The organism is Amycolatopsis sp. NPDC005232 (assembly GCF_040607795.1).
Lineage (GTDB): Bacteria > Actinomycetota > Actinomycetes > Mycobacteriales > Pseudonocardiaceae > Amycolatopsis.
In genome coordinates this window covers 1-51,983 of the sequence record NZ_JBEXHL010000050.1, presented here as the reverse complement: position 1 = coordinate 51,983, position 51,983 = coordinate 1, and the positions used below count along the sequence as shown (strand labels likewise).

The 51,983-nt window shown below is 68.6% G+C and carries 58 protein-coding genes and 3 tRNA genes; 24 read left to right on the top strand and 37 right to left on the bottom strand.

Going from position 1 to position 51,983, the window contains the following annotated elements; all coding sequences use genetic code 11:
* Positions 1-125: 125 nt before the first annotated feature.
* Positions 126-1,058, bottom strand: coding sequence for a neutral zinc metallopeptidase (locus ABZU76_RS47500; RefSeq protein WP_354883805.1), 933 nt, complete (start codon positions 1,056-1,058; stop codon positions 126-128).
* Between the two features lie 575 nt (positions 1,059-1,633).
* Here ABZU76_RS47500 and ABZU76_RS47495 point away from each other — a divergent pair.
* The gene (locus ABZU76_RS47495; protein WP_220245651.1) at positions 1,634-2,164 is read left to right on the top strand and encodes a MarR family transcriptional regulator; all 531 of its coding nucleotides are present in this window, start codon (positions 1,634-1,636) and stop codon (positions 2,162-2,164) included.
* Positions 2,128-2,212: transfer RNA gene (locus ABZU76_RS47490), tRNA-Ser, on the top strand. Before ABZU76_RS47495 ends, ABZU76_RS47490 begins: the two co-directional genes overlap by 37 nt.
* Here the strand turns inward: ABZU76_RS47490 and ABZU76_RS47485 are convergent.
* Positions 2,183-3,241, bottom strand: a complete 1,059-nt coding sequence (locus ABZU76_RS47485) for an alpha/beta fold hydrolase (protein WP_354883802.1) — start codon at positions 3,239-3,241, stop codon at positions 2,183-2,185. The genes ABZU76_RS47490 and ABZU76_RS47485 overlap by 30 nt on opposite strands.
* A 126-nt stretch (positions 3,242-3,367) precedes the next feature.
* Positions 3,368-3,649: a DUF2277 domain-containing protein gene (locus ABZU76_RS47480; RefSeq protein ID WP_220245653.1), complete on the bottom strand. Its 282-nt coding sequence runs from the start codon at positions 3,647-3,649 to the stop codon at positions 3,368-3,370.
* Between the two features lie 92 nt (positions 3,650-3,741).
* On the opposite strand from ABZU76_RS47480, the gene ABZU76_RS47475 reads away from it, so the two are divergent.
* On the top strand, positions 3,742-4,683 hold the full coding sequence (locus tag ABZU76_RS47475) for an Ldh family oxidoreductase (protein ID WP_354883799.1): 942 nt from the start codon (positions 3,742-3,744) through the stop codon (positions 4,681-4,683).
* Here ABZU76_RS47475 and ABZU76_RS47470 read toward each other — a convergent pair.
* Positions 4,680-4,907 (bottom strand): RNA-binding S4 domain-containing protein, encoded by a 228-nt coding sequence (locus ABZU76_RS47470; protein WP_354883796.1) that lies wholly within the window; start codon positions 4,905-4,907, stop codon positions 4,680-4,682. The genes ABZU76_RS47475 and ABZU76_RS47470 overlap by 4 nt on opposite strands.
* Positions 4,908-4,932: 25 nt before the next feature.
* A complete protein-coding gene (locus tag ABZU76_RS47465) occupies positions 4,933-5,685 on the bottom strand; it encodes a serine protease (protein ID WP_354883793.1) in 753 nt (250 codons plus the stop codon).
* Between the two features lie 68 nt (positions 5,686-5,753).
* Between ABZU76_RS47465 and ABZU76_RS47460 the strand changes: the two genes are divergently transcribed.
* Together ABZU76_RS47460 and ABZU76_RS47455 are read left to right on the top strand one after the other, a co-directional pair.
* On the top strand, positions 5,754-6,587 hold the full coding sequence (locus tag ABZU76_RS47460) for an SDR family NAD(P)-dependent oxidoreductase (protein WP_354883814.1): 834 nt from the start codon (positions 5,754-5,756) through the stop codon (positions 6,585-6,587).
* A gap of 138 nt (positions 6,588-6,725) precedes the next feature.
* Positions 6,726-7,406 (top strand): hypothetical protein, encoded by a 681-nt coding sequence (locus tag ABZU76_RS47455; protein WP_354883790.1) that lies wholly within the window; start codon positions 6,726-6,728, stop codon positions 7,404-7,406.
* A 27-nt stretch (positions 7,407-7,433) separates the two neighbouring features.
* Here ABZU76_RS47455 and ABZU76_RS47450 read toward each other — a convergent pair whose 3' ends face one another.
* Both ABZU76_RS47450 and ABZU76_RS47445 read right to left on the bottom strand, forming a co-directional pair.
* A complete protein-coding gene (locus ABZU76_RS47450) occupies positions 7,434-8,090 on the bottom strand; it encodes a response regulator (RefSeq protein WP_220245658.1) in 657 nt (218 codons plus the stop codon).
* A complete protein-coding gene (locus ABZU76_RS47445; protein ID WP_354883811.1) occupies positions 8,087-9,670 on the bottom strand; it encodes a sensor histidine kinase in 1,584 nt (527 codons plus the stop codon). The genes ABZU76_RS47450 and ABZU76_RS47445 overlap by 4 nt, the downstream gene beginning before the upstream one ends.
* A gap of 181 nt (positions 9,671-9,851) precedes the next feature.
* Between ABZU76_RS47445 and ABZU76_RS47440 the strand changes: the two genes are divergently transcribed.
* From ABZU76_RS47440 to ABZU76_RS47425, 4 genes are all read left to right on the top strand, one after another.
* The gene (locus tag ABZU76_RS47440) at positions 9,852-10,658 is read left to right on the top strand and encodes an ABC transporter ATP-binding protein (RefSeq protein WP_220245659.1); all 807 of its coding nucleotides are present in this window, start codon (positions 9,852-9,854) and stop codon (positions 10,656-10,658) included.
* Positions 10,648-11,532: an ABC transporter permease gene (locus ABZU76_RS47435; RefSeq protein ID WP_354883786.1), complete on the top strand. Its 885-nt coding sequence runs from the start codon at positions 10,648-10,650 to the stop codon at positions 11,530-11,532. The genes ABZU76_RS47440 and ABZU76_RS47435 overlap by 11 nt, the downstream gene beginning before the upstream one ends.
* Entirely contained in the window at positions 11,532-12,584 is a 1,053-nt protein-coding gene (locus ABZU76_RS47430; protein ID WP_354883783.1) for an ABC transporter substrate-binding protein, read from the top strand. Before ABZU76_RS47435 ends, ABZU76_RS47430 begins: the two co-directional genes overlap by 1 nt.
* A gap of 246 nt (positions 12,585-12,830) precedes the next feature.
* Positions 12,831-13,553, top strand: a complete 723-nt coding sequence (locus tag ABZU76_RS47425) for a G1 family glutamic endopeptidase (protein ID WP_354883780.1) — start codon at positions 12,831-12,833, stop codon at positions 13,551-13,553.
* Between the two features lie 44 nt (positions 13,554-13,597).
* Here the strand turns inward: ABZU76_RS47425 and ABZU76_RS47420 are convergent, their stop codons facing one another.
* From ABZU76_RS47420 to ABZU76_RS47405, 4 genes are all read right to left on the bottom strand, one after another.
* The gene (locus tag ABZU76_RS47420; protein WP_354883777.1) at positions 13,598-13,909 is read right to left on the bottom strand and encodes an antibiotic biosynthesis monooxygenase; all 312 of its coding nucleotides are present in this window, start codon (positions 13,907-13,909) and stop codon (positions 13,598-13,600) included.
* Positions 13,910-13,949: 40 nt separating this feature from the next.
* Positions 13,950-14,555, bottom strand: a complete 606-nt coding sequence (locus ABZU76_RS47415; RefSeq protein WP_354883808.1) for a hypothetical protein — start codon at positions 14,553-14,555, stop codon at positions 13,950-13,952.
* Between the two features lie 111 nt (positions 14,556-14,666).
* Positions 14,667-15,176, bottom strand: coding sequence for an O-acetyl-ADP-ribose deacetylase (locus tag ABZU76_RS47410; protein ID WP_354883774.1), 510 nt, complete (start codon positions 15,174-15,176; stop codon positions 14,667-14,669).
* A gap of 12 nt (positions 15,177-15,188) precedes the next feature.
* Entirely contained in the window at positions 15,189-18,068 is a 2,880-nt protein-coding gene (locus ABZU76_RS47405) for an AAA family ATPase (RefSeq protein ID WP_354883771.1), read from the bottom strand.
* 447 nt (positions 18,069-18,515) lie between these two features.
* Between ABZU76_RS47405 and ABZU76_RS47400 the strand changes: the two genes are divergently transcribed.
* Positions 18,516-19,619, top strand: coding sequence for a S1 family peptidase (locus ABZU76_RS47400; RefSeq protein WP_354883768.1), 1,104 nt, complete (start codon positions 18,516-18,518; stop codon positions 19,617-19,619).
* 95 nt (positions 19,620-19,714) lie between these two features.
* On the opposite strand, the gene ABZU76_RS47395 is transcribed toward ABZU76_RS47400, so the two are convergent.
* Together ABZU76_RS47395 and ABZU76_RS47390 are read right to left on the bottom strand one after the other, a co-directional pair.
* Complete coding sequence (locus ABZU76_RS47395) at positions 19,715-20,119, bottom strand: SsgA family sporulation/cell division regulator (protein ID WP_220245667.1); 405 nt, start codon at positions 20,117-20,119, stop codon at positions 19,715-19,717.
* 273 nt (positions 20,120-20,392) lie between these two features.
* Positions 20,393-20,863: an Lrp/AsnC family transcriptional regulator gene (locus tag ABZU76_RS47390; protein WP_220245668.1), complete on the bottom strand. Its 471-nt coding sequence runs from the start codon at positions 20,861-20,863 to the stop codon at positions 20,393-20,395.
* 254 nt (positions 20,864-21,117) lie between these two features.
* Here ABZU76_RS47390 and ABZU76_RS47385 point away from each other — a divergent pair, with 254 nt between their 5' ends.
* On the top strand, positions 21,118-22,077 hold the full coding sequence (locus ABZU76_RS47385; protein ID WP_354883763.1) for a beta-ketoacyl-ACP synthase III: 960 nt from the start codon (positions 21,118-21,120) through the stop codon (positions 22,075-22,077).
* Between the two features lie 28 nt (positions 22,078-22,105).
* Here ABZU76_RS47385 and ABZU76_RS47380 read toward each other — a convergent pair whose 3' ends face one another.
* Entirely contained in the window at positions 22,106-23,584 is a 1,479-nt protein-coding gene (locus ABZU76_RS47380) for an adenylate/guanylate cyclase domain-containing protein (RefSeq protein ID WP_354883760.1), read from the bottom strand.
* An 88-nt stretch (positions 23,585-23,672) separates the two neighbouring features.
* On the opposite strand from ABZU76_RS47380, the gene ABZU76_RS47375 reads away from it, so the two are divergent.
* Positions 23,673-24,161: an FBP domain-containing protein gene (locus ABZU76_RS47375; RefSeq protein WP_354883757.1), complete on the top strand. Its 489-nt coding sequence runs from the start codon at positions 23,673-23,675 to the stop codon at positions 24,159-24,161.
* A 397-nt stretch (positions 24,162-24,558) separates the two neighbouring features.
* On the opposite strand, the gene ABZU76_RS47370 is transcribed toward ABZU76_RS47375, so the two are convergent.
* Complete coding sequence (locus ABZU76_RS47370; RefSeq protein WP_354883754.1) at positions 24,559-25,257, bottom strand: FCD domain-containing protein; 699 nt, start codon at positions 25,255-25,257, stop codon at positions 24,559-24,561.
* A gap of 65 nt (positions 25,258-25,322) precedes the next feature.
* Between ABZU76_RS47370 and ABZU76_RS47365 the strand changes: the two genes are divergently transcribed.
* Positions 25,323-25,664, top strand: a complete 342-nt coding sequence (locus ABZU76_RS47365) for a VOC family protein (RefSeq protein ID WP_354883751.1) — start codon at positions 25,323-25,325, stop codon at positions 25,662-25,664.
* Positions 25,665-25,794: 130 nt separating this feature from the next.
* Here ABZU76_RS47365 and ABZU76_RS47360 read toward each other — a convergent pair whose 3' ends face one another.
* Positions 25,795-26,673: an SDR family NAD(P)-dependent oxidoreductase gene (locus tag ABZU76_RS47360; protein WP_354883749.1), complete on the bottom strand. Its 879-nt coding sequence runs from the start codon at positions 26,671-26,673 to the stop codon at positions 25,795-25,797.
* Between the two features lie 99 nt (positions 26,674-26,772).
* On the opposite strand from ABZU76_RS47360, the gene ABZU76_RS47355 reads away from it, so the two are divergent.
* The gene (locus tag ABZU76_RS47355; RefSeq protein ID WP_354883746.1) at positions 26,773-27,417 is read left to right on the top strand and encodes a TetR family transcriptional regulator; all 645 of its coding nucleotides are present in this window, start codon (positions 26,773-26,775) and stop codon (positions 27,415-27,417) included.
* On the opposite strand, the gene ABZU76_RS47350 is transcribed toward ABZU76_RS47355, so the two are convergent.
* The 4 genes from ABZU76_RS47350 to ABZU76_RS47335 are packed head-to-tail and all read right to left on the bottom strand — an operon-like array spanning position 27,414 to position 30,626.
* Complete coding sequence (locus tag ABZU76_RS47350; protein WP_354883743.1) at positions 27,414-28,178, bottom strand: ESX secretion-associated protein EspG; 765 nt, start codon at positions 28,176-28,178, stop codon at positions 27,414-27,416. The genes ABZU76_RS47355 and ABZU76_RS47350 overlap by 4 nt on opposite strands.
* Before the next feature lie 8 nt (positions 28,179-28,186).
* Entirely contained in the window at positions 28,187-29,554 is a 1,368-nt protein-coding gene (locus ABZU76_RS47345; RefSeq protein ID WP_354883741.1) for a hypothetical protein, read from the bottom strand.
* Positions 29,554-30,171 carry a DUF3558 domain-containing protein gene (locus ABZU76_RS47340; protein WP_354883738.1) on the bottom strand — a complete coding sequence of 206 codons (618 nt, stop codon included), beginning with the start codon at positions 30,169-30,171 and terminating at the stop codon, positions 29,554-29,556. Before ABZU76_RS47340 ends, ABZU76_RS47345 begins: the two co-directional genes overlap by 1 nt.
* The gene (locus ABZU76_RS47335) at positions 30,168-30,626 is read right to left on the bottom strand and encodes a hypothetical protein (protein ID WP_354883736.1); all 459 of its coding nucleotides are present in this window, start codon (positions 30,624-30,626) and stop codon (positions 30,168-30,170) included. Before ABZU76_RS47335 ends, ABZU76_RS47340 begins: the two co-directional genes overlap by 4 nt.
* Before the next feature lie 595 nt (positions 30,627-31,221).
* Here ABZU76_RS47335 and ABZU76_RS47330 point away from each other — a divergent pair.
* The gene (locus tag ABZU76_RS47330; protein WP_220245679.1) at positions 31,222-31,983 is read left to right on the top strand and encodes a sulfite exporter TauE/SafE family protein; all 762 of its coding nucleotides are present in this window, start codon (positions 31,222-31,224) and stop codon (positions 31,981-31,983) included.
* On the opposite strand, the gene ABZU76_RS47325 is transcribed toward ABZU76_RS47330, so the two are convergent.
* Together ABZU76_RS47325 and hisC are read right to left on the bottom strand one after the other, a co-directional pair.
* Positions 31,969-32,880, bottom strand: a complete 912-nt coding sequence (locus ABZU76_RS47325; protein ID WP_354883733.1) for a helix-turn-helix transcriptional regulator — start codon at positions 32,878-32,880, stop codon at positions 31,969-31,971. The two genes, ABZU76_RS47330 and ABZU76_RS47325, sit on opposite strands and share 15 nt — an antisense overlap.
* Positions 32,881-32,985: 105 nt before the next feature.
* Complete coding sequence (gene hisC / locus ABZU76_RS47320) at positions 32,986-34,041, bottom strand: histidinol-phosphate transaminase (RefSeq protein WP_354883730.1); 1,056 nt, start codon at positions 34,039-34,041, stop codon at positions 32,986-32,988.
* Positions 34,042-34,145: 104 nt separating this feature from the next.
* On the opposite strand from hisC, the gene ABZU76_RS47315 reads away from it, so the two are divergent.
* The 5 genes from ABZU76_RS47315 to ABZU76_RS47295 all read left to right on the top strand — a co-directional run bounded on the left by ABZU76_RS47315 (position 34,146) and on the right by ABZU76_RS47295 (position 38,866).
* Positions 34,146-34,778: a dienelactone hydrolase family protein gene (locus ABZU76_RS47315; protein ID WP_220245682.1), complete on the top strand. Its 633-nt coding sequence runs from the start codon at positions 34,146-34,148 to the stop codon at positions 34,776-34,778.
* A 62-nt stretch (positions 34,779-34,840) separates the two neighbouring features.
* Positions 34,841-36,832, top strand: coding sequence for an acetoacetate--CoA ligase (locus ABZU76_RS47310; protein ID WP_354883727.1), 1,992 nt, complete (start codon positions 34,841-34,843; stop codon positions 36,830-36,832).
* A 42-nt stretch (positions 36,833-36,874) separates the two neighbouring features.
* Complete coding sequence (locus ABZU76_RS47305; protein WP_354883724.1) at positions 36,875-38,584, top strand: phosphatidylglycerol lysyltransferase domain-containing protein; 1,710 nt, start codon at positions 36,875-36,877, stop codon at positions 38,582-38,584.
* Positions 38,585-38,660: 76 nt separating this feature from the next.
* Positions 38,661-38,750 (top strand) — tRNA-Ser (locus ABZU76_RS47300).
* Positions 38,751-38,792: 42 nt separating this feature from the next.
* A tRNA-Arg gene (locus ABZU76_RS47295) sits at positions 38,793-38,866 on the top strand.
* 87 nt (positions 38,867-38,953) lie between these two features.
* Here ABZU76_RS47295 and ABZU76_RS47290 read toward each other — a convergent pair.
* The 13 genes from ABZU76_RS47290 to ABZU76_RS47230 form a co-directional block, all read right to left on the bottom strand.
* On the bottom strand, positions 38,954-40,150 hold the full coding sequence (locus tag ABZU76_RS47290) for a tyrosine-type recombinase/integrase (RefSeq protein WP_354883721.1): 1,197 nt from the start codon (positions 40,148-40,150) through the stop codon (positions 38,954-38,956).
* Entirely contained in the window at positions 40,150-40,326 is a 177-nt protein-coding gene (locus tag ABZU76_RS47285) for a helix-turn-helix domain-containing protein (RefSeq protein WP_354883718.1), read from the bottom strand. Before ABZU76_RS47285 ends, ABZU76_RS47290 begins: the two co-directional genes overlap by 1 nt.
* Entirely contained in the window at positions 40,323-41,672 is a 1,350-nt protein-coding gene (locus tag ABZU76_RS47280; RefSeq protein ID WP_354883715.1) for a replication initiator, read from the bottom strand. The genes ABZU76_RS47285 and ABZU76_RS47280 overlap by 4 nt, the downstream gene beginning before the upstream one ends.
* 84 nt (positions 41,673-41,756) lie before the next feature.
* Positions 41,757-42,632: a hypothetical protein gene (locus tag ABZU76_RS47275; RefSeq protein ID WP_354883712.1), complete on the bottom strand. Its 876-nt coding sequence runs from the start codon at positions 42,630-42,632 to the stop codon at positions 41,757-41,759.
* 100 nt (positions 42,633-42,732) lie between these two features.
* Complete coding sequence (locus tag ABZU76_RS47270) at positions 42,733-42,951, bottom strand: hypothetical protein (RefSeq protein ID WP_354883709.1); 219 nt, start codon at positions 42,949-42,951, stop codon at positions 42,733-42,735.
* Positions 42,951-43,259 carry a hypothetical protein gene (locus tag ABZU76_RS47265; protein ID WP_354883706.1) on the bottom strand — a complete coding sequence of 103 codons (309 nt, stop codon included), beginning with the start codon at positions 43,257-43,259 and terminating at the stop codon, positions 42,951-42,953. Before ABZU76_RS47265 ends, ABZU76_RS47270 begins: the two co-directional genes overlap by 1 nt.
* Before the next feature lie 5 nt (positions 43,260-43,264).
* A complete protein-coding gene (locus ABZU76_RS47260) occupies positions 43,265-43,495 on the bottom strand; it encodes a hypothetical protein (protein WP_354883704.1) in 231 nt (76 codons plus the stop codon).
* A gap of 22 nt (positions 43,496-43,517) precedes the next feature.
* A complete protein-coding gene (locus ABZU76_RS47255) occupies positions 43,518-44,957 on the bottom strand; it encodes a cell division protein FtsK (RefSeq protein ID WP_354883701.1) in 1,440 nt (479 codons plus the stop codon).
* 148 nt (positions 44,958-45,105) lie between these two features.
* Complete coding sequence (locus ABZU76_RS47250) at positions 45,106-45,318, bottom strand: hypothetical protein (protein WP_354883698.1); 213 nt, start codon at positions 45,316-45,318, stop codon at positions 45,106-45,108.
* Between the two features lie 43 nt (positions 45,319-45,361).
* Complete coding sequence (locus tag ABZU76_RS47245; protein ID WP_354883695.1) at positions 45,362-45,637, bottom strand: hypothetical protein; 276 nt, start codon at positions 45,635-45,637, stop codon at positions 45,362-45,364.
* Positions 45,637-46,038, bottom strand: coding sequence for a hypothetical protein (locus ABZU76_RS47240; RefSeq protein ID WP_354883692.1), 402 nt, complete (start codon positions 46,036-46,038; stop codon positions 45,637-45,639). Before ABZU76_RS47240 ends, ABZU76_RS47245 begins: the two co-directional genes overlap by 1 nt.
* On the bottom strand, positions 46,035-46,175 hold the full coding sequence (locus tag ABZU76_RS47235) for a hypothetical protein (RefSeq protein WP_354883689.1): 141 nt from the start codon (positions 46,173-46,175) through the stop codon (positions 46,035-46,037). Before ABZU76_RS47235 ends, ABZU76_RS47240 begins: the two co-directional genes overlap by 4 nt.
* 454 nt (positions 46,176-46,629) lie before the next feature.
* Complete coding sequence (locus tag ABZU76_RS47230) at positions 46,630-46,971, bottom strand: hypothetical protein (protein ID WP_354883686.1); 342 nt, start codon at positions 46,969-46,971, stop codon at positions 46,630-46,632.
* A gap of 115 nt (positions 46,972-47,086) precedes the next feature.
* Here ABZU76_RS47230 and ABZU76_RS47225 point away from each other — a divergent pair, with 115 nt between their 5' ends.
* The 4 genes from ABZU76_RS47225 (at position 47,087) to ABZU76_RS47210 (ending at position 50,147) form a co-directional block, all read left to right on the top strand.
* Positions 47,087-47,857 carry a GntR family transcriptional regulator gene (locus tag ABZU76_RS47225; protein ID WP_354883683.1) on the top strand — a complete coding sequence of 257 codons (771 nt, stop codon included), beginning with the start codon at positions 47,087-47,089 and terminating at the stop codon, positions 47,855-47,857.
* Positions 47,858-47,980: 123 nt separating this feature from the next.
* Positions 47,981-48,367 carry an SCO5389 family protein gene (locus tag ABZU76_RS47220; protein ID WP_354883680.1) on the top strand — a complete coding sequence of 129 codons (387 nt, stop codon included), beginning with the start codon at positions 47,981-47,983 and terminating at the stop codon, positions 48,365-48,367.
* Between the two features lie 836 nt (positions 48,368-49,203).
* Entirely contained in the window at positions 49,204-49,668 is a 465-nt protein-coding gene (locus tag ABZU76_RS47215) for a type II toxin-antitoxin system antitoxin SocA domain-containing protein (RefSeq protein ID WP_354883677.1), read from the top strand.
* Positions 49,665-50,147, top strand: a complete 483-nt coding sequence (locus tag ABZU76_RS47210) for a hypothetical protein (protein ID WP_354883675.1) — start codon at positions 49,665-49,667, stop codon at positions 50,145-50,147. Before ABZU76_RS47215 ends, ABZU76_RS47210 begins: the two co-directional genes overlap by 4 nt.
* A gap of 392 nt (positions 50,148-50,539) precedes the next feature.
* On the opposite strand, the gene ABZU76_RS47205 is transcribed toward ABZU76_RS47210, so the two are convergent.
* Both ABZU76_RS47205 and ABZU76_RS47200 read right to left on the bottom strand, forming a co-directional pair.
* Positions 50,540-51,160, bottom strand: a complete 621-nt coding sequence (locus ABZU76_RS47205; protein WP_220245685.1) for a GPR1/FUN34/YaaH family transporter — start codon at positions 51,158-51,160, stop codon at positions 50,540-50,542.
* Between the two features lie 397 nt (positions 51,161-51,557).
* Complete coding sequence (locus tag ABZU76_RS47200) at positions 51,558-51,779, bottom strand: hypothetical protein (RefSeq protein WP_266118435.1); 222 nt, start codon at positions 51,777-51,779, stop codon at positions 51,558-51,560.
* Positions 51,780-51,983 lie beyond the last annotated feature (204 nt).

The window sequence follows — 51,983 nt, the reverse complement described above, 5'->3', positions numbered from 1 at the left end:
CACCGGGCGCCCGTTTTGTTCCCAAACACCCCAATGTGGGGTTTCTTTGGCCTTCACCACCCCAACGCCACATTGGGTGCGTTGGACGCAACCAACGCCACATTGGGGGCGTGTTTTTGTGCGGGTCAGCCCAGGTTGTTGGTGCTGAACGTGTTGCAGCGCGCCGGCTGCCCCGAGGTGAAGCCGGTGGTGAACCACTTCTCCCGCTGCGCCGAGGTCCCGTGGGTGAAGCTCGACGGGTCCGCCTGCCCGCTGCCGAGCTTCGTCTGGATGTAGTCGTCGCCGATGCGCGACGCCGTGTCGAGGGCGCTGGTGATGTCGTCCTGAGTGATGTTCTGCACCAGCGGTTTGCCGGATTCCGTCGGCGTCGTCGAGGCGTGGTTCGCCCAGACGCCGGCGTAGCAGTCGGCCTGCAGCTCCAGCCGGACGGAGCCCGACGTCGGCCCGGTGCCGGTGCCGCGCTTCGACGTGCCGGTGAGGTTCTGCACGTGGTGGCCGTATTCGTGGGCCAGCACGTACGCCTCCGTGAACAGCCCGCCCTGCGCGCCGAAGCGGGTCTTGAGCTCGTCGAAGAACGAGAGGTCGATGTACACATCGGAGTCGGCCGGGCAGTAGAACGGGCCCGTGTCCGACGTCGCGCTGCCGCAGCCCGTGCGCACGCCGCCGGTGAAGAAGCGCGTCGGCGCCTTGCGGTAGGTCTGGCCGCTGCGCGCGAACTCCTGCGACCAGTAGTCCTGCACGGAGTTGATGATCGCGACGATCGCGCAGTCGTGGTCGCGGTTCGCGTCCGCGCCGGTGTGGCACTTCTGCGAGAGCGTGGTGCTCTCCAGCTGCTGGCCGGAGCCGACGTTGTCGAGGCCCAGCCCGCTCGACGCGCTGTTGGTTCCGAGGCTCGCCCCGCCGAACTGCGAGATCAGGAAGTAGATGATCAGGCCCACCACCCCGATCCCGCCACCCCCGATCGCCACGCGGCCGCCGATGCCGCCGCCGCCACCACCGCTGCCGCGGAGGTCCTGGACCTCCGAGGTGTCCAGCCCCGCGTCGTCGTCGAATTGCACAGCGGCAGCGTAACGGGCGAGCCGGACACAAGCCGTGCTGCGGGCCGTACCCCGGACACAAGCCTGGGTGCGGCCCATGCGCTGCGGACCGCACCCAGGAACTACCGAGGTTCTTCTGTTGACGGCGGTTGGCCACCGGCCGGGCCGGCGTCCGGCGGAGCCGTCGCGGTGCCGAGGCCGCGAGGAGAGAACAACGCCAGATCGACGCCGGATGCGCGAGAAGAATGCCGAGCGCACCGTAGATGCCCACTCGTGCTGTTCACAGTCGCGACCGGTCCGTATTCAGGCCGTGCCGGCCGCGGGGACACAGCGGGCGGTCAACCGCGGGAATCACCTGCCATGCAACCACCTGGCCTTCCCGGTGGGAGGTCGGTCCGGCGGTGCCCTGACGGCCCGTCTGATACCTGATCAGCCCATCCGTTGACAAGAAGGATGCGCTTTTTCGGCTCAATTCTCAACCGTTTCGTAACCCACCTTCAGGGGAAGGTTCCCGAATTTTTCACCTGACTCCTCGGTTGGGTCTCGACCTGATGCCGGGACGCGCGGCGCGTCGGCCCGCCTTCTACCCTTTTGCGATGACCGACGAGCAGGCCGTGCGCTGGCTGACCGGCGTCGAGCAGCACGCGTGGCAGATGTACATCGTCGCCTCGCTCCGGCTGCGCCAGCGCCTGCACCGCGAGCTCACCGAGGCCCACGGTGTTTCGCTCGCCGACTACGAGGTGCTCGTCTGCCTCGCCATCTACCCCGACAAGCGCGTCCGGATGTCCGAGCTCGCCTACCAGCTGGGCTCCACGAAGAGCCGCCTGTCGCACCAGATCAGCAAGCTGGAGGTCGGCGGCCTTGTCCGGCGCTGCCCCGACCCGGACGACAAGCGCGGCGTCATCACCGAGCTCACCGGCGCCGGCCAGGCCCTGCTCGACGCCGCCGCGCCCACCCACGTGCGCGGCGCCCGCGAGCACCTCATCGACCTGCTCACCCCGGAGGAACAGTCCACGGTCGGCGCGGTCTTCGGCCGCGTCCTCGAACACCTGGACGACCTGGACAACCGGCGCGATACCCTGACCGACAGGGAAGCGTGGCAGAGCGGCCGAATGCAGACGCCTTGAAAGCGTCCGTAGGGAAACCTACCGGGGGTTCAAATCCCTCCGCTTCCGCAAGTGCGCGTCGAAAAAGCCGCTGAGGGCGGCTTTTTCCTTGCGCAGCATGGTCTCCGGGTCCACGTCGCCGATCACGGCGCGCACCTTCGCCGGGTCAGCGCCGAGTTGCGGCAGCCACGCCTGGTAGTCCGTGAACGAGCCGTGCTCGCCCGCCGGCTCGTGGAGGTCGACGAGCGGCCCGCGCTGATGGCTGACGAACGAAGTCCAAGACGGATCGGTCACGCTGCTGTGGTCACCCGCGCTCATCAGCAGGAACGGCCGGTCCAGCCCCTCGGTCGCGGCTCGGCCGAACCGGCCCTCGGCCGCGTTGAAGACCATGCTGCCGTCGAGGTTCGCGCCGGCCACCACGCGCGGGTCGGCGGCCATGACCTCGGCCGCGGTGAAGCCGCCGGCGGAGTGGCCGAACATGCCGAGGCGGTCGAGCCCCAGCCGGTCCAGCACGAACTCCACGTCGGCCACTCGGGTGGCGATGAGCTTCCGGTTCACCGCTTCCGATGAAGGCGGCAGCGTGCTCGGTTCGACGCGTCCGCCCGGCAGGTCCACCGCGAGCGCGTCGTGCGTGTGGTCGAGGCTGATCACGACGTAGCCCTCGCTGGCCAGCTGCTCGACCAGCACGGTGCCGAGCAGGCGCGAGCTCTGCGCGCCGGGGGAGTAGAGGAGCACCGGGTGCCGGCCGGGCAGCATCGTCGCGCCCGCGCGGGCGGGCGTGGTGAAGCCGAAGTCGAACGGGCCGGCGCCGAGGGCGGCGTGGGCCTGCGCGTTCACGGCCGCGGCGATGCCGTCGGGCAGGTACGGCGCCGGCCGGCCGCCGGGCAGCGCCGGGTAGGTGAGCGTGATCATCAGCTCGCGCGGCCCGCCGGTCCACGGCTCTTCGCGCTTCCGGTCCACAAGGTAGCGGTCCTGCGTGCCGACGGCGTGACGCCCGCTCGGCACGGGCAGGTGCAGCCGCGGCGCGGCCGTCGCGGGGACGGAGCCGAGCAAGCACAGTGCGGCGGTGAAAACGGCGATCAGGGATCTTTTACGCATGCCGCCGACGCTAGGGAGACAGCCGGTCGGCGCGGATCGGGAACGTCCCCGAGCCCGACCCTGAACCTGTCACTCCGGCGGACCCCCAGGTCGCGCCGCGAACGCCTCAAGCATTTCCAGGCGGCGTCAGGGCTTCTTCAGTTCCTTCAACGCCATCCGCGCCCGCACTTCCGGCCGGCGGAGCGGCGGCACGGTCGCCGGGGGCTGACGGCGGTCCGGGAGCTCGTCCAGCAACCGCGCGGTGATCGCCGCGATTTCCGCCACCGCCGCCTCGAACGGGTCGCGCGTGGCGTCCGAAAGCGACTGCACGCCGGTCACCTTGCGGACGTACTGGCGTGCTGCCGCTTCGATCTCTTCGGTTGTCGCGGACGGTTGGAGCCCGCGCAGCGTCGTGATGTTTCGGCACATGCGTGACAGGGTACGTCCCTTCGGGAGCCCTCATCACACTGTCGGGCCATCCTCGTTGACGCCGCCAGACGCGCTTGGGCAGTCTCGATGAAGTGCCCCTCAGACCACGTTCGCTGCGTCCCGCCCGCTCCGCCGTCGTTCAAGAAGTCCCTGAAGACACACCGATTCCCGAACAGGTCTGGCAGCGCGTGCCCGCCGATGAACTGGTCACGCTCGTTTCCCTGATCCTTGTGGCACATGATTTTCCCGACGATCGCGCGCGCATGGCCGCGGAAGCCTTGTGCCACGGCGATCTCACGGGTTCGCCCGACACCGGCGTCGTGGAGCTGCTGCGAATTCACCTGCCCGCTCTGGAAAACGGTGAGGTCGCGGCGCGCGCCGAGCCGTTGCTGATCGCCGACCGCGGTGCCGCCGCGCTCATCGACTACCGGCGCGCCACCGGCCTGTGGGCCGTAGGCGACGCGATGGACCGCGCCGTCACGCGGGCCGGGCGCTTCGGCGTCGGGCTGATTTCGATGCGGGGCGTCGGGCCGTTCGGCCGCGTCGGGCACCACGCGGCGCGCGCGTTGCCCCACGGGATGATCGGCCTGGTGATGGCCGCCGGCGAGGTCGGTGCCGGCCACCCGCTCGGCATGGCCGCGCCCGCCGGCGCGTACCCGGAGTTCGTCCTCGACGTCGACCTGGGCGACGCCTCGCGCAACCCGCAGTTCGCGGGCTTCGCGCTGCTCGTGGACGTGCTGGCGGGCGTGCTCTCCGGCGTCGCCGACCACGAGAACGACACGGGCCTGCTCGTGCTCGCCATCGCGCCCACCACGCTGCGCAGCGCCGACGGCTTCTACCGCGCGGCCAGCGCGTTGTTCGGCAGCATGCTCGGCTGGGAAGGCGGCACGCCGATCCGCTACCCCGGCTGGCGCGAAGCCCAGTACCTCGAACAGTGCCGGGCGCTGGGCGTGCCGCTCAGCGCCCCGGTGCGGCGGCAGCTCGATTCGCTGGCGCTCGGGCTCGGGCTACCGCCGCTGACCAGCATGGGTTAGCGCGCGAGCGTCACCCGTCCGCGGTCGCCACCGACGGCCACCACGTCGCCGTCGGAGAGCTGGCGGCCGCGGCGGGTCTCGACCTCGTCGTTCACGGTGACCGCTTCGTTCTCGATGAGGTCCTTGGCGTGGCCGCCGTCCTCGGCGAGGCCGGCCAGCTTCAGGAACTGGCCGAGCCGGATCGGTTCGCCGGTGATGGGCACGTCACGCACGGGCTCGCTCATACGCCGCATCATCCGCCATCGGCGCTCACCGGCGCGAGGTGGCTTGCCGGTACAGCGCGGTGACGTCGTCGTCGAAGTAGCTGGAGTACGACACGTCGTCGGTATCGCCGCCTGTCTCGAAGCCGCCGATCACGCCGATGACGGTGCCGAGCTTCGTGCGTGGGTCGGCGTCGGCCACGAACGGGCCGCCGCTGGTGCCGGTGGCGAAGCCCGAGCAGTCCACGCGCAGCTGGAACGTGTCCTCCTTCGAGGTAGTCGTGCTGCAGACGGTGGGGACGTCGGAGCCGTCGGGGTAGCCGGTGACCGTCACGGATCGCGCGAACGGACCGTTCGCGCCGAGACGGTTCGCGCCCGTCACGGTCTCGAGCGATCCACTCGCGCCGGCCTGGTGGGCGGTGGCGAAGCCGACGTCGAGGTCCGGGTCGGACTCGTCGGCCCAGCCCTGCGCCACGAGCTCGTCGCCGACGTCCCAGAAGCCGAACGGAGCCACGCCGTCGTGGAAGCCGGGCGCGAAGGTGACGCCGGTGAAGTACGTGCCGCCCGCGCCGTCGTGGAGGCAGTGGGCGGCGGTGAGCAGCTCGTCGCCGCGGTCGCTGTGGACGACGCTCGCGGTGCAGTAGTGGGAGCCGTTGACGAACAGCGCGCCGACGGCCGCGTTGCCGGGCCGCGCGGGCGTTTGCGCTGGTGACGCACGGTGCCCGGCGACGGCCATGACGGTCCCCGTCGCGCCGAGCACCACCACCGCGCCCAGCGCGAGCACCACCCGTGCCCGCCGCATCCATCCTCCCGAAGATCGCTCCCGCCACTAGTATCCAAAACCTGGAGCACCGGACGAGGGGAGCGGCGATGAAGGAGTTCACCGACAAGGTCGCGGTCATCACCGGAGCGGGCTCGGGCATCGGCCGCGCGCTCGCGCTCGGGCTGGGCCTGCGCGGCGCGCGGCTGGCACTGTCCGATGTGGACGCCGGGGGCCTGGAGAGCACGGTCGAGGCGGCGAAGGCGCAAGGTGCGGACGTGCGGGGCTACTCGCTCGACGTCTCCGACCGCGCCGCCGTACTGGCGCACGCGGACGAGGTGGCCAATGCGTTCGGCCGGGTCAACGTCGTGGTCAACAACGCCGGCGTCGCGTTGGGCGCCACGGTGGAGGACATGACGTTCGAGGACTACGACTGGCTGATGGGGATCAACCTCGGCGGCGTCGTGAACGGGACCAAGGCGTTCCTGCCGCACCTCATCGGCTCCGGCGATGGACACCTCGTGAACATTTCGAGCGTGTTCGGATTCGTCGGAGTGCCCACTCAGAGTGCTTACAATGCGGCCAAGTTCGCCGTTCGCGGATTCACCGAGGCGTTGCGCGAAGAAATGCTCGCGGCGCGTCATCCGGTGGCCGTGAGCTGCGTGCACCCGGGGGGCATCAAGACCAACATCGCCCGCCACGCGCGCGGCGGCAACGACGGCGATCAGGAGGCCGCGGCGGCGGGCTTCGAGAAAATTGCGCTGACCACACCGAAGAAAGCCGCCGAAACGATCATCCGCGGGGTGGAACGGCGGTCCGCCAGGATCCTCATCGGACCCGACGCGTACGTCATCGACGCCATCCCGCGCTTGCTCGGATCGGCGTATCAGCGGCCGCTCGCGACTATGGCGCGGCTCGGCTTCAAACGGATGGGGAAGGACTGAATCGCGTCCGACGTGCGGGAGTTCGGTTGCCCCGGAAAGTCACCGTCACCCAATGGAGTTGCCTTTCTGACAAACCCGTCGGAAATGCACCAGAATGCTGACGTCCATCCGAGTGCCCGTACCCCGGAGGTACCTTCCATGCTGCGCACCGCCGAGCGACGCGCCACCTCGCCCGCCGATGAGCTGCTCGACCGCACCGGCATCCTCGCGGCGAGCGTGCCGCGCAGGCGCCGCAGTCCGGAGGACACCCAGCCGATCTCCGTGGTGCCCGCCCTCCTGCCCATCGCCGGCGACGGGGCCAGCGCCACCGTGCTCGCGCCTCTCGCGCCGCGCCCGCGCGTCGTCGCCCGACGCCGCACGCGCGGCTGGGGCGCCGGTACCGCCGCCCTGACCCTGCTCGCCCTCGGCTGGTTCGCCGGCGGCCTGTTCTCGGGCTCCTTCACCGGCCGCACCACCACCGACGACGTCGCCGTGCCGACCGACCAGCGCGAGCTCGTCGCCCAGGCCCCTCCGCTTCCGGCTCCCGCCTCGACGCCTGCCGCCGCCGCGCCCCCGGCCGCCCCGGTGACCGTGTACGTCCCGGTCCCCGACCACAAGGCCGCCACGCCCGCGAAGCAGCACGTTGCCAGCCGCCCCACCACCCCCCGCACCTCCGCCGGCGGCTCCGACCACCGCCCCACATCCACCCCGGACGACGACGACCTCCGCTCTGACACGAAGTCCACTCCGGCCAAGTCACCGGCCGCCACGCAGTTCGACGAGTACATGTCGCAGTGGCAGCCGTGGATCGACTTGGCGGACCGGATGTCACGTCGCTGACCAGCGGTTCTTTCAGCCCGGCCAGGGTCAGCCGATCCAGACGTACTCGTGTTCCGGGCGTCCGGTCGCCCCGTAGCGGAGGCGCATTTCCACCGCGCCCGAGTCGGCCAGGGCGGTGAGGTAGCGCTGGGCCGTGGCGCGCGCCATGCCCAGTTCGCCGGCGATCTCCGCCGCCGACAGCGGAGCGCCCGACGTCCGTAGCTGCTCCGACACGAGCCGGGCCGTCGCGCTGGACTGGCCCTTCGGGGTGGTCGCGCGGTCCTGGTCGTGCAGTGCGCGGTAGGCGCGGTCGACGTCGTCCTGGGTGAAGGGGCGGTCGGTGGTCACCTGGGTGCGGAAGCGGGCGTACGCGGTGAGCCGCTCGGCCAGCTGGCGCGTCGTGAAGGGCTTGATCAGGTAGTTCAGGGCGCCGGCGCGGATGGCGGCGGTGATGGACGCCGCGTCGGTCGCGGCGGAGAGGACGATGGTGTCCGTCGCGAGGTCCGGCAGCACGGAGAGGCCGGGCTCGTCGGGCAGGTAGACGTCGAGCAGCACGAGGTCCGGCGTCAGTTCGCGCACGCGGGCGCGCGCCTCCGCGGCAGTGTGCGCGATGCCCGCGACGGTGAAGCCCGGCACCTCCGCCACGAACCCCGCGTGGACGCCCGCCACCCGGAAGTCGTCGTCGACGATGAGCGTGCGAATCATGAAAGAGCCTCCACGAGCAGATCAGGCAGTTTCGCGACGAACAGCGCGCCCGCCGCCTCGCCGCCGGCGTCGGCGAGCCAGACGTCCCCGCCGCGAACGCGGGCCGCCTGCCGCGCGAGGGCGAGCCCCAGCCCGTGGCCGGGCGTGAGTTTCGTCGAGACGCCTTCGTCGAAGAGTGTGTCACGCAACGAATCCGGCACGCCGAGCCCACTGTCCACAACGGACACGTGCAGCGCCGAGCCCTCCGCGAACAGCCCGACCTCCACCGTCGCCGGCCGGCGCGGGCCCATGCGGGCGGCGTGCAGAGCGTTGTCCACGAGGTTGCCGATCACGGTCCCGGTCGCAACGGGGTCGGTCACCGAACCGCGCACGAACGAGTCGTCCGCCAGCTTCAGCTCCACGCCCTTTTCCAGCCCCTGCTCGGACTTCGCCACCAGCAACGCCTGCAGGTACGGGTCGCGCACGGCGTCTCCACCCAGCGGCGCCGAGCGCGCGGACGTCGTCTCGGTCAGCGTCTGCAGGTACTCCTCGGCCTCGGCGTGGTGTCCGAGCTGCAACAGCCCCGACAACGTGTGCAGCCGGTTCGCGAACTCGTGCCGCTGCGCGCGCAGGCCATCGGACAGTGAGCGGATGCCGTCGAGCTCGCGGCTGAGCGTGTCGAGGTCGGTGCGGTCGCGGAACGTCAGCACGGTCCCGAGCGCCCGGTCGTCCCGCTGCACTGCGCGTGAGTTCATCACCAGCACGCGGTTTCCGGCCACCGCAAGGAGATTGTCCACGGGCTGCCCATCGGCCACGGCCTTGCGCACCCGCGGCGACAGGTCCAGCTCGTCCAAAGTGGCCCCCACCGGCAGGTCGATCCCGAGCAGCCGCTCGGCTTCGTCGTTGCGCACCGACACCCGGCGTGACCCGTCGACGGCCAGCATCCCCTCGCCGATCCCGTGCAGCACGGCTTCGCGTTCGTAGAGCAGCTCGGTCAGCTCGTGCGGTTCGAGGCCGTGGGTCACGCGGCGCAGCCGGCGGTTGAGCAGTGCGGACGCGCCGGCGCCGAGCAGCAGCGCGCCCGCCGCGAACGCCAGCGTGATCAGCAGCAGCCGGTTGAAGTCCTCGGTCAGCTTGCCGACCTGGTAGCCGACGCTGACCTCGCCGACCACTCGTTTCCCTTGCCAGATCGGCGTCTTGCTCCGCACGGAAGGCCCGAGCGTGCCGCCGTCGAACTCGCTGATGACATCGTTGCCCGCCAACGCTTCCGCTGCCGAAGTGCTGACCTTGTCGCCGATCTCGGTCGGCGTCGGGTGTGCAAGGCGGATGCCGCGGTCGTCCGTGACCACCACGAACAGTGCGCCATTGACCTTCGACACCGCGGCAGCGTGCGCCTCCAGCACCCCACCTTGCCGCCGCGCCGCCGCACCCTCCACCACCACGGGGTCCACCGCCACCGACTTCGCGACCGCCAGCGCCCGCTCGCCGTATTGCTCCGTCAACGTCGACCGCAGCTGCCAGCTCACGAGAGCGACGCCGAGCCCTACCACCAGCACCACCACCCCGATCTGCAGCAGCAGGACCTGGCGGGTGAACCGCATGCGTTCGAACAACGCCCACTTCGGCATGCCAGGCAACATACCCCCAGCTCAGGGCCGTGCGCGAAATGAGCAAAACGTGGAGAACGAGCAGAGCGCACGCAGAACGTCGACAAGCTTCCCGGGCTCTTGATGCGCTCTTAACCTCCGTCGCAGTCCCCACCGTGACGAAGGAGTCACCACGATGGCGCCACCCCTCATCGAACTCGAGCACGCGACCAAAAGGTTCCCCAGCGGCTCCGGATCCGTCCACACCGCGGTCCGCGACCTGACCATGACCGTGCAGCCGGGCGAGTTCGTCGCGGTCGTCGGTCCCACCGGCTGCGGAAAGTCGACCACGTTATCCCTGGTCAGCGGCCTGCAGCCGGCCTCGGCCGGCAGCGTCCGCGTGAACGGCGCCGAGGTGAAGTCCATTCCGGACGGTGTGGGCTACATGTTCCAGACCGACGCCGTGATGCCGTGGCGTTCGGTGCTGGACAACGTCGCGTCCGGCCCGCGCTTCCGCGGAGTGTCCAAAGCGGACGCTCGCGAGAAGGCCCGTGACTGGATCGGCCGCGTCGGGCTCGAAGGCTTCGAGAAGTACTACCCCCACCAGCTTTCCGGCGGCATGCGCAAGCGCGTCGCCCTGGCGCAGACGCTGGTCACCGACCCGAAGATCCTCCTGATGGACGAGCCGTTCTCGGCGCTCGACGTGCAGACCCGCGCGTTGATGCAGGACGAGCTGCTGCGCCTGTGGTCCGGTTCCGGCGCCGCCGTGATCTTCGTGACGCACGACCTCGACGAGGCCATCGCGCTCGCCGACAAGGTCGTGGTCCTGACCACGAGCCCGGCGACGGTGAAGGACGTCTTCGAGATCCCGCTGGAACGTCCGCGCAAGGTCGAGGACCTGCGCCTCACTGAAGAGTTCCGCTCGATCTACTCCGATATCTGGGAATCGCTGCGCGGCGAGGTCGACAAGGCCCGCCAGAAGGGGGCGACCAGTGTCGCTTGATCTGATCGTCCCGCCGTCGAACCCGAACCCGCGGATCGAAGACGAAGCGAGCCTCATCGCGCGCCAGAAGCTCAAGACCAACGCGCGCCGGCGCAACATCTGGTTGCTCCGCCTGGCGATCGTCGTGGTGTGGCTCGGCAGCTGGGAACTCGCGGGCCGCTACTGGATCGACCCGTTCTTCTACTCGATGCCGTCGAAGATCTGGGAACGGCTCGTGGAGTGGTTCACGACCGGCACCGATTTCGGCTCCATCTGGTACCAGATCCTGGTGACGGTGGAGGAAGCCGTGCTCGGGTTCGTACTCGGCGCGATCCTCGGCGTGGTGTTCGGCGTGGTGCTGGGCCGCAGCCAGTATCTCGCCGACGTGCTGGCGCCGTTCATCAAGGCCGCCAACGCTTTGCCGCGCATCGTGCTCGCCGCGTTGTTCGTGATCTGGTTCGGCCTCGGCATGTCGTCGAAGGTCGCGACGGTCGTGGTGCTCGTGTTCTTCGCGGTGTTCTTCAACGCCTTCACCGGTGCTCGCGAGGTGGACCGCAACCTGATCGACAACGCGCGCATCCTCGGCGCGTCGCGCTGGGCCGTGCTGCGCTCGATCGTGCTGCCGAGCGCGACGTCGTGGATCCTGTCGTCGCTGCACGTGGCGTTCGGGTTCGCGCTGATCGGCGCGGTCGTGGGCGAGTACACCGGCGCGAAGGCCGGCATGGGCTTCCTGATCGCCAATGCGCAGGGCACCTTCGACACCGCCGGTGTCTACGCGGGCATGCTGATCGTCACCGTCGTCGCCCTGCTGGCGGAATGGGGTATCGGCACGGCCGAGTCGCGGCTGCTGCGCTGGCGGCCGCAGATCACCACCCAGGCCGGCGCGGTGATCTGATGCGTCTGAAAAGGACACTCGCGGTCGGCGCCGCTCTGCTCACCCTCGCCGGCGTCACGGCCTGCCGCGATTCGCGCCAGATCGACCTCGGCAACGGCGGCAAACCGCACCTGAAGATCATGATCGGCGGCATCTCCAAGGTCATCTACCTGCCGGGCCAGCTCGCCCAGCAGCTCGGCGAGTACGAGAAGCAGGGCCTCGACGTCGAGCTGTTCGACCAGCCGTCGGGCGCGAACGCGGAGACGTCGTTGCTGGCCGGCGAGGTGCAGGCCGTGGTCGGGTTCTACGACCACACGATCGATCTTCAGGCCAAGGAGCAGTGCCTCACGAGCGTGGTGCAGTTCTCGAACGTTCCGGGTGAGGCCGAGATGGTCGCGTCCGCCAAGGCGCCGGAAATCCAGTCCGGAAAGGACTTCCGCGGCAAGAACCTCGGCGTGACGTCGCTGGGTTCGTCCACGGACTTCCTCACCAAGGCGCTCGCGAGCCGCGGCGGTGTGGACGGCAAGGACTACACGCCGGTGAAGGTCGGCGCCGGCCAGACGTTCATTTCCGCCATGCAGCAGGGTTCCATCGACGCGGGCATGACCACGGACCCGACGATCGCGCAGCTCACCAACACCGGCCAGGCCAAGATCCTCTACGACATGCGCACGGTCGAGGGCACGCGCGCCGCGCTCGGCGGGCTGTACCCGGCCAGCTCGCTCTACATGAGCTGCGAGATCGTGAAGCGCTACCCGGACATCGTGCAGAAGCTGGCCAACGCGTACGTGGATTCGTTGCGGTGGTTGAAGAACCACACGGCGGAGCAGGTCGCCGACGTGATGCCGCCGTCGTTCGCGGGCGGGGACAAGGCGTTGTACGTGAAGTCGCTGGAGGACAGCCTGCCGATGTTCACCGCCGACGGCCGCATGGATCCGGCCGGGGCGCGGAACGTGCTCAACGTGCTCGGCGCGTCGTCGAGCAACGTGAAGCCGAAGAAGGACCAGATCGACCTCTCGAAGACCTACACCACCCAGTTCGTGGACGCCGCGCTCACGCGCTCGGCGCGGTAGTCCACCCGTGTCCGTCCTTCCGCGCGGAGGACGGGCACACCGTGGCGGCCGCCTCGCCTTCCCGGGGCGGCCGTCACGGACTTCGGCGTACAGAAGGGAAATTCGGGACATATTGGTGAAGTTTTCCCGAGATGTGAATACCCTTCGAAAGTAGCTACCCACCTGCTCACGCGGATCCAACACTTGTTACCGGTGCGCACCGCCTGTAACACCCCGAGTCCCCATCGGTGATCAGATTGGATCCGCATGAACTCCCCCCTCTCCTCACGGACCGCGCGGGTGCTGGCCGTCACGGCGGCCGCCGCGGCGAGCATCGCGGCCGCGGCCGGCGTCGCGACGGTCAGCACGCCGTCGTTCGGCTCGTTCCACGGCCAGAGCTTCTCGGGCGGCAACTGGGGCGGCTACGTGAGCTTCGGCAGCTTCACGACCGCGACCGCGAGCTGGACGGAACCGTCGGTGACCTGCCGGTCCAGCAACGACCTGTTCGCCCCGTGGGTCGGCATCGACGGTGACGGATCGTCCACTGTGGAGCAGACGGGCGTGGCCACGGACTGCTCCAGCGGCCGCCCCGTCTACCAGGCCTGGTACGAGATGTACCCGGCGGCGCCGGTGTACTACTCGTCCTCGTCCGCCCCGGTCAGCGCCGGTGACCACATCTCCGCGACGGTCACGCGCAGCGGGACGAACACCTACAAGCTGGACATCAGCGACACCACCAAGGGCTGGTCGAAGACGATCAGCAAGACGTTGACCTCCAAGCACTCCTCGGCCGAGGCGATCATCGAGTCGCCGACGGACTCGTACCCGACGATCTCGGGCGGGATCTCGTTCAGCGGCGTGAAGTTCAACGGGCAGAGCCTCGCGTCGACCAGCCCCGAAGGCCTCGACGCGGACGACCGCGGCTCCGCCACCTTCAGCCCGGGCGCCATCGGCTCGGACGGCCAGAGCTTCACGATGACGCGGCACTAGCGTTCGGTCCGGTCCGCGGGGCTCGGTGCTTCGCGGACCGGACGTCAGCGCGTGAAGCCGTACGACCGCTCGACGCGGGCCACCCGCACTTCGAACTCCTCGTACCACTCCGCGCGGCCCCGTCGGCGGCTCTCGGTGTGCTCGAGGTTCTCGCGCCACCCGGCGATGGCTTCTTCGTCCCGCCAGTACGACACCGTGATCCCGAGGCCCGACTCGTCGCGCGCCGACTCCTCGCCCAGGTAGCCGTCCTGCTCCGCCGCGAGCGCCGACATCCGGGCGGTGCGCTCGGCGTAGCCGTGGTCGCCTTCGGTGCGGCGGGACGTGAAGATCACCGCGTAGTACGGGGGTTCGGGCATGCTCGGTGTATACCTGGTTGGGCCCGTGTCGCGCGAATGCTTATCCCTGCAGCGCTCCGACCGCCCAGGCAAACACCATCACCGCGAGCAGCAGCGACACCCCGGCCTGCACCATCATCGTCAGCTTCGCCCAGATCCGCAGCGGCATGACGTCAGTGGGGCTGAAAGCCGTGGAGTTGGTGAAGGAGAGGTACAGGTAGTCGGCGTAGCGCGGCTCCCAGTCCTGGCTGGTGAGCTCGGGGCTGTCCATCTGAGGGAACTGCAGGTCGGGGAACTCTGCCCGCCCCTTCGCCCGACGCGCCGGTCCGCCGCGGTCGAACTCCCAGTACCAGAGCGAGAAGACGACGATGTTCGTCCAGTACACGATCGCGCCACTCACCAGCACCTGCGGCGCGTGCCCGCTGAACGACCCCTGCACGATCCCCAGCACCAGCCGCACCGCCGACGCCGCCGTGGTCGCGCTCACCAGCGCCAGCAGCACCAGCGACACGATCCGCTCGACCCTGCTGAACTCGCCCATCCGCCCGGGATTGATCAACAACAACGCGACGAGCAACAGCACCGACACCGCGGGCAACAGCCACCACGGCCTCAACACCACCCTGTCCGGCAACGCCAACTGCAACGCGAGCGTCCCCACCACCACTCCGGCGGCCGGCCACCGCGTCTCCCCGGCGGTCGCCCTCCGCCACGCCGGCAGGGCGCCGGCCTCACCTGAGTTCACGTGCGTCACGGTAAGGCGGTTGCGCGCATGCTGCTACAGCTCCGCCGCGAACGCGTCATACGCCCGCTGATCGAACAACACAAACCGCACAAAATCGAACGCCGACGTATCCGCATCCCGAACCGTCGACACCGCGATCCGCGCCGCATCCTCGAGCGGCCACCGATACACACCCGTCGAGATGGCCGGAAACGCGACCGTCCGGGCGCCGAGTGAAGCAGCCACCGCCAGTGAGTTGCGGTGGCAGTCCACCAGCCAAGACGAGCGGTCTTCCGAAGAAGACCACACCGGCCCCACCGTGTGAACAACCCAACGGGCAGGCAGCCGGCCCGCGGTAGTGGCCACGGCCCGGCCCGTGCGGAGCCCCTTCCCGTAGTGGCCGGCGCGCAAGGCACGGCATTCGGCCAGGATCTCCGGGCCGCCCTTGCGGTGGATGGCGCCGTCGACTCCGCCGCCGCCGAGGAGGGAGGAGTTGGCGGCGTTGACGATGGCGTCGACGTGTTGTTCGGTGAGGTCGCCGAGGGCCAGTTCGATGGGTGCCATCCAAGCACCCTGTCACGAAACCGCCGCGTCTCCCGACGGGAGGTGGCGGCCGACGTCCGCCCGCCCCCGTGCGCCCAGCTTGCGCAGCACCTTCGCGACGTGTTGTTCCACCGTGCGCGGCGACAGGAACAGCCCGTCGGCGATCTCGCGGTTCGTGCGGCCCTCGGCGAGCATGCGGGCGACCTCGCGTTCGCGCGGGGACAGCTCGCGGCCGTAGCCGCGGCGGCCGCGTTGCGAAGGGGCCCACGCGCCGTGCTCGCGGAGCAGGTGGTGGCAGCGGCCGGCGTCACGCGTGGCGCCGAGGCGTTCGTACGCGCGGCCCGCGGCGGACAGCGCGTCGACGGCCGGGCGTTGGCCCGCCAGCAGGCGCAGGCAGGCGGCGCGCTCGACCATCGACGTCGCCAGGTACGGCATCGGCAAACGGGCGTACGCGGCGGCTGCGGCGTCGAAGCCCGCGGCCGCCGCTAGGTGTTTGCCGCGGGCGCCCGTCAACACCGCGCGGCCCGCGGACAACGCGGCCACGGCCAGGGGTGCGTCGCGGCCGGTGATGCCGCGCGCGAACTCCTCGACGAACGCGTCGGCGTCCGACCAGCGGCCCGCGCGCGCGAATGCCTCGGCCGCCGCGGGCACCAGGGACGCCGCCCACACCCAGACGCCCTTGCGTCGCGCCGCATCGACGGCGACGTCGGCGACGGCGCAAGCACCCGCCACGTCGTCGCCCGCCAACAGGATCCCGATCTGCACCGAAGCGGCCGAAAGCACCACGGGGATCGGTCCGTCAGCGGGAACCGATGCACGCGCCAAATGTTCAGCAGCCACAGCGAATTCGCCCCGAACCGCCGCCAAACCGCCGAGCACCAGCGAAGTCTCCATCACGATGGGCCCCAGCTCCGGGTACCGCGAGCGCACGTCCTCCGCCGTCTCCGCGAGCCCGTCCCACTCGCCGCGGAACCACGCCAGCCGCGCGTGTGTGCCCTGGATCAGGCCGATCGCGTACAGCGCCCCCGCGTCCGAAGCGCGCCGCGCGCCCTCCTCGACGAGCCGGGTGGCCCGATCGAGGCGCCCGGCCCACGACTGCGCGTCGGCCAGGTTGCACCACAGCCGCGCGAGCTGCACGCGCTCGGCCACGCTGTCGCCGACGTCCGGCAGCGCCTCGAACTCCGCCCACACCGAACCGTCGCCGATGTGCGAAGCGTTGGTGATCCGGTCGACGGTCAGCGCCAGCCGCAGCTCCGGGTCCGTCAGTCCGGAATGGACTTCTCGCGCCCGCCGCGTCCAGCCTTCGTGCCACGAAAGGGGAGTGAGCCCGTCGACGGGTTGCGCCAGCAGGTTGATGCCGCGCGCGGCCAGCTCCGGCCGGTCCACGAGCTCGGCGACGGCACGCTCCACCTCCTCGCGCCCGCGTTCCAGCCGTCCGATCGTGCGCACCAGCAGCATGCCGAGCGACAGCCGGATCGTCCCGCGCACGGTCGGCGGCAGCGGCCGGTCCTCCAACACGCGTTCCAACGTCTCGATCACGTCCGGGCGAAAGCCGCGCAGCGCCACCTGGCTCAGCTTCGTGGCGAGCCGTCCGACGTCGTCAGAGGCCGGCAGCACGGCCTGCAACAGGTCGATCGCGCGCGAGGTCTCGCCGTGGACGATGGCCTCGTCGGCTGCCGCTTCCGCATAACGAAGCCATTTCTCCGTGCGCCCGGCCGCATACGCGTGCTGAGCCAGCAACAACGAAGGCGGCGACGGCAACGCGCCCAGCACCCGCATCGATTCCGTGTGCAGCAACGTCCGCTCCGGGCCGCTCACCGTGTCGTACACGGCCTTGCGCGCCAGTGGATGCCGGAAGCCGTACCGGTTCTCACCCAGCTCAGCCACCAAACCCCCGGCCAACGCGGCCAGTAGCGCCGCCCGCAGCGACTCCTCACCGAGCCCCGCCACCTCGGCCAGCGTCGCCGGCTCCGCAGGCACCGACAGCACTGCCGCGGCCCGCGTCAGCTGCGCCGCCTCCGCGGGCAACGCGGCCAGCCGCTCCGTCACGGACTCCCGCAACGGCGCCGGCACCTCCAGGTTCTCCAGCAGCCGATCCGACAGTCCCTCACTCGCCGGCAACGGCACGTTCCGCAAGGCCCGCAACGTTTCCTCGACCACGAACGGGATCCCGCCCGTGCACTCGTGCAGCTTCGCCGCGAACTCGTCACTCACACGCGGCAGTTCGAGCACGTGCACGGCCATCGCCCGCACCGCCGCGACGTCGAGCGGCCCGAGCGCGACGCGTGCCGTGTGGACACTCGGCGCCGCCCGCACCGGCGCGCCCAACGGCCCCGGCCACGGCTGCGCGCCCGTGCGATAAGCGGCCACCACGGCCAGCTCGGGCGGCAGGTCGACGGCGAGGAACCGCATCAGGTCGCACGTGCCCTCGTCGGCCCACTGCAGGTCGTCGACCAGCAGGATCGTCGGTCCACATGCGACAAATAGCTCCCGCACGGCGCGGAACACGCGGTGCCGCTGCGCGCTCGGGTCGTCCAGCGGCTCGGGCGTCGGCGGCAGCCGGTCGGCCAGCTCCGGCAGCAGTGGCCGCAGCACGCCGGCCACGGGGCTCAGCGGTCCCAGCGGACGCTCGCCCACCGCGTGCAACGCCTCCAGCACCGGCCCGTACGGGAACGGCTCGCGCAACGGCTGGCAAATCCCACGCAGCACGCGGCCATCGGAGAATTCGGGCCGTCGCGCCAGCTCGGCCAGCAGGCGCGAGCGACCCATCCCCGGGTCACCCTCCACGAGCACGGCGGCCGGTCGGTGGGTGAGTACCTCGGCCACCGCGGTGAGCTCCTGGTCCCGGCCCGCGAAAGCCGTCGGCCCGGTGCGTACGGTGACCGACGTCGGACGGGGGACGGCCTGCGACATGTCGACCTCCCTGCACGCTTGTCCGTTTCGTCGGGAGCCTAAGCAGCGTTCAGCCACCCGTAAACCAGCCGACGACCTGCGTCTCGGCACCCGGCTCACACGTCTGCGTACACAGCGTCACCGGTTGGCAGACGGATCTTCGGCGCAGGATCACCATGCGTACGAAACCTCGGGCATCCCCACGTTCCAGGGGCGCATAACACGTTCTGGCCGCTGAAAGAGCTACGCAAAGTAGTTGCCGGAATCCCTACTTATGGACGGTGCCGCGAGAGAAAATGGTGCCGATACGGCGTCTGGAGCAGGGCGTTCGGCCAAGGGGATTGCGTATACCTATCCCCGCCGAGCCCTTATTGCAGTGGATTGGACCACGCTGCACGCTCTCATCCCGGGGGAAGGGATGCGCCGCGTGGCCGCACCGGTGCCGCGCGTAATCACGAGGGAGGAAGCATGAAGATCATCAGATTCCTCGGTATCGCCGCCGTCGCCGCCGCGACGGCGGGCACGATGGCCGCGGTCACGAGCCCGGTCGCGGGTGCCACCTTGTTGAACCCCGACATGGTGCCGGCGATGCAGCGCGACCTCGGTCTCACCCACGACCAGGCAATCGCCCGGCTCGCCGCCGAGGACTCCGCCACGAAGGTGGGCCAGGCGCTGGAAACCGCGCTCGGCGACAGCTTCGGCGGCGCGAGCTACGACGCGGACACGGGCAAGGCGCGCGTCGGCGTGACCGACGCTTCGCTCGTGGAGAAGGTGCGCGCGGCGGGCGCGGAGGCGCAGGTCGTGCGCTTCAGTGAGCGTCAGCTCGACTCCAGCGTGGCCAAGCTCAATGCGGGTGAGAAGACGGCGCCGCAGTCGGTCACGGCGTGGGGCGTGGACCCGGCGTCGAACCGCGTGACGATCACCGTCCTCAAGGGACAGCGGGCGGCGGCGGAGAAGTTCGCCCGCCAGTCCGGTGTGGACACTTCCTCGCTGGAGGTCACGGAGACCGCAGCCAAGCCGCAGCTGCACTACAACGTGCTCGGCGGTGACGCGTACTACATCGGCGGTTCGTCGCGCTGCTCCGTCGGCTTCTCCGTGAACGGCGGCTTCCTCACGGCCGGCCACTGCGCCGCGCTCACCGGTGCGGGCCCGCTGACCGGCTACAACCGCGTGTCCATGGGCTCGTTCTCGACCTACCGCTTCCCGGGCAGCGACTACGCGTACGCACGAGTCAACAGCAACTGGACCCCGGTCGGCCAGATCAACAACGGCACCCGCGTGACGGGCTCGACGGCCGCGGCCGTGGGCGCGTCCGTCTGCAAGTCGGGCTCCACCACGGGCTGGACCTGCGGCACGATCCGCGCCAAGAACCAGACCGTGCGCTACCCCGAGGGCACCGTCAGCGGCATGGTGCTCACCAACGCCCGGTCCGACCACGGCGACTCGGGCGGCTCGTTCATCTCCGGCAACCAGGCGCAGGGCCTGCTTTCCGGCGGTGACACCGTGAACACGTACTTCTACCCGATCCTCAGCGCCCTCTCGGCGACCGGCACGACGCTCGTGCGCGGCTGATTTTCCCGCGAACAGAAGAAGGGCGGATCGAGTGCCTCCAGAGCACTCGAGCCGCCCTTCTTCCTATACCGCCGCGGGATCGGCAGTCTGGGGGGTCAGACGTTGCTGATTTCCTCGATCAGCCCGTCGATGTCGAAGTTTTCGCTCTCGGTGCCGAGCGGAACCAGTTCGTAGGAGGACTCCAGGAACGTCTCGACGTCCTCGCGCTCCAGTTCGAACGACGCGTACCCGTCGGGTGACTCGATCTCCAGCGTGAGCATCGCCGGGTCCTGGGACAGGTCGGGGCGGATGCGCACGTCGCCCAGTCCGGACGGCTCCTCGAGCCCGGTCACGAGCAGGTCACGTGCGAACGTCCACTCGATCCACCGGCCGCGCTCGGTCCGGAACGCCACGGTGACCGCGAACGGCTCCGCGCAGTGGTAGGACAAGCGGGACAGCACCGGCGTGGTGCTCTCGTTCAGCAACACGAACTGGGTCTGGTGTACGGCGTCGGTGTGCACGGCTGCTCCTGGGGGTTTCCTCCGGTGGTTCGCGCCCTGCGAACTGGTCGGCAAGGAGATGATCAGCTTCGGCTCTCGTGACGCCGGTTTCCCGCCATTCACGCGATCGGCTGCATCCGTCCTCAGTGGCGTAACACGGACCACATACCCCTTGCGTTCGACCGCTGACCATCCGTCACCCGGGAGGGCAGGGGGTGGGGGACTTTCGTGCAGGGTCACGGAAGTGTCACGGTCCGATGTAGACCGTGGCTTTTCCAGGGCTTTCTGTGGGGTTCAGTCCAGTGGAAGCGTGAGCCCGACCTTGACCCGGTCCATGGCCACGCTCGTGGTGAAGTGCCGGACGTTGGGGTTGTCGAAGAACATCCGCCGCGTGAACGCCTCGAACCCCGCCATGTCGGGGCAGGTCACGATCAACACGAAATCCGCCGTGCCCGTGACGTAGTAACACTGCTGCACGCAGTCGTCGCCCAGCACCTGCCGGCGGAACGCGTCCAGCACGGCCAGATTCTCCCGCTCCATCTCCACCATGACGACGAACGTCATCGACAGCCCGAGGGCGCCGGGGGACAGCACGGCGACCTCCTTCTCGATCACGCCCGTCTCGCGCAGGCGCTTGATGCGGCGCTGCACGGCGGCGGCCGAGAGACCCACCTTCGCGCCGATGACCTCGGCGATCGTGCGCGAGTCGGCCTGCAGGCAGGCGAGGATGGCGAGGTCCAGCCGGTCGAGGTCGGGAGTGAGCACGCTTCAGGCTAACCGGGTGCACCGACTCGACGCTTCGTCTTTACCGAGGCTCACCCACTGATCAAGAACGGGTCTGCCCAATACCTCCTATCGAGCGAACGTGAAAGAGGAGGATTAGTGACGTGCACCACAACTGACCGGTCTACCCAGGGGTAGCCCATAGAAGTGGAGCGAGCCGGTGGAACCGCCGCCCACCGGCCGGGAAGGTAATAACTGTGAGTCCTGTCGGGTTCCCACCTGGTCGTACCGCTGTCGTGACCGCTCTCGGCCGCGCGCTGCCCGAACGGGTCGTGACCAACGACGAGATCGCGCAGACCCTCGACACCTCCGACGAGTGGATCCGCACGCGCACCGGCATCCGCGAGCGCCGCATGGCCGCGCCCGGCGAGTCCACAGTGGATCTCGCCGTCGCCGCGGGCCGCGAAGCGCTCGGCGACAGCTCCGTCGACGCCGTGGTGCTCGCCACCTCCACCGCCGACCAGCTCTGCCCCGCCAGCGCGCCCCAGGTGGCGGCGCGGCTCGGGCTCGGCACGGCCGCCGCGTTCGACGTGAACGCCGTGTGCAGCGGCTTCGTCTACGCCCTGGCCACCGCGCAGGGCTTCATCGCCGGCGGCATCGCCAAGCGCGTGCTGGTGATCGGCGCAGACGTCTTCACCTCGCTGGTCGACCCGACGGACCGCGCCACCGTGCCCATCTTCGGCGACGGCGCGGGCGCGGTCGTCCTGCGCGCCGGCGACTCGAACGAGCCGGGTGCGATCGGCCCGTTCGACCTCCACAGCGAGGGCGAGCTGGCTGACCTGCTGTGGGTCGAGGCGGGCGGCTCGAAACACCGCTTCTCCGAGGACCCGCGCGACCACCACCTCGTCATGCAGGGCACGGCGGTGTTCCGCCACGCGTGCGCGCGCATGGCCGAATCGTCGCGCGCCGTGCTGGAGCAGGCCGGCTGGATGGTCGGCGACGTCGACCGGTTCGTGGGCCACCAGGCGAACATCCGCATCCTCCAGGCGACGGCGAAACACCTCGGGCTGCCTGCGGACGCCGTGGTGGCCAACATCGACCGCGTCGGCAACACCAGCGCCGCCTCGATCCCGCTCGCTTTGGCGGACGCAGTGGAGGACGGGACGTTGGTGCCCGGCCACCGGGTGCTGCTGACCGCGTTCGGGGCGGGGCTGACCTGGGGTTCGACGTTGCTGACCTGGCCTGAGCTGGGCTAGTTCGTCCAGGCGCTAGTTCGTCCAAGCCTCAGTTCGTCCAGGCCTCAGTCGCTTGCTGACGGCCGCGCAGCAGGAGCGGGCCGTGCGGCTGCCAGAATTCGCGCTCGCCGCCGAGCGCGGCTTTCACGGCGCCTTCGCTGGCCAGGATGCGTGATGGCACGGACTTCGCCTGCTCGGTGAGCCGTGCAGCTTCGTTCACAGCGTCGCCGATCACGGTGTACTCCAGCCGGCTCGACGTGCCCAGCTGGCCCGCGAACACCTGCCCGCACGCGACGCCGATGCCCAGGTCGAGCTCGCCGTCCGCCACCACGGCGTCGCGGATCGCGCGGGCGGCGGCCAGCGCCATGGTCGGGGCGTCGGACAGGCGCGTGGGCGCACCGAAGATGCACAGGGCCGCGTCGCCCTGGAACTTGTTGACCAGGCCGCCGCGCGCGTCGACGGCCGAGACCACGCTGGCGAAGAAGCGGTTCAGCTTGGCCACGAGCTCCTGCGGCGGCGTGCGCGATGCGAGCGCCGTGGAGTCGACGACGTCCACGAACAGCGCTGTCACCTCGCGCACGTCGCCGGACAGCGAGGCGCCGTATTCCAGGGCGTGCCGCGCGACGTCCGTGCCGACGTGCCGGCCGAACAGGTCCCGCATCCGCTCCTGCTCGCGCAGGCCGGCGGCGAGCTCGTTCACGGAGGTCTGGAGCATGCCGATCTCGCTGGAGTCGTCGACGTCCACGGACACGTCCGTGGTCCCGCGCGCGATCCGGTCCAGCGCCACGCGCAGGCGGTGCAGCGGCGCGGCGACGGCACGGGCGAGCAGCGCCGTGCCGATGGCGCCCGTGGTGAGGCCGATCACGGACAGCGTGATCAGGCTCGCCGCCGGGTTGGCGCGGCTGACGTCGGGCGGCGTCGCGACCAGCAGCACGCCGACGAGCGGCACGCCGCTGGCCAGCGCCCACGTGACGATCAGCCTGGTCAGCACGGTGACCGGCAGTGAGCCGTGGGGTGGCGTCACGTCGAGCGCGATCGTCATCACCGGCCGCGCCACCCACTCCGCGGCGAGGTACATCAGGCCGACGGTGGTCAGCCCGCCGAGGCCGATCGTCAGCGCCATGCCGGACGCGTCGTCGAACGAGCCAAGCACGCCGGCCAGCGTGCCGAGCGCGATGGTGCCGATGAGCCACAGCGTGCCGCTGACCACGGCCATGTCCACGGGCAGCCGCAGCGCGCGCTTGGCCTCGTCCTCGGTCGGCGGGCGGCCGATCGTGAACCACACCACGGTGCGTCGCTGCAGGTAGGCGGTCCAGAGCGTGCCCACGAGCAGGCTCGCGGCCACGATCCCGCCCGCCGTCAGGCCGAGGATCCACCCGCGGTCGCCGACGTCCCCGGGCAGCCCCTGTAGAAACAGCAGCAACGCGACCACGGCCGACCCGGCGACACTCGACCCGATGCCGAGCGCAGCGAAGCCCAGACTCGTGCGCAGGACCAGCCGGAACCGCCCCGCCGTTCGCTTGCGCACGCCGCCGATCGTACGGGCTGGCGCTCGCGTCCGGCTCGGCGAGAAAAGGCGTGGCAGCTCTCGCGGCCGCGTCGCTACGGTGCTGCCCATGCAACCCCTCGACGCCGACGCGATCCGCGCCTCCTTCGTGAACTGCTCCCGCGGCGAGGCCAAGTCCGTCACCCTCCCCACCGACGTCCCCTGGGCCACGCGCGACTTCCTCGGCTGGCGCGACCCGAAGGCCCCCGGCCGCGCCTACCTCGTGGTGCCCCGCGACGGCGGCGTCGTGGGGCTGTCCCTGCGCGCCGCGCCCCCCGCTACCTCGCGCTTGCGCAGCAACATGTGCGCCTTCTGCTCCACCACCCACGCCACGTCCGACATCACCCTCTTCTCCGGCCGCCGCGCCGGCAAGTCCGGCCGGGAGGGCAACACCCTGGGCACGTACGTCTGCGCCAACCTGTCTTGCAGCGCGTACGTCCGCGGGGAACTCAAGCCGGCCGTCCCGCAGCCCGTGGAGACCCTGACTCTCGACGAACGCGTGGCGCGCATGGAGGACCACGTGCGGAGGTTTGTGGACCGGATCCTGGAACCGCACTAGCGCGGGTGCCCTCGCCGCTCCTTCGCCTTTGCCAGTCATCTGCACGGACCGGCGCTGGCGTCAACAGCAACTCTCGAGTTGTCCACACCTACCCCACACGAGACTGCACTTGTCCACAGATCTCATGAAGACCGCTTTTTGAGGCCTGGTAACGATAGACTGGGATGGGGACGCCCCCCTCGGGAGGGCGGGGGCTTGTCGCGGCTCAGTCGGTCCGTCGGCAAAGTCTTGCGGTGTATGAGAAGCGTGGGCGAAATCACGGCTGGTTGAACGTCGCGGCCGAAACGAACCAAGGCGAACAGAGCACGATCCGGCAGTCGTGCCATGGGTAGTAGGCGTCGATATGGGGCGCTGTCGACGGTGGAAACCCGTGGAGTCTCAGAGATCCAGCAACGTTCTACGTCTCAGAGTCGTTGCCCACCGCGTAATCGTGGGCATAAGACTTCGCATCCAACAAATGCTTCAGCGTGATCTCCCGCGCAGCAAGTCCGTCGGAGGCCTTCAATGCCGACAGGATCGCCCGGTGTTCATCCACTGCCTTGCGGATCTGGCCCGGCAACCGCAGCGCTGCCCGGCGCTCCTCGCCCACCAGGGCCAGGACGGAACGCAGGAGGTCGGCGACGTCGTCGTTGCCGGCGTTGCCCGCCATGACGCGGTGGAACTCGGCGTCCGTCGCGATGACGCGCAGCATGTCGCCCTCGGCGGCCGCGGCTTCCATCTCGGCGACGTTGTCCTCGAGCTTCTGGATCGTCCGCGGCGAGTGGTTGCCGGCGAGCCGCTCGGCGAGGGTGGGCTCGACCGTCGCGCGCAGGTCGAACAGCTTCTCCACCAGCTGTTCGTGCTCGGAGAACCAGCTGCTCAGCGGCGCTTCGGTCTGCTCGCGGACGTAGGTGCCGGAGCCCGCGCGGATCTGGACGTAGCCGATCGAGTCCAGCACCCGCAGCGCCTGCCGCAGCGATCCGCGGCTGATGCCGAGCTGTTCGCACAGGGCGCGTTCCGCGGGCAGCCTCGAGCCCGGCGGGAGCTCGCCACTGTCGATCATCGCGCGCAGGCGATCGACGGTGGCGCTCCAGACCTGTTCGGATTCGTGGGCCACCCGCCCATCCTGGCAGGTCGTGGCGGGCGGCGGAAAATGTCGGTGGTGCGTGCCACTCTGAAGACGTGACTGCGAAGTTCAAGGACTTGGCCCTCGACGCCCAGGACCACCAGAAGCTGGCCGACTGGTGGTGCGTCGCGCTGGGCTACGTGCGGCGCGGCGAGACCCGCTCAGCCGACGACCCGGTGCCGATCGTCGACGCCGCCGGGGTGGGGCCGTTGATCTGGGTGAATCCGGTGCCTGAGGTGAAGACGGTGAAGAACCGGATGCACCTCGACGTGTTCGGGGACGTGGGGGAATTGGTTTCGTTGGGGGCGGTGTTGGTGAGGAACAAGGGTGCGGATATCGATTGGTGGGTGATGGCGGATCCGGAGGGGAATGAGTTTTGTGTGTTTGACCCACGGTGAATGGGCGGCTCGACCTGCTGCGCGGATCATTGCGCCCGGGGGTGAGTGTTGACACCTCGATCCCGCGTGGAAGGTGGGGATCGAGGTAACGGGGCCGGGTCTGGGTGCAGTTGGAGTTGGGTGGCTGCTTTCAGTTGCTGACTGCCGGAAGGCTGTTTCCCCGTTGCTGATGCCAGTTCTCGCCGGCGTCCGGGTGATCCGTCGAACGGCTCAGTTCCGCCCATTTCTCGTCCACAGCCAAGCGGTTGCGCCAGACTTCGCGGCCGTATTCATACGCGTCGCTGCCGGCCAGTAGCCGCAGCGGCGGGTCCGGAAGCTCCGCAACGCGAAGCACCAGGTCGGCGACGAGCGCCGGGTCGCTGGTCGCGGTCTTCTCGAACCCCGCCATGGCTCGGGCGGAAGCGCCGACCGTCAGCTCGTAGGGCGCGCTGATCGGCGGCGTCGCCATCGACGAGCCGGCCCAGTCGGTGCGCATGCCGCCCGGCTCGAGCACGGTGACCTTGATCCCGAGCGGCGCGACCTCCGCGGCAAGAGCCTCGCTGAACCCGCCGACAGCCCACTTCGCCGACTGATACGCCGTCATCCCCGGGCTCCCGATCCGGCCGCCCACCGAGGAAATCTGGATGATCCGCCCGCCGCCTTGCCGGCGAAGCACCGGAACCGCGGCCTTCGTGACATAGACCGTGCCCAGGAAATTGGTCTCCACCTGGCGCCGGAAGACGTCCAGCGACGTGTCCTCAAGGGCCACTCGATCCCCCTGGCCGGCGTTGTTCACGACGACGTCGAGGCGCCCGAACGCCCGAACACCACCCGCGACAGCGGCCTCCGCAGCGGCAGGATCGGTGACGTCCAGCGCCTCGACGTGCACCTGCGACCCGAAGCGTTCCCGCAGGTCATCGAGCGAACGCGGGTCACGGGCGGTCGCCACGACCTGGTGCCCGGCCGCCAGGGCGCGCTCCACGATCTGGCGGCCCAGGCCGCGCGAAGCGCCGGTCACGAAGAAAACCACGACAACCTCCGAAGTCCGATTTAACGCAAGTTGATTGCGTTACCACGACCGTAGCACCCCAAGACGGGGTAACGCATCCGACTTGCGTTAAAGTGTGGTGTGCATCGCCGAGCGCGTTCCGAGGAAGCCAAGCTGCAGCGCGCCGAGGACCTCCTCGCCGCTGCCCGCAGGCTGGCCGTCGAGCTGGGCGGGGTGCGGCACGTGACGCTCGCGGCCGTCACGGAGGCGGCGGGGCTGCACGCGTCGGCCGTGCGGCGGTATTTCGCCAGCCGCGAGGAGCTGTTCCTCGAGCTCGCCGAACGCGGCTGGGAGGAGTGGCGCGACGTCCTCACCGCCCGCCTCGCAGGCGCCCGTGGCCTGCCCCCGGGCGAGCTCGCCGAGGCGCTGAGCACGACGATCGTCACGCTCCCGCTCTTCTGCGACCTGCTCACGCACGTGTCACTGAGCCTGGAAGGCGACGTCTCCGTCGAGCGCGCGCGCCAGTACAAGACGAGGTCCTTCAAGGCGTACGACGTGATCGTCGAGACCCTTGTCAACGCCGGAACCCTTACCGCACAACAGGTCCACGACGTCATCGCCGCGCTGCTCGGCACCACGTCGTACTTCTGGCAGCTCTCCCACCCGACGGCCACCCTCGCCGAGCTCTACCTCCAGGAACCGCGCTGGTCCCACTCGGCGCTCGACTTCGAGTCCCGCCTCACGCGGCTGCTGAAAGCCACCGCGGAAGGCCTCGCCGAGCGTTAACCGAGCGCGTTCGACGCCAGGTGCAGCGCTTCGATCAGATGCGCACGGTGTCCGGGGTGGACGTTGATGCGCGCCTCGCCGTGGGTGTTGCCAATGAACGTCAGCACGCGGCCGCGGTCGGTGAGGTCGAGGACGGACATCGGGGTGCTGCGCGTGCGCCGGCCCGCGTCGTCGCGCGTCGCGACGTACAGCTGGTGCGCGGCATCGCGACCGGCGCGCATGAGGCGGCGGAGCTCGTCGGCTTCGTGGGACATTTCGGTCAGTGGATTGTCGGACTCGTAGTCGCGCCCCGCGTCCTCGAAATGGGCCTTCGGCACACTCATCGGCGCCAGCCGCGCCGGCGGGCGCGTGGGCAGCGCGTCCACCAGGTGCTCCGCGGCCTCGCGCGCCGGGATCGGGTCGAGCTGCACCACGCGGTGGTCGGTGATCAGGCGCACCGCGTCACGGCCCGACTCGGCCACGAGGATCGCGCCGTCGTCCGCGCCGTCGCGGAAGTTGCTCCACGAGTACATCTCGCGCGCGGGGTTGGCGAGGACGTCCAGCGTCGCGCGCCACGGCCGGGCGAGCTCACCGGCCGACGTCGCCAGCCCCCGGTCGTACAACGCATCCAGCGCACGTCGGCGCAGCGTCGCCTCGGCTTCGTCGGTGCGATACGTCTGATCCGGCCCCACGACAATCGGCGGCTCACCGAGCTCGGCGACGGTCCAGGCAACCAGGAACACCGGCCGGGGCAACCGCACCGGCCTGTCGATGATCGTCATCGGTCTGCTCAGGCTCCGATGGTCGGGGGCGTCGGCGGAAGGCCGGTGTGGGGATCGAGGAGCCTGCCGTCTTCGTCGTCGAGGAGCGAGAATGCGGAGTCGTCGTCGATGCCGTACTTGCGTTGGTGCTCGGCGTCTTCCTCGCCCTTGCCCTTGTTGCCGGCTGCGCCCATGCCGCCCATTCCGGGCGAGCCCTTGGCTCCGGCCGCACCGGCTGCTGCGCCTCGCCCGGCCAAGGCTCCTTCTTCACCGAACGCGCCGGACCCAGCGCCGCCGCTGAGCCGGGAGCCGATTCCGCTGCGTCCGCCGCTGCCGAACGCCCCGGACCCACCTGCTCCTGCTCCGGCACCCGCGCCTACTCCGAACCCGCCAGGCCCGAACCCGTCCCCACCACCGGTCGACGACCACGACGGATTCCCACTGCCGACCGGGAACCTCTGCCCCGACGGCGGGACCCGCGGATCGTCGAGATCACTGGACGTGTGCGTGTCGTCATCGTCACCCGGCCGCCTACCAGGCCGCTCCTCATCCCGCGGCGGCCGCTGCTCAGGCGGCACCACCGGCCGACCGGTCGGCGGCGGCAACACTGTCGGCGGCGGAATATTGGGCGGCGGCGTGGTCGGCGGGGGTGTCGTCGGCGGAGGCGTCGTGATGTGCCGGGTGTCGACCTCGGACTGCGAGGTGGACGTCTTGTCGTCGCCGGTCGTGTTCTTGCTGTTGTGAGTGAGCTTCTTGCGGACGACCTTGCCGGGCTGGGTGATCGTGACGGTGCCGTCGAACTCGTTCAGCTTGCCGTAGTCGGTCTTGAGGCCCTGACCGCTGTTCTGTGCCTGCTGGGCGTAGCCGTTGTACCGGTCGAGGTTCTGCTGGGCGAGCTGGTTGTACTGGTTGATCTTGTCTTCGGTGTCCGTGTCCCACGGCGTCGCCACATCGACGAAATCCTTGTGCGGCGGGGTTCCCGGCATCGGTTGCAGGGACTGCTTCATCTCGTCGAACCCGTGCGCGAGGCCGGTGAGGTTCTGCCCGTTGGTCGTGTACGTCTGGGACGCCGCGGCCGTCGTGTCGGAGAAGACCTTGATCCGCTGCTGCGCGGCCTCGGCCCCGCCACCGGTCCAGACGGACTCGAGGCCGGTGCTGAGGTTCTGGATGTCGGCGCTGATGGTGTGGTGATCCGCCGCGAGCTGCGTGGCCTGCCCGGCCCCCTCGTGCCAACCGCCGGCGCCCTTGCTGTTCAGCACCTTTTGCACCAACTCGGGTGCCGGCACGGCCTGCTGGCCGACGTTCCCGTGTCCGACGTCGTCGACCCACTGCTCGGCGTCGTTGACGCGGTCGCCCGCCCACTTCGCGGCGTCACCGATCTTGCTGAAGAAGCTCATCAGCCACCAGCTTTCTGGCGCAGGTTGGTGACGACCATGTCGGCAACCCGAGCCGTCAGCTCGCAGGGATCGGCCTGGCCGACTTTGCTCTGACTCAGCACGAGCGATGCGTCGAACTCCAGTTCGTCGCTGATGCCGACGCTCACCTGGCAGAAGTCGTTCGGAGTGTCGGAGCTGTACGTGGAGTGCGCGACCGCGGGAAATCCCTGGATCGGTGGGAGCACTTTCCACACTTTGGCCTGCGGTTTTGTGCCCGCGTACACGGCACTGAGCCCATCGTTCTGCTTGGTCGAATAACTCACGGTTACCTGCGCGGCTGCACTCCAGTTGCACGCTGGACCCAGCGCGGAGTCGTCGCGTTTTCCGCTCGGGGCGGTACCCAGAATCTGTGTCAACTGGTCAGCGGTCAGCGCTTCTTGGCACGGGTCGCCGGAGAGAACTGAAGCTGGAAGCGGGTGCCCGACCTTCGGAGCCCCGCTGTGCGGCAGGGCCGGATCGGCGGACGATGGGGAAGGGGTGGTTGCAGTGCTGCCGGCGGCGCCACCTGTGCACCCCGCCGCGAGAGCGAGAGTCGCTGTCACGCCGAACAGCGTCCGCAGTACCCGGGTGTTTGTCACGCGAACCCCTTGTCCTGGTTCTCGGGGGCGACGGTCTTGATGTCCGTCCCCGCCTGCCCGTCGGCTGTCTCAATGATCCCCAACGCCTGCTCAAGCCGGGACACCAGCTCCGACGCGTAGGCGTACTCCTTCTTGACCTGATCGGAGCCGCTCCCAAAGGCGCCTTGAGACTGTCCGTCGCCGACGAGCAGTTTGTTGTAGCCATTGCTGCCTGGCTCATCTGCAGGAGAAGTCAGGTGAGTCAGCGTTTCCGCTTTGGGAACCATGGGCCGGAGTTGGTCGCGAACGCGTTTGGCGGTCGTGAGCATGCTGCGTGCCTCGTCGGGGCTCAGGCTGAAGCCCGGACCGGCGGGTGCGCCGGCTCCGCCCGACGCACCGCCGCCGGCGGGTTGGTCGCCGGTGATCGTGAAGTTCAGGCCGGTGAGCCAGTTCGACTCCGGCGCAGGTAGAGCCACTGCGTTCCCCCTCATGACGCTTCAGTCCGGTGGCGGACCGTCCCCTGCGGCAACGGTAATGGACTGATCACCCTCGGGTGGGCATTTTGCCGAAGTCGGGCGAAAGGCGCTAGGGCGCTGTCGCCGATCGGGTGGAGGCTGTCCATCACGAGCCGGCCTTGTGGAGGAGGTTCGTGACGACCATGTCGGCCACCCGGGGTCATCTTTGCCGACCCAGGTACAGAGAGGTGTCGAACGACAGGTCATCGCGGATGCCGGTGCTCACTTTGCAGAAGGTCTGTGGCGAGTCGGGGCTTCCGGATGAATGCGCGGCTGCGGAGAATCCTTGAATGAGCGGGAGTTCTTGCCACACGCTCACCTGCGGTTTCGTTTCTGGTAGACCCCGCTGAGGCCCCGATGAGTCTGGGTGACGTAGTTGATTGAGATACCCACTGCCATCCCCTCGGATGAGCCGGCCGGAGGCGGCCGGTTACTCCAGGTTACCGAGACAAAGGGACAGAGCGTCACCTACCAGGGGCCAACCGGCACTGTCGCTCCTGACACATCGCGTCGCGGGGGTGGGCGGGGGTGCTTAGGGTGCCGGGGTGGGTGCGTTATGACGTGGTGGCATGCGGTGATCATCTTCGTCGCCGGGGTGTGGGCGGGGACGATCAACGCGGTGGTCGGGTCGGGGACGTTGGTGACGTTTCCGGTGCTCGTGGCGTTGGGGTACCCGCCGATCACGGCGACGACGTCCAACGCCGTGGGGCTCGCGCCCGGCACGATCAGTGGGGCGTACGGCTACCGGGCCGAGTTGGAGGGGTACTGGCCGCAGGTGCTGAGGTTCTCGGTGGCGTCGTTCTTCGGCGCGATCGGGGGGACGATTCTGCTGCTGACGTTGCCCAAGGACGCGTTCGAGACGATCGTGCCGGTGCTCGTGGGGCTGGCGGTGGTGCTGGTGATCGTGCAGCCGAGGGTGTCGAAGTGGGTGCAGAAGCGCCGTGACGCCAACGGCACCGAGCACAAACCCGGGCCGCTGCTTCTCGGATTGCTGTTCGTCATCGGCATTTACGGCGGCTATTTCACGGCGGCGCAGGGCGTGATGATGATGGCCGTGATGGGGATGCTGCTGTCCGAGCCCCTGCAACGGCTCAACGGGGTCAAGAACGTCCTCGCGGCCGTCGTCAACGTCATCGCCGGCCTCATCTACGCCGTCGTCGCCCCGGTGAGCTGGCCCGTGATCGGGCTGCTGGCTGTGGGGTCGACGATCGGGGGGCAGATCGGGGCGAAGGTCGGCCGCAAGTTGTCGCCGACGGTGTTGAGGGCCGTGATCGTGGTGATCGGTGTTGCGGCTGTGGTGGAACTAGTCCTGAAGTGAGTGCTGCCAACGTTGTGCGGGCTCGATGGCTGCGGTGAAACGCTGACTGCGGATATCTTCATGATGACTTGCCACTGTGGCAAGGAGCTCTCGCGACCCGTTGGTGTCGAGGGTCACCTCCCTCACCCGGTCGAGAACGAACCGGTAGCCGCTCAGTTCGTCGGGGCTCTCGAGGTACAGCGACGTGAACTGGTTCTCCGTGTAGATCACCGGTTTGTGGTTCCGGTACAACAGCAGGCGAAACGCTGGTCCGAACACGCCGGCCGGGCAACGGTCGGCCGGAATCACCCGCAGGGCGCAGTGGGGCTCTGACGAAACGAACAGCAGGTGCAGCACCTGATCGTGCATCACCTCGGGCTCCGCGACCTGGGCGCGCAGCACATCCTCGTGGATGTAGGCGTTGAGCCTGGGCGGGTCCGCGCGGCGTAACAACTTCTGCCGGTTCAGTCGATTGCGTACGGCTTCCTCGCCTGTTTCTCCGACGAACTTCCCGAGCCAGTGGAAGAGTGCGCGGGCGTATCCCTCGGTCTGCAGAAGGCCCGGAATGACCTGCGGCTCGTAGCAGATGATCTCGGAGGCGGTGGTCTCCGAGTTGATCATCAGGGCCATCTGCTCATCGTTCGTCCGGAGCCGATGACCATCGTCGACTTCGTTGATCAGCCTGACCAGTCGGAGCACCTCGGTGCGCGTGGCCTTGCAGTTCGCCGCGAACAACGTCGCGTCGACTTCGGTCACGCCCCGGGCGCCGCTCTCCAAGCGCGAGATCTTGCTCGCGGAGAAGCCCACCCGCTTGGAAAGCTCCGCCGCCGTGAGGTCGGCGCGCACTCGTAGCCGTCTCAGCTCATTGCCGATTTCGCGCTCGCGGGAGGTTGTCTCCCGCTCTGTGGTCCCTGCCATGAGAGCAAATTAAGCCCGAGACCACCCGCCCGGTCAGTGCGACGCGGCAAGATCAGCGGAACGGATGCCGTCCCGCCGATCCATGCCACCCTGTCACACCAAAGATCACGCCAGGAATTCCTGGGCGGCCGCCAGGAACAGGTCGTTCTCCTCCGGGGTCCCGATGGTCACGCGAGCACCATCGCCCGGGAACGGGCGCACGATCAGTTTCCGGTCCAGCATGTGCTCGGAGAAGGCGACCGTCCGCTCGCCCAGCGGGAACCACACGAAATTGGCCTGAGTAACCGGAATCTCGTAGCCCATGGAAACCAACGCTGTACGCACGCGGTCGCGTTCGGAGATGATTTCGGCGCAGCGTTCCATCAGCTCGTCGGCGGCGTCCAGCGAAGCCATGGCGGCGACCTGGGCGATGGCGTTCACCGAGAAGGCCACGTACACCTGGCGAAGCGCCTCCGCGATTGAAGCGCAAGCCACGGCGTAGCCCACCCGCAGGCCGGCCAGCCCGTAGGCCTTCGAGAAAGTCCGCAGCACGGCCACGTTTTCCCGGGTACGCGCGATTTCCACGCCGTCCGGCACGTCAGTATCCGTGACGAATTCCTTGTAGGCCTCGTCCAGCACCACCAGCACGTGGGGCGGCACGGCGTCGATGAAGCGCTCCAGCTCGTCGTGCGTCAGCACGGTGCCGGTGGGGTTGTTGGGGTTGCAGACGAAGATGAGCTTCGTCCGGTCGGTGATGGCCGCGAGCATGGCGTCGAGGTCGAGCCCGTGCCCGGAGGTCAGCGGCACCTTGACCGACTGCGCGTGCGCGACCTGCGTGACGATCGGGTACGCCTCGAACGAGCGCCACGCGAACATCACCTCGTCGCCAGGGCCGCAGACGGCCTGGATGAGCTGCTGGCACAAGGAAACCGAGCCGCAGCCGACGGCGAGGTGCTCGATGGGGACGTCCAAGTCGCGGGCGAGGCGTTCGCGCAGGGCGTGTGAACCGCTGTCGGGGTAGCGGTTGACGTCGGCCATCGCGTCGGTGATGGCGGCGCGCACGCTGGGCAGCGGGCCGCCTGGCACCTCGTTGCTCGCGAGCTTGATCGCGCCTTGGATCGTCCGGCCGGGGACGTACTTCGGCAACGAATCGAGGTCGGGGCGCGGTGCGAGGGACGGCATCGTCGGTACTCCTCGGGTCAAACGGGACGGCCTGGCCACCGTATCTCGCGACGTCGGATCCACAAAGGTTCCCAATGTTCACCTGGAGGTGATTGCATGAGGTGATGACGTCGACGAGCACCGTGGATTACCAGCGTACCGACGGTCGCGCGCTGCGCCTCACCTTCGCGGAGCCCGACGGTGCCATCCGCGGCGGCCTCGTTGTCCTGCACGAAGGCGACGGGGTCACCGACGGTGTGGTGCTGCTCGTCGCGAGCCTGGCGAACGAAGGCTGGCTCACCGTCACGCCCCACATCGACGGCGGCGAGAAGCTCACGCAACAGGACCTCCTCGACGCGACGGACATCACACTCGAATGGCTGGTCGAGCACGGTGTGGAGGCCGATCTGCGCGGCGTCGTCGGGTTCGACCTGGGTGGCACGGCGGCGCTCGTGGTCGCGTCGCACCGCCGGCTCGGCGCGGCGGTGAGTGTGGGCGGCCAGCGCGTGACGGAGCTGCCGCGGCTGCTGGACATCGCGGGCCACCTGACCAGCCCGTGGCTCGGCATGTACGGCGACGCCGGTGACGAAGCCGGCGGCGCCGAGGTGGAGCAGCTGCGCGAAGCGGCGGCGTCGGCGAGGGTGGCCACGAACGTCGTGCGCTACCCGGGCGCCAACCACCGCTTCGACGCCGACCCCAGCGCGGCCGAGGAAGCCTGGCAGCGCACGTTGGACTGGTTCGACGCGCACCTGCGGTAGACCGAAGACAGGCAAGAGACAAGACGGTGGCCGGGGTGGTTAGCCGCAGTTAACATCGGCGGGTGACCCAGACTGCCGATGTTCCCGAAGTGCTCTGGCGACCCGACCCGAGCCGCGTGTCCGACACTCGCATCGAAGCGTTCCGCAGGTGGCTGCGAGAAGAACGCGGCGTGGAGGTCGGCGACTACGACGCGCTCTGGCGCTACTCCGTGGAGCACGTGCCCGAATTCTGGGCGGCCGTCGCCGAGTTCTCCGGCGTGCGCTGGCACGAGAAGCCGCGAGAGGTCCTCTCGGGCGCGATGCCGAACGCGAAGTGGTTCGACGGCGGAACGCTGAACTACGCGGAACACGCGCTCAGCCCCGGCGTCGCGGGCGCGGCGAAGGGCGACGACGAGCTCGCCGTGATCTTCCACCGCGAAGACGGCTTCGCCGAGCAGCTCACGTACGGCGACCTGCGCGCGCAGGTCGCTGCGGCGCGCGGAGCGCTGAAGGCGTTGGGCGTGACGAAGGGCGACCGGGTGGTGGCGCTGGCGCCGAACTGCCCGCAGACGCTCGTCGCGTTCCTGGCGGCGGCGTCGCTCGGCGCGATCTGGTCGTCGTGCTCACCGGACTTCGGCGTGCGCGCGATTTCCGACCGTTTCACGCAGATCGAGCCGAAGGTGCTCATCGCGGTGAACGGCTACGCCTACAACGGCCGCGAGTTCGACGTCACGCCCACGGTCGAGCGGTTGAGTGCCGACATCCCGTCGCTGAGCGCGACCGTTCTCGTGAAATATGTGGGTGGCGGGACCGTTGACGGCGCCCTCGACTGGAACGCGCTGCTCGCCGAGCACGCCGGCACCGAGCTGGCGTACGCGCCGGTGGAGTTCGGGCACCCGCTTTGGGTGCTGTACTCGTCCGGCACCACGGGCCTGCCGAAGGGGATCGTGCAGGGGCACGGCGGGATCGTCGTCGAGCACCTCAAAGCCCTTTCCCTGCAAGCGGATCTCGGGCCGGGCGAGCGGTTCTTCTGGTTCACCACCACCGGCTGGATGATGTGGAACTTCCTCATCTCGGGCCTGCTCGTGGGGTCGACGATCGTCCTCTACGACGGCAGCCCCGGCCACCCGGACCTCAACGTGCTGTGGCGCCTGGCCGAGCAGCACCGCATCACATACTTCGGCACGTCCGCGCCGTTCATCCAGAGCTGCCTCAAGGCGGGGCTGGAACCGTCGGCGCGTTACGACCTGAGTGCGTTGCGCGCCTTGGGTTCCACGGGTGCGCCGCTGTCGGTCGAGGGCTTCCGGTGGATCGTCGACAAGATCGGGAAGTCGGTGCAGATCTGCTCTGTCTCCGGCGGCACGGACCTCTGCGCGGCGTTCGTGGCGGCGTCGCCGGACGTGCCGGTGTGGCTGGGGGAGCTGTCGTGCCGGGCGCTGGGCGCGGCCGTCGCGTCGTACGACGAGGCCGGTTACCCGCTGGTCGACCAGGTCGGCGAGCTGGTGATCACGGAGCCCATGCCGTCGATGCCGGTGTTCTTCTGGAACGACCCCGACGGCACGCGGCTGCACGAGGCGTACTTCGACATGTACCCCGGCGTCTGGCGCCACGGCGACTGGATCCGCGTGACCCCGCGCGGCTCCGCGGTGATTTACGGCCGCAGCGACTCCACGCTCAACCGCGGCGGCGTGCGCATGGGCACGGCCGAGTTCTATCGCGTGGTGGAGGGCTTCGACGAGGTCGCCGACTCCCTGGTCGTGGACACTTCCGCGGTCGGCAACGACGACGGGCAGCTGCTGTGTTTCCTCGTGCTGGCCCCGGGTGTGGATCTTGCCGACGTGGAGCCGAAGCTGCGGAAGGAGCTTCGTAGCGCTCTGTCACCGCGCCACGTTCCCGACCGGTTCGTAGTGGTCGGCGAAATCCCCCGTACCTTGAACGGTAAGAAGTGTGAGGTGCCGGTGAAGAAGATACTCTCCGGAGTCGCGCCGGAGAGGGCTGTGAGCAGGGACGCGCTGGCCAACCCGACCGCGTTGGCCCCGTTCACGGAGCTCGCGGGGGAGCTCGCCGGGCGGTGACGAAGCAGGGGGAAGCATGGCTGGGCCGTACGTGTTGCACGCGTGGTGACGGGGACACGCGCGCAGCACAGCTGGCAGGTGGCGGGCGTGACGACCGTCAAGGCGATCACCTGGGTGACCAGGCTCGCCGGCCTGCTGACGCTACTTTCCGTGGTGGTTCCCTCCGGCCGTAACCTGCGTGGTCACCTGGCCGAGTGGCTGGAGCTGCCGCAGGGGGCGACCGTCGCGGCGGCGACCGTGGCCGTGGTCACGGGCGTGTTGCTGATCATGCTCGCGGCCGGACTGCGGCGGCGCAAGCGCCGGGCGTGGCAGCTCGCGGTCGGCTTCGCGGTGTTGTTGACCTTGTCACACCTGGGGCTGCGGCACGTGTTCGGCGCGGGCGTGGTGTCGGTGGTGCTGCTGATCGGGCTGATCGTGAACCGCCGCTACTTCGTCGCGGAGCCGGATCCGACCACGGGCCGCTGGCGCGCGGTGCGGGTGTTCCTGCAGCTGGTGCTGGCGGGGTTCGTGATCAACGTGGTGCTGCTTTCGGTGGCGTCCGGGCGGATGCTCGAGCCGCTGAGCTTCCCCGGCCGGCTTTCACAGTCCGGGCTGGCGCTGGTGGGCGTGAGCGGTCCCGCCGTGTTCCACGGCGCGTGGCTGGAGGACCTGTCGGCGGCGATCGGGCTGCTGTTCAGCATCGCGGCGGTGCTCGTGTCCGCGTACTTCCTGCTACGTTCGGCGGAGCCCGCGCCGGAACTGTCGGACGACGAACTGGCGCGCCTGCAAGCCCTGCTGACCGAGCACGGCGACCGCGACTCGCTGGGCTACTTCGCGCTGCGGCGCGACAAGTTCGCGGTGTTCTCGAAGACGGGCAAGGCGGCCGTGACGTTCCGCGTGATCGCCGGCGTCGCGCTGACGTCGGCCGATCCGCTGGGTGACCACGAGGCGTGGCCGGGCGCGATCGAGGAGTACCTGGAGATCTGCAAGCGCAACGCGTGGGTGCCGGCGGCGATGGGCGCGTCGGAGCTCGGGGCGACGGTGTGGGCGCGCTTCGGGCTGGAGGTGCTGGAGATCGGCGACGAGGCCATCGTCGACACGGCAGGCTTCACTCTGGAGGGCCGCATCATGCGCGGTGTCCGCCAGGCGGCTTCGCGGACGCGCCGGGCGGGGTACAAGGTGCTGGTGCGGCGGACGGAGGACCTGCGGCCGGGGGAGCTGGACGAGCTGGCGCTGTTGGCCGCGGCGTGGCGGGGCACCGAGACGGAACGTGGCTTCTCGATGGCCCTGGGCCGCATGGGCGACCCCGGCGCGGTGATCGTCACGGCCGAACAGGGCGGCCGCGTACGCGGCGTCCTGCAGTTCGTGCCGTGGGGTGCGCGGGGCCTGTCGCTCGACGTGATGCGGCGGGACCGTTCGGCGGACAACGGCGTGAACGAGCTGATGATCTCGGAGTTGCTGGTTTATTCGCACGAGCACGACATCGACCACGTCTCACTGAACTTCGCCGCGTTCCGGTCGCTGATGGAACAGGGACAACGCATCGGTGCGGGTCCGGTGGCGCGTATCTCGGCGAAAGTCCTGCACTTCTTCTCTCGCTGGATCCAGATCGAGAGCCTGTACCGCTTCAACGCGAAGTTCCAGCCGCGGTGGGTCCCGCGGTACCTCGTGTACCCCGGCGTGCGCGAACTCCCACGCGTCGGCGTGGCCACCTTCGAAGCCGAGGGCCTCGGAGGCCGTTCCCCCTGGTTGCGGCGCCTGCTGCAACGCTGATCTTCACTTTCGGGGGGTGCCTTCGCGGGGTAATGGGGGGTGTGTAAGCTATCTGGGCAGTGGTCGACAAGGCCCAGGAGGCTTCGCCTAGTCTGGTCTATGGCGCCGCACTGCTAATGCGGTTGGGGGTAACCCCCCCTCCCGGGTTCAAATCCCGGAGCCTCCGCTGGTGCCTGTTTCGGCAGGTGCTAGATTAACAACTGAACAAGCGCCCGTAGCTCAGCTGGATAGAGCATCTGACTACGGATCAGAAGGTCAGGGGTTCGAATCCCTTCGGGCGCACGTAAGGTTGAGACAGCAGTACCAAGAAACCCCCTGGTAACAGGGGGTTTCTTGGTGTCTGGTCCCTGTCCACGGTTGCGGCCGTAGTCAGTCGGTTGCCGGTTTATTGCCAGTTTTGCCGAGAGGCAAGGAACCCAGCGCGTCGGCACTCGCGCGGGACGTCTGGCCGCGACCCATGTAGACGTCCTGAGTCATCGACGGGTGTGCGTGCCCGAGGATGTCGGCGATCTGACGGGCCGTCAGGCCGGCGTCGTCCAGCATGGTCGCGACGGTCTTGCGGAGGGTCTTGAACGTGACCCACTCGTACCCGGCCCGCCGGCGGAACGGCAGCCAATGCCGGTTGGTCAGGTTCTGGAAGTTCAGGTACCCGCCCCGGTTGTTCGGGTAGATCGGCCCCGTCGGATCGAGGACCCCGAGGCGCTCGCGCCGTTCGACCAGCATCGTGACGCACCAATCCGGCAACGGGATCGGACGGTCGGCGTTGTCGGTCTTCCCGCCGTTGCGGATGGTTCCCTTGCCGCGAGCCTGGATGAGCCCGCCGCTCACGTGGATCACGCGGGCCGTCTCGTCGAAGTCCGGCCAGTCCGCTCCGATCATCTCCCCGCGGCGCTCCCCGGTGGCAATGAACCCGCGCACGAGGTCCGGCAGGTCCGCCGTGCGAGCCTTCTCGTCCGCGTCCAGCTTGGCCAGGAAGTCCAACAGGTCGGCCGATTCCAGCGCCCGCGGCTTGGCTTTCTTCGTCTTGGCCCGGCGTTCCAGCAGCGGTGCGACGTCCCTCACCGGGTTGGACTTGATCAGCCCCTCATTGACCGCGAACGTCATGACGTTGCTGATCACCGCCCGAACCTGCCGGGCCAGGCTGTGACTGTGGGCCTTGAGTTTCGCCTGGCAGAGTCGGTTGATCACGGGCGTGCCCACTTCGATCAGCTCAAGCTGCCCGAGCACTGGCACCACGTGGTTCTTGAGGTTGTACGTGTGGTTGTCCACCGAGGTGAACGAGTAGACGCCGTTGTCCGCGTCTCGGCGGTACTCGTCCAGCCACGCCGACGCCACGGCCTCAAACAGGCTGTGCGCGGACAATTCGGCACCGGGCAGGCTCTTCACCTTCGCCTTGACCGCCTTGCGGACCTCGTCCCGAGCGACCTCCTTCGTCCGCCCGCGGCGGCGAATGTCGTAGTAGGCCCCGTCATGGTCGCGGTACTGGCACCGGGCGACGAACACCGAGCCCACCTGTTTGACCTTGATCTCTCCCGCCGTGCCCAGCGGAAGCCGATGCCGGCCCATCAGGCCACCCCCTGTGCTTCGACCCAGGCGTCGACGTCCTCGGGGCGGTAGCGGACGTATTTGCCGATGCGGCGGCCGGCGGGGCCGTAGCCCTTGCCGCGCCACTTGTACAGGGTGTTGACCGGCACGCCGAGGTGGGTGGAGAGGTCCTCAATGGTCAGCAGAGTCTTGTTCATGGTCGTTCCTCCTTGGTGAGTTTTTCCTTGCGCTGCATGCGTTTTCCTTCGTAGATCGCTTCGGCGATCTCGCGGTCTTCGTGGTGGCCGTAGCCGTTGCCCGTGTGCTTCCAGTGGTTGACGACGAGCACCGTGTCGGCGCTGGCGCCGGTGGCGTCGAGAGTGGCGAGGTGCTGGTGGGTGCGGCGGTCGCCGCGGATGGTGGTGAAGGTGATCGAGTACCGCTGTGACTTGGTGAGGAAGTGGCCGCGGAATCCGAGCATGTGAGCCCACTTCCGCAGGTAGGCAAGGCCCTCGTTGGCTCCGAGTGCCCACGCGGTGGTGATCATCCGCCGGTGGTGCGGGTGGACGTCCAACGCGTCGATGGCGCGTTCGGAGCGGATAGGCCGGTCGGGGACCTCGCTGGTGGAGGTGCCTTTGGTGGCGTACTTGGCGATGTAGCCGGCGAGCGCGCGGTCGGTGATCTCGCCGCCGTCGGGCTCGGTGGCGTGCGCCGGGCGGATCGGGCGGACGTCGACTTGGCCGCCCCAGCGGAACACGTACTTGGCGGTGGCGCCGTCGATGGTCAGGGTGCGGGTGACGGTGGTGTTCTCCACGGCAGCGCGGACGGCGTGCTCTATGAGCGCGTTGTCCGCCCACTCGGGGGCGGGGTCGTGGGGGCCTTCGGGGCCGTCGAGGCGGATGACGGCGTGGAAGTGGATGAGGCCGCGGCGTTGGTATTCGGCGACCTTGGCGTACGACAGCCGGGCGTGGTCGGCGAAGTCGCCGGCGCGGATGCCGGCGGCGGTGGCGATCTCGCGGCGCAGACGGACGGTGAAGGCGTGCCACAGCTCGCCGGCGTGGCCTTGCCACAGCACAGCGCCGGGGTAGTCGTACGTGCCGGGGTCGAGCGCGGTGCCGACGCGGGGGTCGGCGTCGTGGTGGTATTCGCCGCAGGTGCAGGGGATGCGGCGGCCGGTGCGGGTGGTGCGGCGGCCGTGCACGGCGCCGAAGCTGGGGGCGGTGAGGGTGATGAACAGGCGGGGCTTGTCCGCGACGGTTTCGGGGATGGTTTTGCCGCCGGTCATGCCGGCGCGGATGAGGTGGAAGGCGTCGGCGGCGTAGCGGTCGGAGCAGGCCGGGCAAACCGTTTCGCGGCGGTTGCCGCACGGGGCGTAGACGGTACCGGCGGTGTGGTCGAGGATCCGTCCGGTCGTGTCGGTGATCGTGCGGTAGCCGGTGAGGTGGACCGGTTGCAGGCATCCGCCGGTGGCTTCGGCGCGGGCGCGCACGGCGCGGATGACGGCGGGGGTCATGCGGTTGGTGATGCGGGTAGCCAGTGAGGACCCGTCGTGCTCGGTGATCATGCTGGCCTCGTTTCGTGCGGGCACCACAAAGCCGGGCCACCCGTGGTGCGTGGGGTGGCCCGGCGAAGGTGTGCGGGTGTTCGGTCAGGCGGTGACCGGGTGGTGGTTCACGGTGGTGTTCAGCTCGTCCGCGAGCGCGGTGAGCATGCTCTTGGGGAGGTTGACGCGGGCGGCGAGGTCGTCGGCGGTGACGGGGCGGCCGGCGGTGTGGGCGTCGGTGGTCGCGGTGGTGACCGTGGTGCGGATGCTCACGGGCAGGGACTGGAGAATCCCGTCCGGTCGCGGCCGGGGAGGTTCAGGCGGCGTCGGTGCGGGCGTCGAGGAGACGGCGGGTGCCGGCGCGGCCGGCGTGGGTGCTGGCGACGGTGGCACCGCGGATGGCTCGGGGGCCGGTGCCGTTGCGAGGGCCTGTTCGCGGGCTCGGATGCACTGGCGCTGGATGATCGGCATGACTTCGGCGAGCAGGTAGACCACGAGGGGGATGACGACGTGGAAGAACACGCCGCCTTGGGAGACTTCGCCGTTGGTGGGCTTGAAGGCGGCCCAGACGTTCGCGACGAAGGTGGCGGCGAGCAGGAGCCGCTTGAGGTGTTTGACGGGCTTGTCGTCGACGGGGATGCCGGCGGAGAGCATGGCGGCTTCCCAGCGGAGCAGGGTGACGAGGATGCCGGCGAGGGCGGGTTCGGCGAGCCAGGCGCCCCACCACATCGGGTCGGTGGTGGGCAGGTGGCCGGCGAGGAAGTCGTGGACGCCGGTGGTGGTGAACCCGAGCCCGACGGCGAGGAAGAACCACATGGTGCGGGTAATCGAGGTGCGGAAGCGGTCCGCGGTGACCGCACCGAGGAGCGGGTCGGCGGCGAGCCGGTGGACGTCGTGGGCTTCGGTGAGCTGGTGGGACAGGGCGCGGACCCGGCGCGAGACCGGGCGGTTGTCGCCCTTCGGGGCGGTCTTGCGGAACACGTCAGGTACCTCCTTTCAGGACAGGACACGCGGGACCGCGTGTGGCACGCCGGAGATCTCGTGCGGCAAGCGTCACGAGGACTCAGGACATGCCGGGGGGCTACGTGGTGCTGGCGAGGTCGTAGGCGTCATTGGCGACGCGAGCCATCTGCCTTGCTGCTTCGTCGTGGAAGCGGGCGAGTTCGCTGGCGATCTCGGACAGGCGCAGCAGTGCTTCGCGGTTGCGGCCGCCGTTCGGGTTGAACACCTTCGCGCCTTCGGCGTCGAATTCGTCTTGCAAGCGCGCGAGTTTGGCCACGTCGGCGGTGTGCGTGCGCATCACTGAGGTCCTTCCGGGGCAGTCTGGATGTAGCGGGCGGAGGAGTCGAGCAGGGCTGCGAGGTAGCGGGCGAACGCGGGCGGCATTTCCAGCTCGGCGACCTCAGGGAGACCATGGTGGTGCTGGGTGACCCGGAGAAGCACGGTGGTCGCGGTGGCGACCACGGCGGTGTTGTCGACGCTGGCACCGCCGTAACGCACGCCGTCGATCGAGCGCAGGGGGTAGATCCCGAGCCCGTCTTCGAGCGTGGCCACGGCGGTGTGCCAGATCTCCGAGTCCGCCGGCGCGACGCGGGCGGGGCTGTCCATGGTGGTCAGTCCTGTTCGTAGCGGATGTACTGGACGGAATAGGCGCCGTCACCACGGCGGGCGGTGCGCCATTCCCGCCACAAGGCGCCGGTGAGGACCGCGAAGATCAGTACGGTCGGGACGGCGACGAGAACGAACAGCCAAAACGAGTGGATCACGGCGATCTCGATCACGAACACGAGAGCGGCGATAGTGGCGATCTTGAGCCAGGTGCTGAGGAACTTGAGGGTGATCACGGGTGGTGTCCTTTCCGGACGGTCAGGCGGCGAAGGGGTAGACGTTGGTGTCGGTGGGCGGCTCGTGGTGCGGGGTGCAGAGGCGGACGAGTTCGTCAATGTCGTCGTCGGTCGAGTAGCCGGCGCGGACGCGCATCGGCTGGCGGGACTTCTCCGAGGTGCGGTAGCCGATGCCCTCGCATCCGGTCTCGGGGATCTCGTCGGCGAGCGCGCCGCGGTCGCGGGCACCGTCGCCAAGCACCATGTCCACGTAGAGGTTGGATCCGGTGCGCAGCGAGACCCGGCGGGTGAACAGGTCACGGACGGGGACGATGTCTTTGCCGGGTTCCTGCACGTAGGCGATGACGGAGCACCCGCAGGCCCTGCCCTGGGTGAGGATCTCGGCGAGAACCTTGTTGACCATCAAGATCGTGGCGCGCTTGCTGCTCAGGGCGGTGAGCATGGCGAGTTCGTCGATCATGAGAACTTCGAACGGCGTTTCGATCGAGGGTGTGAACTTGCGCTTGCCCTCGCTGCGCAGGACTTCCTGCCGTTCCTTCATCCGGTCGCGGAACTCGAAGAGGAGCCCGAGCATGGCGTCCACGTCGTCGAGGCCGGTGCCGTCGTCGTACTCGACGTCCTCATCAGCGGACGAGGCATGCTGGTAGAACAGCGGCTTCCCGCGTTCGGTCTCCATGCCGCCCTTGGGATCGATCATCCAGACGCGGACGATCCGGTCGCGGATCATCGGCCCCATGGCCCGCAACGGGTTCCACAGCAGGGACCCCTTGCCCGAGCCGGTGGCCCCAGAAATCAGCCAGTGCTGTCCGAGCAGGGGTTCGGTCCAGACCTCGCCGTACTCCGTGTCACCCAGCTCGATCGCGGTCAGGTCGACCTCGTCGGGCTCGCCGGGGATGTCCGCCGGAGGGATCACGTCGTTGAACGGGTTGCCGAACACGAGCGTGATCGTCAGGACTCGCGGCTTGATCTTCTCGATCGAGATCACGTCGGCACCCAGGGCGGACGCCAGTTCCTCTTGTGCGTCGCGGAAGGTGCTCAGCGACTGTCCCTTGCGGATTGCGACCCTCAGGACGTCGATCGATGGGGTGGGGCTGGAGACCTTGAGCAGGCGCGGGACGAGGATCTCGCCGGTGCGACGGTCGTCCACGGTCAGGTTGCAGAAGTCCAGGCTGGAGCGCCACGACCGGCCGAGGTAGCGGGTCCAGCGCCGGCGGGTCGAGCGGAGCCGGGGAGCGGCCACGCGGGTGAACGACTCGGGGTGCGCGCGGTGCCAGGCCAGGCCCGCGGCGAGCGCTCCGGCGGCAATCCCACCGGTTCCGACCGCACCCAGCTCGATCATGCTGGTGGTGACGGCGGCCGGGGTGGCGAGGAAGCCGGGGTGCCGGGCGAGCCAGAGCGCGCATCGGGCTTCGGGGCGGGTCTTGTGGGTGGTGCGGCGGGTGCCGCGGTTCGTGCTCTTCATGTGGAGTGTCTCCCTGGTGCGGGGACGCGTCAGGGCCGCAACCCCGGGCGGTGCGCGAGCACCGATCAGTAGGGGATTGCGGCCCTGACGACGTCCAAGCGTGGTGATCATCTGGTGGGCGGTATGCGGTTGTGGGCGGTGCGGCAGGTCAGTGGCGGCGGGCCTTCGGGGACCGGTTGTCGGTGTTGAACAGCGGTCGCGCGGCCTCCACGATGGTGGTCATCGTGGCGATCCTGCGGGCGGCGTCGTCGTGCTCCTTCTTGAAGCCGCCGACCCGGTTCGGCAGGGCGGTCATGGTGACCCGAAGCCGCTTCATGGCCTTGTCGAGTTGCTCGATCTTGCGGTCCAGCTGAGTGCTCACTGTCGTTCTCCTTCGTTCAGTAGCGGACGGGTGCGCGGGCGGCTTAGACGCGCCAGCCGCGGGAGACCAGCTCTGCCTTGCGCTTGGTTGCCGACTCCCGGAGCAGGTCGAGACCGGTGGAGGCGGACTTGGAGGTGGCCTGGACGTCAGCCTTGCTCGGGACCTGCCAGCCCTCGAACCGATCGCCGCTGGCCTTGTTGTCGTCGAGCTTCTTGATCATCCGGGCCACTTCGTCGAATGCGTTCCGGACCTGGTCGAGCGCGAATTCGAACTCGACGAACTTCGCCTTGTTGTGGTTGTTGATCGTCTGGGAGGTCATCAGCCTGCCTTTCGCTGCTGTTCACGGGCGGTGGTCGGGCGGGCGGCCAGAGCGCGCCACTGTCGGGCCTTGTTCTTCGTCGCACGGGGCACGAGCACCGAATTGCCGGGGCCGCTGTGCCCGTAGCAGGTGTAGAAGTGCCCTCCTCCCTTCGTGAGCCACTTGGCGTCCAAGAGCTGGTGCACGGCATGCGCCTCGTCAGCGGGGGTGGTCTCGATCGCGAGGCGGGCGTACAGGCGGTAGACCCGCTCCGACGGCCCGACCAGCACGTATCCCACGTTCTCGGCAATCCGAAGCACCTTTTCGATCAAGTTCATGTCGTTCACCGGCATGCGGGCCGGCGTCGTCGAGGCGGGTTCGGCGAGCGGGTTGCCGAACAGGTCGAGCGGTTCGGCGGTCATCGCTTCACCCAGCCCGCGAACAGCCCTCCCAGCACGATCACGACGACGAGACCGCCGGCGACCGGCATGGCCATGAACAGGGCGGCCAGAATGGTGAGCCACAGCGGGTAGAACGTGGTGTTTGCAACTCGGTTCATCGAATTCACCTCACATCTGCCACTGGGCACCGCAACGGCGACAGGTGGCAATTCGGGTCGGGGACAACCAGAAATCGGCGCTGCACACGTGGGCAGCCATCACGCACCCCGTTTCGGGCCGTGCGGGTCGAACGTGGACAGACCGTCGCGCAGGTAGACCGTGCTGGTGTTCATGCCGTCACCTCCTCGAACTCCGGCAGGTGCAGCCACGGCCACGCGCTGAGCTGGGCGGCGTAGAAGTCGAACTCGTCCATTTCTCTTGCTCCCTCATGTCTAAGACGGATGGACCCGAAGATCCCCGAAGAAATGTGTTCGGGAATCAACGCGAGCAGCCGTATTCGGCGTGTTTTTGGGCGCAGTCAGGCACACTATGTATTTGTCAATGAGCGAAAAGTGCCCTCGCCCGGCTCGAACGGGCGGCTAACCTGTATTAGGGAGGGCGGCCGTTGCCGGCTTAAAACGAGGCGACCGGCTTCAAGCCGACGGCCGCGAACGCGACCCCCGAGACGGTCTCGCCGTTGGCGTTCTTGAACGAATAGGGCGACATGCGCGGCGCGACCAGCTCGACCACCATGCCCTCCTCGAACTCGTCGCCCGGGTCCGCATCGAGGGTGAACCGGACCTCTTCGCCCTTCTCGCCCTTCGTCTTCAGGAACAGCGAGGCCACATAGCGCCGCACGCCGTCGCGGTCCGTGACAGCCACCTCGCGGCCGTTCTCGTCCTTGCGGGTCTTCGGCTCGGGCGCCTCAGCGACGCGGGCGGTGTAGTTGCTCAGGTCGCACGGGATGTTCCGCATGTCTACCTCCTGCTAGAGTTGGTGTACCAACTGGGTTGGTAAGCCAACTGTAGACGAGGTTGGCGAACCATGCAAGAGGTTGGCGCACCAACTTCGAAGATTGGAGGGATTGATCATGAGCGACGGCGAGCCGGCGCACATGTACGAGCGGATCGCCGCAGCTCTGCGGGACCAGATCCTTGCCCGGACTCTCACCCCGGGGAGCCGGTTACCGACCCGGGAGGAGATCGCTGAGACGTTCGGGACTTCCCAGACGACCGTTCGCCAGGCGCTCGACCTCCTGGAGTCTGAGGGTCTGATCAACCGTGGCCGCGGGTCCGCTCCGACGGTGCGGCTCTATGACCCGCTCATCCGGCGTGCTGCGCAGCACTACAAGTCGGATCCGGGTGCCCCGTTTGCGGAAGAAGCGATCGCGACTGATCGAGTGCCGCGGTACAGCCACAACACCAGGCCGGACCGCGCCGGCTTGGAGGTTGCCCACCGGCTCAAGATCGGCGTTGGTGACGAGGTGATGCGGACGGACTACGTCTCGTACGCGAACGACGAACCGATGATGTTGACCAGCTCGTACGAGCCCGTAGCGATCACTCGCGGAACTCCGATCGAGCGACCGGAGGAGGGGCCGTTGATGGGCGCCGGCATCATCGACCGGTTCACGAGCATCGGGTTGCGGCCGACCAGCGTGATCGAACGGTTGCATGCACGCATGCCGCGCCCGTCGGAGGCTGAAGAGCTCAGCCTTCGGCCGGGGATTCCCGTGGTGGTCATCGTGCGACAGTCCTACTGCGGAGACCTGCCACTTGAGACCGCCGACATCTTGCTCGCCGCCAACCAGTACAAGCTCGAATACGCCACGACCGTCGCGCCCCTTGAGGGCGGCGCCTGACGACGGCGGTCGCACGCAGTGAGCGACGTGGAAGGCCCTCATCAACCAGATGGGGGCCTTCCCTCATGTCTGGACATGTGGAATGAATGGATATGACAACCAGATTCAATACTGGAGGCTGCTGTGTCGCTTACCGTTCCGTCGGCTCTTCTGGACCAGGCGCAACGCGGGTCAATCTCGGAAGAGGACTTCTTGGCATGCATCCAACAATCCCTGCCGTACGCGTGGTCCGTCGTGGCCGGCACCGCCGAAAAGCTGCAGGCCAACGGTGCAGCCGTGGAGATCAACGAAGACGTGCCGCAGACGGACGCCGAGTGGGGTCAGCTCTTCCGGCTGATGGCAAGCGACTCCATGCGCGCCGCCGTCGAGCGGAAGTACGGCGTTCGCCTGGCCTTCCAGAACTGCTGCAAGGTGGGCGCCTTCGCGCAGGACGCCACTGAGCAGTACAAGGAGTTCGTTTCGATGCGAGCGCAGATCTTGAACCAGAAGCCCGAGCTGCTGAACTGCTAGCATCCCGAGCCGGAACGCCTCTCGGGCAAGGTGGGTGGTTCCTCCTCAGCCCGGGAGGCGTTCCCCTGTTCGGAGCGATGTCAGCACTCCGTGTTCAGAGTTTCCTTACTTGTTCAAGGCGGCCCCTCCGGGGCCGCTGAGCACTGTGTTTGACCCGCGGGCGAGCCTCGCCGGGGCGTGCGGGCTGGCGCCCGGTCCCCGGCGATCACCCGCGGAAAAGCAGCCCAGCGACCACCCGCCGGCGGCGCCGCGAACAGGTCTACTGATCAAGAGATGTCCTCGCCGGACGGGCAGGTCTCCAGGATGGTCGAGCCGAACACGCCGGTTGCGTCGTGCGTGCCTGTCGTCCATCCCGACGACCTCCCGAGGGCTATCAAGCCTGTCAAGGGGGCAGTCCCGAAGTACGCCGGCCAGAGGCAAGCCGGGGCCCCCTTGACAGGCTCGATCGGGCTGGCGCCAGGTCGACGGGATGGACGAAGAGGCCCCCACTTGTAGGTGAAGATCAAAACCGACGTAGCCGGATTCGAACATGTGTTCTACACTGTGACTGTCAGGTCATGGGTGCAAGCCTTGAGTCGATGTCGATGCACAGCCTGTGGACACCGGTTGTCCACAGGGGCGTCCCAGATCACTACGCCGTTGATTCGCAGGTCAGACGGCACGATTTCCGACGATCCCAAGGTTAAGGTGGCCAACATGTTGCGTTCGTGCATCGTCTGGCGATATAGAACGCGACCCTGCCTGGCGGAATCGTTGTCATGTGAGATGGTTTAAACGCACTTGACAAGTCGCCTGTGGATAACCCTGTGGATAACTAGTGAGGAGGGGGAGGCAGCATGGCGGGCGTGCGAGACGTAGCCGCGTACATCCTCAGTCAGCGCGGCCCGATGACAGCCATGAAGCTTCAGAAGCTCGTGTACTACAGCCAGGCGTGGCACCTGGTCTGGGAAGAGGAACCCCTCTTCACGGAACGCATTGAAGCTTGGGCGAATGGCCCGGTCATCCGCGAGCTGTACCGGGAGCACCGCCAGCGTTGGGAGCTGCAGTCCGGCGAGAAGCTCGGCGGCGATCCGTCCCGTCTCACAGACAGCGAGCGTGAAACCGTCAACATCGTCTTGGGCGCCTACGGTGACAAGGCGGCTCATTGGCTCAGCGAGCTGACGCACAGCGAGGCCCCTTGGAAGGATGCGCGCACCTCTGCGGGGCTTGACGACGGCCAGCGTGGCGACGCTGAGATCACGCGTGCGTCGATGTACGAGTACTACGACAGCCTGACTAGCGAAGCCGCCGAGGAAGTGTGAGCCGGAAGGGCGTTCCTAGAGCGAAGGCCCGGCCGGGAAGTGACCGCACGCCGCGTGCTGTCAGCATCGGTGCCGTCCAGCAGGAAAAGAAACCTCGCCGGGAGTTCACGCCTTCGGAGCCCGACTCGAAGCTCGTTATCCTGTTCAGTCGGGTCGATGTCGGCGGTCCGTGGTGCCTGACCGAGATCAGCCAGTCGGATCACGCCGGCCTTCTGGGCCGCATCCGCGACATCGAGTCGATGACGGTTCATTCGGTCTTCAGTGGCAACGGACTGGGTAAGGACTACCCACTGCCCCTACCGAATGATCAGGCGAACGGCCGGTTGAGCGAGCTGGAGTACGACGACCGTGATGAGATCAACTGTCTGCGGATTACCGGAGAGCGACGCCTGTACGGCTTCCGTGAGGGGCCGCGGTTCTACGCGCTGTGGTGGGATCCACACCACAAGATCTGGCCAAGTCGCAAGAAGCACACCTAGTCACTGCTGAGTTGCCAGTAAATTGCCAGTAATCGGCGCTCACCACGGCCAAACGACGGCAGCCAACGCTGGCCGAGTCGTGAAGATCCGAGCAAGTCACGAGGGCTTTTGATCGTCAACAGCGAGTAACGGCAGAGGTCGAAACCAGACCAGAAGGTCAGGGGTTCGAATCCCTTCGGGCGCACGTCTGGTTGAGACAGCAGTACCAAGAAGCCCGCCGGAGACGGCGGGCTTCTTGCTGTCCGGGCTTTGTTCGGCAGCCACAGCAGGGAAGCGGGGACCCCGCGCACCGAGCAGACCCCGCCCGGGGCCGTGTCCAGGCAGGGTCTGCTCGGGGTGGTCCGTCGACCACCGCGGGTGGGCGGCGAAGAGTCACGCCCGCCCGGGGTCACTCAGGTCAGCACCGGGCGGCCCAGCGGCAGTCCCTTGCCGCCCGTCGCGGCGGACATCGCGCCGAGGTACAGGTAGACGCCGACCGCGGCGAAGACGAAGCAGACGTAACCGCCGGCGGTGGACGCGCCCGGGGCGTCGCCCACCGTGCCGTAGAGCACGAGGGCCACGGCGAGGTCGATCAGCACGAACAGCACGGTGAACATGGCAGGCAGCCGCAGCGTGCCGAGGGTCAGCAGGACGATCGTGATCAGCCAGGCGATCAGGAAGATGCCCTGCGTGGCGATGGCCGCGTCCGAGGTGATGCCGAACCAGTTGTGGGTCAGGCCGAGCACCAGCGCCGAGTAGCTCCACCAGAACCCGGCGAAGATGCCGAACACCGAGGCGACGGCGTTCTGTCCCAGCGACAGCGCCCACACCGCGGCGACGAACTGGCCAAGGCCCGTCGCGGGCAGGATGATGGCGATCGAGGCGCCGACGGCACTGGCCGGGACGTACCCGGTCAGAACCAGGCCGAGCGCGATCGTGCCGACGATGAAGGTGGGCAGCCCGATCATGCCGGGGTCGCCCACGGGTGCGGTTTGGGCAGGGGCTTCGACTTCGGTGGCAACATCAGTGGACATCGTGTACTCCTCGTTGAGCTGCGAATGATCCTCGAGTGCGGTCAGGCTGGGCGGCGGTCCGAGATCGGCCGGACGGGGGAGACGCGGTCGCGCCACCCGCTTTCCGCGCCGAGCTGGTCACCGGCTCCGGGCTGAAGCGGCGGACCAGCAGGAGTGAGAGACGCGGTGGCGCCATCCGTTTTCCGCGCCGAGCCGGGTCAGTGGCTCCGGGCCGAAACGGCGGACTCGTCGGTGATCGGCCGGACGCGGACGCGGTGGCACAACCCGTTTTCCGCGCCGAGCCGGGTCACTGGCGCCAGGGCGAAGCGGCGGACCCGTCGGCTCGAACTGCGCCGTGACGACCGCCTGCGACCGAGCGGGCCGCGTCGGGTGATCTCCCCGATGGGGGAGAACCACTTCACTGGGTTCTGGGCCACATTCCTGACAGCTCGGGGTGGTCGTCGTCGATCAGGCGGTGCGCCAAGGCGATCGCCTCTTTGGGATCGATCTGGTCGAAGTCGGGATGCCCCTTGGCGATTCCCTCGAAGACGGCGGCCAGCTCGGTCGCCGCGGTCGGGGACAGGCTGGTGTCCTGGCTGCACTGCACGTAGCGCAGCCGCAGCACCCCCGCGGCCTGCATCAGCAAGGCGCAGTAAGTATTGTGCGCGGCTGGTGCCCGATCGGATCGAGCACCTGACTGTTTGCCTTTCACGCGGACTCCCATCTCTCGTCAAGTCTCCCGACGCGGCCGGTCAGGCGGTGGCGCGCTTTTTGAGTTCCTTCGCTGCGGCACCCGGGTCGGCGGCGTTGTAGATCGCGCCCCCGGCAACGGCGACGGTGGCAC

Coding starts and splice junctions, on each gene's coding strand:
- ABZU76_RS47495 (WP_220245651.1), top strand. CDS start 1,634: ATGACCGACGAGCAGGCCGTGCGCTGGCTGACCGGCGTCGAGCAGCAC.
- ABZU76_RS47485 (WP_354883802.1), bottom strand. CDS start 3,241: ATGCGTAAAAGATCCCTGATCGCCGTTTTCACCGCCGCACTGTGCTTG.
- ABZU76_RS47480 (WP_220245653.1), bottom strand. CDS start 3,649: ATGTGCCGAAACATCACGACGCTGCGCGGGCTCCAACCGTCCGCGACA.
- ABZU76_RS47470 (WP_354883796.1), bottom strand. CDS start 4,907: ATGAGCGAGCCCGTGCGTGACGTGCCCATCACCGGCGAACCGATCCGG.
- ABZU76_RS47465 (WP_354883793.1), bottom strand. CDS start 5,685: ATGCGGCGGGCACGGGTGGTGCTCGCGCTGGGCGCGGTGGTGGTGCTC.
- ABZU76_RS47460 (WP_354883814.1), top strand. CDS start 5,754: ATGAAGGAGTTCACCGACAAGGTCGCGGTCATCACCGGAGCGGGCTCG.
- ABZU76_RS47455 (WP_354883790.1), top strand. CDS start 6,726: ATGCTGCGCACCGCCGAGCGACGCGCCACCTCGCCCGCCGATGAGCTG.
- ABZU76_RS47450 (WP_220245658.1), bottom strand. CDS start 8,090: ATGATTCGCACGCTCATCGTCGACGACGACTTCCGGGTGGCGGGCGTC.
- ABZU76_RS47445 (WP_354883811.1), bottom strand. CDS start 9,670: ATGCGGTTCACCCGCCAGGTCCTGCTGCTGCAGATCGGGGTGGTGGTG.
- ABZU76_RS47440 (WP_220245659.1), top strand. CDS start 9,852: ATGGCGCCACCCCTCATCGAACTCGAGCACGCGACCAAAAGGTTCCCC.
- ABZU76_RS47430 (WP_354883783.1), top strand. CDS start 11,532: ATGCGTCTGAAAAGGACACTCGCGGTCGGCGCCGCTCTGCTCACCCTC.
- ABZU76_RS47425 (WP_354883780.1), top strand. CDS start 12,831: ATGAACTCCCCCCTCTCCTCACGGACCGCGCGGGTGCTGGCCGTCACG.
- ABZU76_RS47420 (WP_354883777.1), bottom strand. CDS start 13,909: ATGCCCGAACCCCCGTACTACGCGGTGATCTTCACGTCCCGCCGCACC.
- ABZU76_RS47410 (WP_354883774.1), bottom strand. CDS start 15,176: ATGGCACCCATCGAACTGGCCCTCGGCGACCTCACCGAACAACACGTC.
- ABZU76_RS47405 (WP_354883771.1), bottom strand. CDS start 18,068: ATGTCGCAGGCCGTCCCCCGTCCGACGTCGGTCACCGTACGCACCGGG.
- ABZU76_RS47400 (WP_354883768.1), top strand. CDS start 18,516: ATGAAGATCATCAGATTCCTCGGTATCGCCGCCGTCGCCGCCGCGACG.
- ABZU76_RS47375 (WP_354883757.1), top strand. CDS start 23,673: ATGCAACCCCTCGACGCCGACGCGATCCGCGCCTCCTTCGTGAACTGC.
- ABZU76_RS47350 (WP_354883743.1), bottom strand. CDS start 28,178: ATGACGATCATCGACAGGCCGGTGCGGTTGCCCCGGCCGGTGTTCCTG.
- ABZU76_RS47345 (WP_354883741.1), bottom strand. CDS start 29,554: ATGAGCTTCTTCAGCAAGATCGGTGACGCCGCGAAGTGGGCGGGCGAC.
- ABZU76_RS47330 (WP_220245679.1), top strand. CDS start 31,222: ATGACGTGGTGGCATGCGGTGATCATCTTCGTCGCCGGGGTGTGGGCG.
- ABZU76_RS47325 (WP_354883733.1), bottom strand. CDS start 32,880: ATGGCAGGGACCACAGAGCGGGAGACAACCTCCCGCGAGCGCGAAATC.
- hisC (WP_354883730.1), bottom strand. CDS start 34,041: ATGCCGTCCCTCGCACCGCGCCCCGACCTCGATTCGTTGCCGAAGTAC.
- ABZU76_RS47315 (WP_220245682.1), top strand. CDS start 34,146: ATGACGTCGACGAGCACCGTGGATTACCAGCGTACCGACGGTCGCGCG.
- ABZU76_RS47290 (WP_354883721.1), bottom strand. CDS start 40,150: ATGGGCCGGCATCGGCTTCCGCTGGGCACGGCGGGAGAGATCAAGGTC.
- ABZU76_RS47285 (WP_354883718.1), bottom strand. CDS start 40,326: ATGAACAAGACTCTGCTGACCATTGAGGACCTCTCCACCCACCTCGGC.
- ABZU76_RS47280 (WP_354883715.1), bottom strand. CDS start 41,672: ATGATCACCGAGCACGACGGGTCCTCACTGGCTACCCGCATCACCAAC.
- ABZU76_RS47270 (WP_354883709.1), bottom strand. CDS start 42,951: ATGCGCACGCACACCGCCGACGTGGCCAAACTCGCGCGCTTGCAAGAC.
- ABZU76_RS47265 (WP_354883706.1), bottom strand. CDS start 43,259: ATGGACAGCCCCGCCCGCGTCGCGCCGGCGGACTCGGAGATCTGGCAC.
- ABZU76_RS47255 (WP_354883701.1), bottom strand. CDS start 44,957: ATGAAGAGCACGAACCGCGGCACCCGCCGCACCACCCACAAGACCCGC.
- ABZU76_RS47245 (WP_354883695.1), bottom strand. CDS start 45,637: ATGACCTCCCAGACGATCAACAACCACAACAAGGCGAAGTTCGTCGAG.
- ABZU76_RS47240 (WP_354883692.1), bottom strand. CDS start 46,038: ATGACCGCCGAACCGCTCGACCTGTTCGGCAACCCGCTCGCCGAACCC.
- ABZU76_RS47235 (WP_354883689.1), bottom strand. CDS start 46,175: ATGAACCGAGTTGCAAACACCACGTTCTACCCGCTGTGGCTCACCATT.
- ABZU76_RS47230 (WP_354883686.1), bottom strand. CDS start 46,971: ATGCGGAACATCCCGTGCGACCTGAGCAACTACACCGCCCGCGTCGCT.
- ABZU76_RS47225 (WP_354883683.1), top strand. CDS start 47,087: ATGAGCGACGGCGAGCCGGCGCACATGTACGAGCGGATCGCCGCAGCT.
- ABZU76_RS47215 (WP_354883677.1), top strand. CDS start 49,204: ATGGCGGGCGTGCGAGACGTAGCCGCGTACATCCTCAGTCAGCGCGGC.
- ABZU76_RS47205 (WP_220245685.1), bottom strand. CDS start 51,160: ATGTCCACTGATGTTGCCACCGAAGTCGAAGCCCCTGCCCAAACCGCA.
- ABZU76_RS47200 (WP_266118435.1), bottom strand. CDS start 51,779: ATGCAGGCCGCGGGGGTGCTGCGGCTGCGCTACGTGCAGTGCAGCCAG.